This window comes from Nocardia sp. NPDC047648 (assembly GCF_040642815.1).
GTDB classification, from domain to species: Bacteria; Actinomycetota; Actinomycetes; order Mycobacteriales; family Mycobacteriaceae; genus Nocardia; species Nocardia gamkensis.
The window spans coordinates 1-43,279 of sequence record NZ_JBEYSX010000026.1 but is presented as its reverse complement, the minus strand read 5'-3'; the positions used below and the strand labels follow the sequence as shown (position 1 = coordinate 43,279).

Sequence of the window (43,279 nt, the reverse complement as noted above, 5' to 3'; positions counted from 1 at the left end):
CGTTCCGCTACACCGCTCCACCTGATAGCCTCAAACCCTGCTCCGCCTGGGGACATTCGGCGAGCAGGTCTGAGGATTCTTCTCAAGCGCCATCAGCGATAGCATTCGCACTCTTCAAATGACCAGATCAGCATGGCGAGTTCGTAGAACACGCCGCAATCACCGGTCTGAGCCGACGAGGCAACCGCTCGAAGCGCCGGGGTCAGGCAAGCGAGTCCACCGGTGTCAGCTGACCGCCTCCCTTCCAGGGTCTCGTCACATCGCGTGGACCGACGGCGCAGTGGCGTAGGATCGGTGCGCACTGAAGCGATGCTGGTGAGTTCGCCGTGAATCAGCCACAGCCCGGCCCGGGGCGCGCTGGTAGCGGCGATGTCGTGCCGCCATCTCCCGCAGGTGGCCTGCCGCGGGTCGATCCCGGCTCACTGTCGCAGGATCTGCTGCAGTGGTCGGCGGCTGCGTTCGGCGCGGTGTCGCCCGCGGCGACAGTGTTCGGTAAGGCATTCCTCGAAGCGCTCGGTGAGCGTGCCGCCGACGGCGCGGCAGCGCTTCCGGCCCGGCTGCGTCAACGCTGGTTTCGGCGGGCACGGCGATCGCACGGTGACGTGGAGGTGGTGACCGTGCTCGACATCGAGAACGTGGACGCGGCCGCGATTCTGGTCACCGCCGATCTCCCGGACGAGGCGCGCCTGGCGCTGCTCGACCTCGACCCCACCGAGGCGGCAATGCACGGAAAGGTCTTGGGCTGGGACGCCGACACCCAGCAGTGGCTACCCGTGGAAGCACCGATCACGCAGGTGAGTCCGCCGCCCAGCGCCCAGGGATAGGATCTGACCGATCGCGGCAGCCGAATCGGTCACAGGCAAGCCGATCCTGCACGGTATGCGGTCGCTGATCGCGCGGCCAGCAAGGGTCACCGCTCAACCCTGCCGACTGTTGGGGTCGACCGCGACCTCTACGACCTCTACGCCGCCGAGCCCTTACGCCCGCCGTGCGTGCGGCAGACTCGACATCATCGACCAACGTTCGAGCGAATCCAGGAGAACTCTGTGTCCGACGCCCCCTCCCCATGGCAACAGCGCTTCCCTGATCTATATGAGCCCCTCGACGAGACGCAACGTCACGCCTTGGACCAGACATTGGCCAGCCACGCACTCGAGGGCCTGCAACCCGACCGGGACTTCGTCGCCGACCTCGTCGCTCTCCTCACCGGTGCGATCGACGAACACGAATACGATCAGCGATCTGACCGGTGGGCAGCACAAACCAAACCTGACCAGTGAGCTCCGGCAACGAGCCCAGCACCGACTACCCTGCGTCGGGCGCCGCGCTCGACGGACAGGCGGCGGCTGCCAATCCGCTCGGTATCCGCGGCGCCGAGCAACTGCGCCGCCGGGAGTACCGCGAAACCAGTTTGCGTGCCCTCGAGATCGTGACCGGCCGCGTGGAAATTGCTCGCACCGGCGATTTCCTGGAATGGTCGGCGATTCACGCCCACCTATTCGGCAGAATCTACGAATGGGCGGGCATGCCCCGCGCGGTCACCATGAGCAAAGACGGCCGCCCGTTCCTTCAGCCGCGCCACTTCGCCGACTACATCCCGCTGACCACCGACTACATTCGATCTGTCGACTGGTCCCGGCTCGAGCGCGAACAGTTCGTCACGCACGCCGCCCGCGCCCTCATGCAACTCAATTGGTGTCATCCCTTCCGGGAAGGCAACGGCCGCGCGATGCGCCTGTTCTTCGACCGCCAGATCACCGCCGCCCCGTGGCAGTTGAACTACACCGATCTCGACCCCGCCCTCTGGAACGCCGCTGCTCATCTGTCCCGGCCCGCCAACGACCAGACACCCACCAACTATCACATCCTGGTCCCCGTCATCGACGAGATCACCCACGCCCGCCTCCACGACGCCCCCACCCGCCGCGAGCCCGGCCACGACGGCTATGACATCGGCGCCGCGATCCGTGACATCAGCAGACCCGCGACCGAGCGAGCCGCCTCCCCAATCGAGACAGAAAACCACTCTCACGGCGTCGCTCCCGCCCGCGCGAGCGAACCAGACCCAGGTCCATAAGCGAGCGCCGCGCCTCACCACCTTCGCGGCAGTTCGGACGAATCTCGTGGCGACGCCACGCGGAGGTGAGCGAGGTCACCGCGACACGACCGCCGTTGCTGGTGGCCTTTCAGCAAAAGCCCGCAGCCCGCGAGCAGACTGAGCGCAGATCATCGTTGCCGTCGAACTCGAGAGCAATTCTCATGCCAGGGAGCCGATTACATCGTGACCCGTTCACGGTGTGTCTCGATGCCGCCGGTTTGAGCATCGGCTTCAAGCCCACCGTAGAGTCGAGATCCGATGCTGACCTCGTGCAAGCGCCGCGCTGTTTTCGGGTGAGAGGGAGACGGTCACAGACCGCCGAGACCTGCAGTGGGTTATGACAACCGACGAGGGAATGACCGACGAGCAGCGGTGGGAAGCCTACCTGTGGCCCTCAGATGAAGGGCCCGGCCGCACGATGCTGCGCAACCTTTACGGGCTGCACAACATCGACGAGCTTCGCCGCCGCGAGTACCGGGAAACCGCGAAACGTGCCTTGGAAATCCGCCGCGGCCAGGTCGACATTGCGCGCACTGGTGACCTGCGCGAGTGGCAGGCCATCCACGCTCATCTGTTCGGCAACGTCTACGAATGGGCCGGCCAGCTACGTGATGTCGTCCTCGGCAAAGGGCTACGAACCTTCCTTGCCCCGGAGTTGTTCGATGCCTATATCCCCAGCATGCTCGACGGAGTCCGCGCCATCCCCTGGTCCTCGCTGGACCGGCTTCCGTTCATCGAACTCACCGCGCAGGTCTACGCGGCGTTGAACTGGGCACATCCTTTCCGTGAAGGCAACGGCCGCGCAGCCCGGCTGTTTCTCGACCGTCAAATCGAGTCCGCCGAGTGGAAACTGGACTACGGCCGCATCGAGCCACACCGGTGGAACGCAGCCTCCGAGGAAGCACGTCCCGCGCTCTACGGCATGCCCTCGCATTACCCGCTGCTGCCCGTCTTCGCTCAGATCACCGTGCACCGGAGGGCGACCGTTCTCTCGCTGGACCCCGTCGATCCCCGCGACCTGGAAGCCGTGCTCGCGCGATACCGCCACACACCCGGCCACGAGACCGGCGAAGCCATCGCCGCGGCCGGACTCGACAACACCACCCTGCCCTCCACAGCCATCGACACCGACACCGGTATCGACTCTGTGCCACCGAGCCCCGGGCAGCAACCCAGCCGCAACTCCTCGCCACCGTCAGCCGACGCCACCGACTGACCGGCCTTGACCGAATTCGCGAGACGTGCTCGGCCGCTACCTCGAAACCGCCCATCGCACCTGCCGACCCGACGTCAAGGAAGACCCGATGACAACGCCGCGATTGCACGGCCGCGACCTGCTGTTGCCCTACGACCTCCTCGAGCGTGCCGCTGGCTACACCCTCACCGACGAGCACCTGGCACGCGTGGTGGACGCCCTGCCTGACAGCACACTGTTGGACGTACTCGCCGATACCTTCGACCGATTTCTCACCGCCACCGACCGTCACGCCCTCGCAGGCCTCGACCCCCACCCGCGACGGGCACCCACTCACCGGCCAGCGGGCCTGTCACTCACCGTCAACGGCATACTGCTCGAGCACCAACTCGAGCACACCAGCGTGCGCGCTCCCTCCAGCGCCGAGTGGGGCCCGGCATGGTGCACCACGGCGGCTGAGCTCATCGGCGAACTCGGGTGGAGCGAGCTGATCACCGTCACCGGCATCGAGCACATCGAGGGCCCGGCCGCCACCCTGATGTACACGGCGACCGCCCCCGACCTCGGCCACTGTTCCGACGGTTTGAGTGTCTGGGTCGAAATCGCAGGCATGCACGGTGTGCGACTGGGCAGCGTCGACTACTTCGCCGGCAGCGCCGACGGCCAGGGACCTGCATTCCGCGACGCCACCGGCGCATCGAACCCGCAACTGGCTGACGCTGCGTCGATGCTGCGCGGCATTCTCGCCGACATCAACACCCAGCTCCACTGGCACAACCACCTGCTGCATCCGTCCGTTCCCCGCCCCGCCTGAATCCTGAATCTTGACCCCCGGCGAACGGCCGGGCTCCGCGCTGCGGGCTGGCGCCGGCGAGGCCGCGCGACCATCCTCTGAAACCGGCAGTTACGCGGGCCGGGGCTCGTCTTGAGCGAGTGAGACTGTTGTTCGATGATCCGACCAACCTCGACAACGTCGGGAGCCCATTCCTAGTGGCTGTGGCGTGCGACTGCGGTGAAACCACACCAGCACCGACAAAATCGTGCCCAGTATCGCCAACTGTGCTCTTGTGACGGGCGATGATCGACAACGCCGGCTTCGGAGCCCAGAGCGCTTGTAACCGTCGGCGTCGCGCGCATGGCGGCACCATCAGCCGGCCCGACCGCTCCCCCAACCCCCTATCCGATAGGACAATCGGATGACCGCCGAAGAGTGGGCCGCTGCGATCGCGGCCGCGCTCAACAGCAAGTGCGAGGGTATGGAGTCCTCGGCGCAGAACGCTCGGGGCGCCGACCCGTGCGACCGCTGGAAGTTCGAGTGGGCGCGCGACAAGCTCAAGGCCCAGCGCGACAGCCTGATCGAGAAGGCCCGCAAGTTCGGTGACCGTGACGTGATGCAGCGAGCGCTGGACCCGTACATGCTCGGCTACCTGCTCGACCACGCCACCTAGCCCGGCAAGGTCGATGTTCAACGGCGGACCGCGCGGGAACAGGCGATGACCCCGGATTCAGATTCAACAGCATCCTGCAGCCGGTCGCCGGGTCGGCCGACTCCGCATAGCGGTGCTCGCGACCGATCCTGGGGTTTCGGCGGCTGGCAGTTCACGGTGTATCTCGGCAGACTGGACAGCAGTTGATCAAGTCTGCAGGAGGTCGGCGGTGGACCGTGTCACGGACTGGGAGCGCCGGTACCCGGATCTGTTCGCATCCTTGGACGGCTCGACCCGCCGCGCGGTCACTCGCGCGGTCGCCATCCACGCGCAGGAAGTCGGGATCGAACCCGACCGCGACACATTCGCCGACCTGATCGCGGTTGTGACCGGGGCGATCACCCCCGAGGAATACGACAGACGCTCAGACGAGTGGGCCGTGCGTCACAGTCACCGGCCGCCTCCACGCTGATGCCGCACAACCCTGAGTGGACCGACCCCTACCTGTGGCCCGCCGAGGACGGCGAACACAGCGACGTCCTGCGCAACCGGTACGGGATACGAGATCCCGACCAGCTCGCGCTGCGTGAGTACCGCGAAACCGCGCTGCGGTGGATCGAGATCGAGCAGGGCCGCGCGGACATTCCCGCCACCGGAGACGCCGCGGAGTGGCGCGCCATCCACCGCCACCTGTTCTCCAACGTCTACGACTGGGCCGGACAGTTCCGCACCGTCAGGCTGTACAAGGGCGAGTTGGAATTCGCCAACCCGTCCGACATCGAGGACTATCTCGTCGAAGCGACCGCAGAGATCGGTGAGATCGACTGGTCTGCCCTCGATCAGAACCAGTTCATCGACCGCGCGGCACGCGCCCACATGCTGTTGAACTTCACCCACCCGTTCCGTGAAGGCAACGGACGCAGCGGGAAACTGTTCCTCGAACGCCAAATCGCAGCCGCGCAATGGGCATTGGACTACAGCCTCGTCGAAACCGAAGAGTGGAACTGGGCGAGCATGTGGTCCCGTGACACCGACGGGCGCAAGCCGACCGACCATCGTGTCCTGCTCGGAGTTTTCCGGCGCATCACAATCCCGCGCGCCGACCCCACCGCCCCCGCGGTACTGGACCCCACCAACCACCGTGACCTCGCCATCATCCTCGACAACATCCGCACGCAGACAACAGGCGCGCACATCGGCGACGCGATCGACGCGGCCGGACTGACCCACGGCCCGCATTCCGGCCTCCAGCCCACCACCGACGCATCAACCACCCACGGCACCGCCGTGTCGCAGAACGCGCCGGATGTAAGTCTCGACCCCTGACCGCAACCTGCACGCCCCTTCCCCACGGCGCGGCCTCGCCGCGGCGCTGTCGGGTCGTGCATGAAAGTTCCACCAACCTCTCGTCTGGCGTTCAGCTCGACAACCGAGCCGGTCGTCGTGGGCTCCAATAACCAGTCCGCCAGCGGCACTCGGCCTGCCCATCCGGCCTCCATCCGCCAGCACGAAAGGTGCGTTTACATAGAGAAAGGGCAACCAACGATGGACTTCTTCGACCTCCCTCGCCTGCACCCCGACTGGGGATTCACCATACCGGGGCTGGTGTGGCTGGGCATCTGGCAGTTCGGACCGGACCCGACCTGACCACGCAACGTCCACCTCGTCCCCAGATATCGGACAACGCCACCGCGGTAGCGGTGACCTCGCCGACTCCCGACGCTTGGACATGACATGACAACCCTTCTTCACCGTGCCAGGCAGATCGCCTCCCACCTCGGCCCAGGCTGGCGCGCCGCATCCGGCTGGGTGCGCTTCACCGAACATGTGATCCTGCATGGACCTGCCGATCAGCGCCTGGACATCAAAAGTGGCAACACATCCCACCGCACGACCGATCACGGCAAGCTGTTCATCTGCCGTGACTACGCAGAGCTGGGAACCCATCTCGACCCCGGGCAGGGAATCGCGACCATCACCGTGTCCGAAACCCGCCCCACCGAGGCCATAGCGGCCAGGATCACGCGCGATCTCTTGCCCGGTTTCGTCGAAACCCTCGCACGCTGCCGCGCCCGCGCCCTGAAAGCCGCGCAGACCGAAGCCGGTCGCATGGCGACCATCGAAGCCTTGTGCGCTGCGCTGCCCTCCGCCCGCCGAGTACAAGACAGCCACGTCTACTTCGGCCGGGTCGGCAGCTCACTCAGCGGCCGCATCCGCGTCCACGACAACCGCAATGCCACCATCCACATCGAGGCCACCTGGACCCATGCCCTCGCACTCGCCCGGGCGATCGGCAACCACACCAACTCCGCCACGCCAGCGCCCACTCACCCCGAAAACGACCATCAGGCCGCCACCGAACCACCCGGCCCGCCGGCGCCGCGACACAGCCGACACCCCCGCAACCCGCCACAGCCCATCCCGCGACGCAGACGCCCCACACCACCGGCCCCGCGAAACCCGCAAAGGACATGATCGGCAGGATCACCATGGCAGGCGCGGAAACCTGATCGGCCCACGCCCACTCCACCACGCTGTCGCTAGCCGAGACCGCCATGGAACAGCCCCCCTCGACAGCGCCCTCCGCAACGGCCACCGCACACCCGTCGTTTCCATGCACCGACACCACCGGACCGACGTACCGGGATGATCATCCGCGGCGCTGACGGCGCGACCGTGCACCCACTCATCACAGCGCTCGACCACGACGGGCTCATCCGGCCACCGTCTGACTGCACCATTCCGGCGGGCGCTCCCTTTTCAACGACCCCATCGGCTTCGACCATGAACTCTCCCCAGCCGCCAGCGCCCACGATCTCGCAGATCACAGCACAGATGCACCGTGAGATCACCGACCACATCACCGCCGGCACCGTCCCCGCATCGGTATCGAACCTGCAGCACCTTCGGCGCTACCTCGACGTGACCGCGCTCGCGCGCGATCTGACCACCGCACGTGAGCAGCTGACCGACCAGCCTGTGACCGAGATCGTCGACACCGTCGGCGTGTTGCTCGATGCGTGGCTGCGCGCCGGTCGCCCCACGGTGCTGGTCACCTCGATCCGCCCCAGCCCGCTCGCCGAGCACGACACCGAAATCGAGTTGAGCAACGACATCCGGATTCTGGCGGCCGACGACGGTGTCCTGGTCACCACCACCGACCATCGGGTCTTGAGCTTCCTCGACGTGATCGACCCCGACCAGGACCACGACCATCTCGACCTCGCGATCGACACGCCGCCAATCGCGCACTGACCCACACCCTCTTTCCCTCACCGCGGCACGCCGCTGAGCCCTCTGTCGCTGCAAGAGGCTGCTGCGGCGGCGAAACCGCGTGCCGCAGCCGCAAATTCTTCGCTGATCCAACATCCAGGAGGCCCTGTGCCGATCGCTTCTCCCGCCGCGCTGCGCCTCGCCGTCGCCGTGCGCGATCTGCTCACCATGCACCCGAGCCTGCACTGCCAGAACCTGTGGATCGGGTCCACCGCCCACAGCCTTATCGGATGCGTCGGGGGATGGACCGCGCTGCTCGACGGCGCCCGCCCGCACCCCGCAGGCCGGTCGCGGTGGCGCAGCGGCTACCAGTTCGTTTCCGTCATCGGACCCAGTGGCGCGCCGATCTTGATCCGCGACTATTGCACGACACGGCTGGGACTCGACCGCGACGAGCGCGACCAGCTGCTCAGCGAGCCCGAAACCACCACCGCCGCATTGAATTACCTGAACTCACTCATCGTCTCCGCAGCACCCCGGCTCGAGTGCCCCCAATACGACGACTGACCGCGCGGCCGAGCACCGACCGGTACATGTCCCACTGCTCGGCGGCGACAACACGCCCCGCACCCGCAGCTAGACCGAGCTGCGTTCTCGACGCGACATCGCTGCGCCACCCCGCCCCTCACCGGGACGCAGCGCACCGCCACACCTAGGAGCGGCACTCGCTCGAGTCGCCGATCGGAAAGGACATCTCTTCATGGCAAAGCGCCCACCCAGGGATCGGAGCCGTCGATTCGACGTCGCCGACATTCACACCGTGCTTGTCGCTATCGTCTCCGCGGACCCCGACCGGCGGGATCAGCATGTCGCCACCGGACACACCCCCCGTTACGTCGTCGCCGGCCGCCCCTGCTGCCTGGTTGCTGTCGTGTTCGCGGAATTAGGATTTTCCCTCGGCGTTCTGCGTGCTCTCGACAGAGAGTCCAGGCAACCGGCCAAGCGGGCGGTCACCACGATCGAGCTATCGGAGTCCACGCACCCGATCCTCAACCGCTTCACACCGGCGGCCCGCGCGCTACTCGAATCGCTGCAGCGGCGCCAGGACCGTCGACAGCCATGGGCGCAGGTGGTCTCCGATACCTGCGGCCTCGACATCTCTGGGCGCGATCGCCGCCACCATCCACACCATTGACCCTGGATGCCACTGCGGCCTCGGCGGACTCCACGACCGGCGCCGACCTGCCCCGATCAACATCGGCGTCCACCGGTCGTCCCATCGCACGACCCGGGCTCGGCAACCTCATCACCGTTGCGGCAGTCGAGCATCGATGCAGGATGCAGCACCCCCAACGCTGGCGCAACCAAGCGCACGGCAGCTGTGATGGAAACCGGGCAGCCTACCGGACCTCCTGTCTGCGACGGCTGATCCTCCAGCCCTCAGACAGCAGGCGTTGAGACGCCGACCGGTCTGGATCCGGACAAGGACACTGCGAAGCGAAGCGACAATGGACCCACATCCCCGCGCACCCAGCGCGCCACACACTGCGCTCGCCGCCACGGATACAGGGGTTCGGTGATGAGCGCGCCGCTGGCGACGGGACCGGCCGGGCGAAGCCAGCGCATGGCTCATCTGCTGATCAAAGTGGCGCTGCACCGCGCCAACATGCTGCTCGCGCAGTGGTCTTCCGCCTACACCGCCGCAGACTCCGAACTGACCGGCGGCGCCGGTGGCGACGACATGATCTCCCGCCACCGTGCGGCCGCACACCAGCGGATGCTGAACATCGACTACCAGGGCTCGCTCGAAGAGTTGGCGGCCGCGCTGACCGATGCCTGGCTGTGGCGTGGCAGCTCCACGCTCGCGGCCGAAACCCTGGCCAACCTGATCGAGGACTTCAACGACGAGTACGGGCTGATCCTCGATCCCGACACCGCCACGGTCACCGTAGACCCCGCCGTCGACCTCGGCTGGGCGGAATGGTCCAACGAGCGCGTCAGCGCGCTCAACCGGTCGATCTCCGCCGAGAAGTTCGCCAAAAACACTCTGTCGGTTGCCATCCCGTCCGAGCAGCGCCGCGAGGTCGATCAGCAGCTTCGCCGGTGGGCGATGCCGTTCTCCCGATTCCCCGACAGCCGAGAACGTCTCCGCCTCAACGCTATTCGTCAGGATTTCGACGCGGCAATGCAACGCGCGGCGGTCCCGGCCGCCACACGGGAAGCCATCCAGTTCGGGCTCATCTACCTCTCCGGGTGGCTACCGGAATCGTTCGACTTTCGCTCCTGCCCGATACTCGTGGACACAGCCACCTCACCAGGCGGTGAGGCCGATCGGGCCCAGATACGGGGCATGCTGCACGAATACGCCGCCGCGGCGGCCGCGATGGCCGCCTACGCCGACCGCGTGGCCGACAACCCCGCCCTCCCGCTTGGTGAGCACATCACCGACATCGAGGATCTTCTGGCCCGCATGGACCGACACCGTCGTGATTTGTCGTGGTTCGCCGACAACAGTGAAGGGCTCCACAGCCTCGAACGCAGCATGGTCCGCTGCCTGGTCCACGAAATCGGGCACGGCGACATCGCGCTGCCCGACCTGCTGCTGATCGACCCGCACTCCCAACACCTCGCCGAGCGCCAGCAGCACGACCGGACCGGGCGCAGCACACTTGAGACTGCCGAACACCGCATCATCACCGCGCTCGACGCTGCCGGTACCGGTGTGCGGGATTTGACAGACACCGGCGCGGAGGCGATTCGCACCACCTGGGAGCGAACCATCATCCACCTCAGCGCCTTGGCTTACCGTTGGACCCCCGACGCCGACGTGGCACGCGCTGAATGTCGCAGGCTCGCTGGCGAGCTCGATCGGCAACTCGCCCACCTCGCCGTGCCCGCCGAGGCCCGCGCCGACATCCACCGCACACTCCACGACACCATCGACTTCGCCGAACACCACGCCCACGACGGCATCCAACGCGACCGGCAGTGGGCCGCCCGCTCGATCGGCCGCTATTCCGATATCCAGCGTGACATCGGCGCGCACCTGTCGCCGGACATTCCCGGCCCATCTCAGACCACCGAGATCCTCGACGCGCTGCCAGCCATGCCGCACGCGCCCTGGACCTCCCTGTCCGAGGCACAACGCACAGCACTTCCGCCACCGCCCGAGCGGCAAGCAGGCCCCGCACTCTGAAACACCCCAACCCATCCGCACCCCGGGCACCCGCCTGTAGGCGACGTTGACAATGTCAACGAAAACAGTGCCGCTCATTGGGGGCATGGCGCCGGATACAGCATCCGAGCTCAGCGCGGTCCGGCTGTCCGCGGCGACCTCGGACGGCGGCCGCGATCGCAAAGATCACCATCGCCGACGAGTCCGATCCGATTTCCCGCTTCGTCTGCATCCTCATCGTCTGAAACTGCCCGCGACGTAGGAATCTGCGTGTCGGCCGATAATCCGCCGCGCACGAAATCCACGATGGGAAGACCACGCGGCCACCGTCCCTGGAGCCCCGCCCAGCAGACCTACCCGTGACGTGCCCGCTTTCGCTTCTGTCTCTTCCCTGCTCGTTTCCGAAGCCGAGAACGGCCGATCGTTCCCGATCCGGCCCGCTTCGAGGAGCAGTCACCGACGGCGGCCGCTTCGACACTGGCACGCCCACGACGCACCAACGGGGCCGACGAATCAACCATGAAAGGCGACGAGAAGTGACCGTCTACATTGCTCTCACCGACGCCGGGCTCCCCGCCATCACCCACCCGCAGATGCGTTCGGAGTTCTCCAGCCAGGCCGCCGCGCACCGGTGGTTCGACGACTACGTCAACAGCCGCATCAACCGCGGTATCGGCTCCCGCACCGGCATCAAGGGTGGCTCGGCTTCCGCGGTGATGCAGATCTACCGCCACCGCTACGACGAGGTTCCGATTGCCCGGCTGCGTGTCGCCGACAACCCGAATGGCACCCGCCGCGTGATCAACGAGGCCGAAGGCGACCGCATCGACAAGGGTGCAGCGGTCGCCAAGGCGGGTGGGGTCGACATCGGCGCAGTCGTCGACGGGTATCGCGCGGCGCTGCTGGCCATGCAGCCGGACTACACAGGCTCTGCCTGCTCCTGCGCCGGGGTGAACCCGTGCGATCACGCTGCACCCTTGTCGCGTCGGTTCACCGTCGATGACATGGCAGGTGAGCTGGTTACGAGGATTTGGGCCAACGTCCGTTACGCGATCGGGCGGCATCCGCTCGCCGCCCGCCTGTATGTGGCCGCAGTCGGCTCTCGCACGCTGGGCTGGGATCTCTACGCCGACCAGGTGCACAAGTGGTGCGGGTTCCGGTGGCGCACCGGCGCCGGAGAACTTCACGCCTACATGGTGCGGCTGAGCCACAGCATCCCCGTGGTGCACGTGATCGAGCGCAACGGCGTCCTCATCGACAGCACCTCGGTGAGGCGCTCGAAGCAATGAGCGAATGACAGCAGCAACGCCGGTGTTCACCCCCGCGACCCCATCAGCCGCCAATTCGCCGAGAAAAACGGTACAGCAATGACTTTCGATTCACCCGACGACCAACCCCAACCCTATGCGGCGGCCGGTCGGGCGCTGATCGCCCTGGCGGCGTGGGCGTCCACCCGCGAGGGAATCACTCTCGAGCAGATCTACGACAACACCTACGACCACGAGGTTCTCGGCGACTTCGGCGCCGATCTGCTGCACCTGCTGCACCTGCACAAGGTCGACATCGACGACATCCGACAGCGGGCGTGGATGCACTTCGACGAGGAGTCGACCGCCCAGCCGACCCCGAGCTCGGACGCGACCACCGGCCCCACCCTGGCCGCGATCCAGATGCTGAGCAACGTCGTCTCCCAGGCCCGCCACGGGCGAGAACAGCCATGACTGAATACACCTTCGACACCTACATGCTCGCCACGGTGAAGGTGAAAGCCGAGAACCTGCCCCAGGCCCAGCGCATGCTCCGCGCACTGACCAGCCACGATGTGCCCGACGCGCACGCGAAAATCGCCGATGGGGTCGAGCTTACGGTGCTCGAGTACCGCGGAATCGCGGACATACCTCACGACGTCCCCGCCCAGCGGGGCGAGCCCGCACCGCCCAGCAACGGCTTCGTGCAGCTGGAACAGATGGCCAATAGTGGCACCGGGCTTCCGATGCTGTTTCGTGTCGTGCAGGTCTCTCCGGAAGGTGACGACATGCGGGAGGGGAACCTCGAGATGCTCGGTGAGTACCTTCGCGGCGACCAGGTGATCCGCGTCGGCCTGGCTCGCGCGGTGTGCCTCGCCGAGGAAGTGTCGCCTCCGGGAATCGTTGTCCGCCCCGGCGGCACATTCGAGGTCCTGACCCCAGGCTGGCAGGTTCTGTCGGGGTTCAGTCGCCGTCGCGGTTACGACGGCCCGCTGATGGAAACCTACGAACCCATCAATGACCGCCTCGCCGAACACATCCTGTGGCACCCCGGCCTCTACACCGTCTCCTGGGCCTATGACGGCGCGGGATCGTGGATCGTGCTGTACCGCGACGACTCCGAAGAGATCTCAGAGGCGTTCGGGTGAAGGTCATCTACTGCGGTGACTGGCCGAGCGTTGCGATCGCGGCAGTGGAGTTCGCGCATGCCTCCTACACGATCGCCGACGCGCACAATCAGCGGCTTCGCGAAGCCGGCCGCAGCGACGTGGAGCCGTTGGACGGTGACTGGATCCGCAGCGAGACCGGCATGTGGCAGGTCGTCGGCGTGGGGTTGAACGGACTGCCCGCACTGCGCCGAGCACCCGACCCGCGGCTGCTGCCTGAGCTGAGGGTCGTCGCGGATCCGCTGGATCCGTTGCGGTGGGCCCCGACTGTCCGCGCGGACAGTGTCCGCGCCGCCGTCACCATGACCGACGAACTCAAACACGCTCCCGCACTGTTGCGCCACCGCGATGGACGGATGTTGACGTGCGGGTTCCCGGTGCGCGTGTGGCAGGCGACCTGTTTAGAGATCGACGAGAGCTGACCGCCGATGCACCCCCCTCGAACCCTGCCCAAGGGACCGACGGTGTGGGGGTGCTGCTCCAGCATGAGCGGTCCACCGTGCGGGCATCGCCGCAACCCGGACGGCAGCCTTGCCCCGCTGGCCGCCGCGGAATTCGAAGACGGCCTGAGCGTGCAGCTGCGGGATGTGAGAACCCCGTTCACCGGGCCGGGTCTGGACCGTCCGAGCGATGCCGAATGGGAGCGCGCCGAGCTGATCGTCGGCGACCCGCTGCAACGCCACTGGCCGCCCGGAACTCGGCTGGCAGGACCGCACCCACGTGGCGAAACCGCGCCAGCCTGCGCAGCCAGGTGAACCGCCATTTGCTACGCAACTTCTACCGGCACGCGCCCGTCTGGTGTCGCGCAGTCCGGGCGGCTCGGTGAGCGGCACAACCGGCAGCCACCGCGCCGAATGCTCGTGACCGGCAACTGATCTGGCCTCCGACCGCAATCCTCTCCAGCCGCAACCCTCACAACACCGTCCCCGCGCTGTTCACACGAGTCGCGACGGCCGCCGAGACAGCCGGCGACATAGGCGACCCGCCTCGCTGCTGGTCGCTTGCAACGGATCCAAGCAGTGGCGACTCAGTACCCACACCACAGAGGCAGGAAGGCTGATGCTGGTCATCAACACGCGACCCACGATCGAGCCCAGCGAAGCGCGGGTAGCGCATTGGATGAGTCACTGGAACGGCCGATACGCCCTGCGCGGCGTCGCTATCTCAAGCTACCACCTGCCCGGACGCGACAACGCAGGCCAGCAAGCCGATTTCGTGCTCCTCACACCTCAGGTGTCCGCCGTGCTCGAGGTCAAAGGCACCCATCATGACCTCACCCACGGAGTCATCACCGCCGAGCCCAACGGCCGCTGGCACCACTCCAGTGACGACCGAGATCCCGTCCACACCCGCGCCAACGACCTCAACCCGATAGACCAGGCACTCAGCGCGACCTACCTGCTCAAAGCGTTGGTCGAAAAACACAATCCCGGCCGGTCATTCGTCTCCGCGGTGGTGGTGGTCGTGCCGCCGCGGCGCTCGACACTGCGCTTGCAGGTGGGATCGCTGCCGACCGGCTGCGAGGTCGTGCTCGGCAACCGGGGGTTGCGCCGCTGGCTGCACCGCACCGCACGCCGCGACTCGATCTGGACTGCCGAACAGGCCTACTCGCTGCTCAACGCCATGAACCTCGGGCGAGAACTGACCATCGGCGACCTCATCGCCGAAGGCTTCCCCCCGCTCGAAGCCACACCCGTCACCTCCACCGCTCGCCGAGCGAAGACGACAACGACAACCGACACGACCACTCCCCCAGCCTCGCAGCCGCCCAGCGACCAGCCGGCCGCACCCCCGACCCGGGCAGCTTCCCGGCCCGATACGAGTTCGCGCCTCAGCAGATCGCACGTAGACCCCAGTCCGCGGGCCGCCCACCGCGGCCCACAGCAGCCTGGACACACCGGTGCCCTACCGCGGCCGCGTCACCGCCGCCAGCAGATAGCCGCACTCATCGTGCTCGCAGCCGTCTGGACCGTCCTCTGGCTGCTGGCGGCGCATTACCATCACATGCCACCGTCTGCACCGACCACGTCCACCCCGACCGAGCAGCAATCGTCGCAGCGTCCGCCCCAACAATCGCCGCGCCCGTGACCGGCGCCCGCGCAGATGCGCGAGAAACGAGCCCCATCCAGCTGTCGGCGCCGCTCGGCGCTCTTCTCGACGGGACGGCGCGACCCACCGTCCACCGGCACTCCTCGACTCCTCACCCACGGCCAGATTCGCATCGGCCCGTGTCCGCCTGCGCATCGCACGCACCGCGAACCTGCCCCAGGAGCAACATGATCTCTCATCGAGAAGTCTCAGTCTGGCTCGCCAGTCTTCCCCCGACCTGCGATATCGCTGTGGACGAGAGCAAATTGACCCTCGTTGTGCTTCACCACGGGCACACCACAGCGGCGTACCTCGAAGTCGGCGGCTACGACGATCCCGCGGATCTCGACAGCTTCGGTGAGCCCGGCACCATATCTCCCGCCTCGCGACACGACCCGAGCAGAGTCCCGGACTTCGCGGCTTGGTCCAAGGCACTGAAGAACTCCACCGCGCACGCGATGTGCTTCGAAGCCATCGGCTACGCCCGCGGTCACTGCGACGCCGCGCGGGTCAGTTCCAGCGATGCGATCGACTTCGGTCACGCCTTCGCCGTCCTCGTCGCCACCGGTCGATCACGGCCCACAATCGCACAGGCGTGGCACAACTGGCGTACGGGAGGCCCCATCGACTCCATGACTGCCACACACCTGGTCAGGCCACAGTGACCCACACCCCACCCGCCGCCGGCGGCGGGCACGGCCCCCACGCACAACCCGCCGTCGAACACAGGACGTGGTCGATCACCGCTTACTGGGACGTGGACGGCTGGCGCAAACAAGCCGAACTACTGGTGTGGCGCTGCCCGGAATCAGGCAATCACTTCGCTCATCTGTGCGCCAGTTCCGGTCTAGGCACACCCGTGACCGTCAACCACCCGCGGCGGCTGGAAATCGCATGCTCCGGCCAACGCCTGCACCAGCAGGAGGTCGAAGAGTTCTACCACCGCGCACTAGCCCAGGTGCGCCGCCGATTCGATGCCCACGACCCACTGGTCAGGGCCTACTTCGATCCCCACTCCATGTACTGGGACAGCTGAGTTCGAGCAGCACAACGCGACAAACGAAGAGACCCAACCCCGATTCGTCGCCGCGGCCGGTGCTGGCCGCACCAAAGCCCTGCCGCCAGCTACCCCCTCAACCACCTGCGCAATCCGCCGTACTCGCCGCGACCGCGCGCCCGCGTACGCACGATCCCGGCGGGTGATCTGTTGTGTCAGCACCGCACCGATTGGAGCAACCATCATGGCCACCGCCCTGCGAATCGTCCACACCGCCACGCACGGCACACAGTTGCGCATCGAGGCCTCCAACCCCCGAGTCGGCGATGTCATGGGGCGAGTCCGAGACCGCGTCGGCGGATGGACATGGACCCATCAGCACTGGGAAATCCGCGGATCACGCCACCACCAGCCCCACATCCGCCGCATCGACGCCGCTGCCGCTGCCCTACGAGAGGCCGGAATCCTCGTCGAGGTCCACATCAACCGGATCGGATGCCCATCCACCGCCGATCAACCCGCCCCCGCCGGCAACCGCCCCACCAGCGACCACCGTGACCTGTCCACGAAGTTGGCGCACCTGCCACCCGCGCCACCGTTTCGCCGCCGAGCCGACAGCCACTACGGCGCCCGCTACCACAAACGCACGACCTGACGATCACTGGCCAACAGCGGTCGAGCGACACCGCTTCGCCGGACCGATACCCATCCACCTTCCCAACAACTCGGTCGCTTCCGGCCAGCGCCTCGCCGCTTCGCCCAACGCACCCCACGCGCGGTTCCACCCCCGGCTCGCAGCCCTTCGCATGCGGCACACCTCGCGAGCGCCCACGATCGCCGCCGCGGCGGCCGCCACCCCGCCGTGTACGACGAACTCCGTGAAGAAATCCCGCTCCCGGCCAACCGTTTCCACGATATGCCGACCCGGCCTCCGATTCACGTGAAGGACACTTCATGGCTCAACCGACTCCGCGGGAGCCCGAAACGGCCTCGTTGATTTCAAAAGCGCTGTTCAGCAAATGAATTCGACCGCCTTTCCGTTGACCGCCCTCGCGGTGCTCGGCCTCGGCGGCATTGTCCTGCTGATCTGGCTGCTGTGCCGATAACCGCCCCCACCTGGCCACACTCGCCGTGATCGACGACACACCCTCTTTCACTGGCTGTCGTCACGCGAGGCCCGGACGCACCTGGCCCTGCCCGCCACGAGGCCGCGCGGTGGGCAGCACCTACTACCCCTCAGGACCTACCGTTGCTCAGCATCGACTCCGACAGCGGACTACCCACAGGATGGAGCATCCGCATTCGATATCACGGCGACTGCACTGTGCTCACCCTGCTCGACGATCACCACAGACACCGCGAAACCTGCCCGCCTCACCCAGCGCCGCAGATACCTTCCGGGTTGGAAGCGATGGTCGAGCGGATACCTGATATCGCCGATGCCGCGCTGCGCCGACGCGCCGCGGCCATGGTCACCGACCACCTCGACCGCGCGCAAACCGTCTTCGAACAGTTCACCGCGACCGCTCAGGTCCAGGCGCTCACCCACCGCCTCCGCGACGCCGTCCCCGGAATAGACATCGACATCCAGCTACGGCCTGGTGATCTCAGCGTCTACACCGAATTCACCATCACGGGTCCGGGAGCCGGATCGCTGATGGCGTTGGTCACCGACTGGCTCGATTCCACCGGCCAGCACCGTGACCGGATCCCAGCCGGCGTCGACATCGACTTCGACCGACCATCATTCACCCTGTCGGTCGGTCTGCAACAACCCGCGGCGGAGGAGTTCTTCACCTGGTACCGCTACCGGTCCGATCCCGCGGTCCTCGACGCGAACTCCCTCACCGCGATCCGGGATGTCTCGACCCGCTACCAGCGATCCGCACACCCTGACCCTCGCCTCGAGACGCCCCTGACCGTGCTCGCACGCGCCCATGCCATCGCCACGGCGCCCGCCTGGTGCGCACTGCCCGAACACCTACGCGCCAGCATGTCCGACGGCTACGATAGCGACGCGGTCAACAACATCCTCGGCCAGGTCACCGACGCCACCGGCGTGCGGGTGGTCTGCGTATGGGACGTCTACGACGACTTCGGCTATACCGGTGGTTCCGACTTCCGCGTGGAAGACCCGCTCGGGCACTTCTACTACCTCAGCGGCGACTTGTGGTCCTGGCTCAACGAAGCCGCCGACCATGCCCCCGCGCACCCGGGATCCCCCGCCAGCTGGATCGGCGGTATCGACACCGAGCACACCACCCACACCCTCGCCGGAGGCGACGGCGCTCACAACCACGCCGTCCACGACAAGACCGCGCCCAGCGGCGAAATGCCCGCGCACACCGATCCGCTCGAGCGGGAACTCGACCATGCCCACGCCCAAGCTCGCTTCGCCGCCGACCGCGTCACCACACTGTCGCTCACCCGCATCCGCACCTACCTGCGCGAGCACGCCCCGACCGTCGACTCGGTCGAATTCATCCTCGACACAGACGGACTGGTCCCCACCACGTTCCGCGACGCCTCCGGCGCCCCGATCGATGCGGCCACGCCCGGCCACGACAACTGGATCAGCGACATCAGCCAGTGAAGCATCGCCGTGACCGACCCGGACAACGCTGGACTCACTAGATCCGAACACGCACCCTTCGTGCTCGACCTGGCAGCAGCAAACACCACCGACCGGTGAACAACCCACCATCCGCCGCCGCAGCACTCCAGTTCGCGGTCGGTGCCCCTGCTGCCCCAACCATCGCCGCCATCGACGGCTGTGCCTCGCCGAGGCCTGTCGCCGACCTGGTCGCCACGGTCGTCGCTGGCTACCCGGACTCGGCCCTGACCACGCTCACCGGCCACCACTACCGGTATCTGATCGCGCGGACCCGCAGCGGCGAAGGGATCTACCTGGTCACCGCCGCCGACGGCGACGTCGGGGACTTCACCGAGGAAATCTACGAAGCCTGCGTACGGGAAGGCGAACGCGAAGGACTACACCCCGCCTATCACATCCACTCTCGCTACAACCTCTTCGCCACACCCGGCGTGTACTGGACTCAACTGTCTACCGCCCCGCGTGGCCCCGCACGGTCCGCCCGTGAGGACAAGAGGGCAAAGAACCGTCGCCCGACTCCCGCAGCCAACTCGCCGCGGCCGACGACCTCGCATCCGCACTAAACGCAGCTGTGGCGTTGCGGTCGAACCGTTCATCGTGCGCCACGGTGCAGACCTCGACGTCACCGGGCCAGACGATTAGCCGACGACACGACGGCTGCCAACCATCGCGACTCACACACCCTGGTCATCAGCTCGGCGCTCCCCGCAACCACACCTCGCGCGGGCAGCTTCGGGGCACGGCCGCATTCCTCGTGCAATCTCGCACAGGCCGCTTGCCGAGCCGATGCTCACCCGTGCGGGCTTGCCTCAACGACGCCGCCGCAGCCCTTTGCTGCTTGATTCATCTGCATCAAGGATTTCCAATGGCATCTTCCGATACGGCCGCTGCCGTGAACGACACCGAACTGGCCGCGGTCATGACCGCGCTGCCCGATTCGCAGGATTTCGTGGTCACCGACGTCTGGAATGTCCACGAGGTCCTCACCGCCGCGCGCGACGCCCTGGGCAGCCGGCCCTTCACCGATGTCGAGGTGTGGGCGGTGGAAGACTCGCATCTGCTGGTCACCCTCGAAGCTCAGCCCGGTATACGGCTGGCCAGCGAAAGCCTTCGCGTGCTCGACACATTCGCCACCGACAGCGCGGTGGTTGGTTCGGGCGCGGTCGGCCATGTACTCGACCAGCTCGCGCGTCTGCATCACAGCCTGGTCGACGACCTCTACAGCCAGTTTCCGGATATTCCGCCCAGTCCCGACCGTCGAATGCTCGCGAGCGTGGTCGACTATCTGTGGGAGGTCGAGACCGCCGACTACTCCAGGCAAGACGCCGATGGCCGCAGCGGCCACATCCTGCACGACCTTCGTGGACTGGCGCGTTGGCTCGACATCGCGACCACCACCGCCTTGTACCCGCTGCCGACGCAGTTGCGCGGCAGCCTGCGACCCGGCTTCACCCCCGACCACGCCAACAAGGTCCTGTCCGAACTCGGCGCCTGCTCGCGGCTGCGACCGATCTGCCTGTGGGACTGCCACGATCCCGACACCGGCTACCACGGTAACCTGACGATCTACCTAACCAGCAGCTATCAGCTCTACCAGCCGTCGGCTCGGCTGCTCGCCTGGCTGGGCACACCCGCCGACCCCGACGCACCAGCACCGGATTCGCCGGGTCTGCCCGCAACCTGGATCGGCGACATCGCCACCGACATCGACCTGGCCGTACGCCCCGACATCAGCGCCGACGCCTGCACTTCACATCCTGAAAACGGTCACAACTACTGCCGGGCAGCACCGCCCGCGACCGTCCCCATCCGCCACGCGGGCCCGCAGGCATGCACACCCGTCGAATGACCGTCGACCAGCTGCCCGGCTGCACCGGACCTTGAGCGAGGACGGCACATCCCGAGAAAGACCAGAATGGACGTACACGAGCCGAAAGTCATCGACGTCGGCGGCGGCCGAACCTACACGGTCACGTTTCCCGCTGATGAGGATGCCGACAGTCCCCGCGGATGCGGAGCGGACGAAACCCTGATGGTGGTGGTCACCGCCCACGGTGTGACTATCGACGAAACACGCAGCGATCGCACGCCACACGCTGCTGCGCTGGCGCATTTTCTGCGCGAATTCGGTTACCGCCACGTCGACACTGTCGAGCGCCGCTACCGGCTCTGGCGCGCTATCACCGGCAGTCCGTTCCAGTTGTTCACCGCCGGTAGATACGTCCACCCGATCCAGTCGGGCTTGGCCGAATGGTTCGTACTGGCCGAGTCGGAAGCCGCGGCGCAACGCGAGATCAGTGAGTACGCAACCTGGCTCGGCGGTCGGGTGTTCACTTGCGTAGTCACCGGCCCGGACTCGTCCGAGATCGGTAGCCGCTCGAACCTCTACGACACTATCGCCGCGCGAGAGTTCTACGACGAACTCATCGCCCGCACCGAAGCCGATCTCGCAGAGCAAGCCCGCCTCCGCGGCGCCGGAATCATCGGTCTTCTTTGAGCCGCGCCATCCCACCGGTCGCACCCCAGGGGTCTCCGCGCTTCGGTGCCTGCGTCGCCGGGGCCTCCTATCGGGATGCCTCCTCTGCTGCCCACAGGTGGCCGGCGCCACCACTGCTGCGTACTCGGATCCACCGTCGCCGCTGAAGGCTGCTTGCACTTGGAAAGGTCAGAGATTGACATCAACGCCTGACGAGAATCTGAAATGAACGTCCTGCGGATGCGCATCTTCCGCGCCATGAACGCAACCCCTTGCGGGCCGCTCGTCCGCGCGAAGAGGTTCAACCCTCACGAACCCAACGTGCAGGTATGGCTCCGCCAGTTCGCTGAATGGTTCGAGGAACTGGGAGAAGTCCTCACGAAAGTCGGCATGGACGGCGATGCCCGAGACCACGCACTGTTGGAGTTGCGTCGCCAACGCACGGCCATACGCACGTTCCTGGGACTGCCAGACGATCCGACGGCCCTCTGACCGGACCCCACCCCGGAAGCGCACCCCGTCACGCGGCCGGGCTGAGTCCCGGTCGATTCGCCGCAGTCGGCAACGGCCTGGGTTGGACGTCATCACGCATCGGGGACCTACCTTCCAGTGCCTGGGTCGCCGACACCCGACACCCGACGCCACCGCTGCCCAAGGCCCCGGCCCCGCCCTCGCGGGTCCAGGCGACAGCCGCGCCACAACACCCGAGCCCGAACCATGCCTTCGAACACCACAATGTGCCCTCGCGGCGACCCACGACAGCCGCCGCCGATCGCTGCGAGACAGAGACGACCTTCGAACGGACCGGTCACGCCGATGAGCCGCCAGTTGTCCTTGCAGCTGTCGCCTGTGATCGCGTTCTACCAGGTCCATGTCGCCGAGGCCGAAGAACTCTTGATCGCCTGGCGACATCCTCTGCACCTGCCCGACGACGAATACCCCACCGGCAGGCCCTACCGGCGTCCGTTCGGCAGCATGGCATTCGTCATGGAAGACCGCGGTCGTCGTGCCGCGGTCGTTGTTCTGGCCAGCACCGTAAACGCCAGCGTCTCCAAACCGCACGGTCTACACCGCTACAACACGGTGGATCTCGCCAGAATCGCTCGCAGTCCCCACCGCCGCGACCAGCGATGTTTGCGGGCAGTTCTGCGCATCGCACGCGACTATCTCGCGCCACTGTGGCTGGGCACCTACCCCAACTGGGATGCGCGCAGCGCCGAATTGTGCGGGCAGCCGCAGATCGCTGCCCTGTCGAGCACGAGCCTGCCCGGCACGCCCGGCGCGATGTACCGATTCGACGGATTCGATCGCCTCCGCACCTCCACAGGCAGCAAAGGCGGCGGCCACCAGCGTCCCAGCGCCGCCAACGCCATCCACGACGGTGCGCGAGGCCTGTGGGTCTACCGCTACCCCCAGCCACTGCGCCCCGCCGACGCCTAGACCCGCGCGCCGATCAACTCCGCAGGGGGCCGCGCCGGCATGACCGGTCGCCACCACGCCACCACGCCACCGCTCCCCGGCGACCGGTTTCCTCATGCCTCAGACTGCAGATCGGAAAGACATTGACAGACAACGGAAGTCGCTGGCCACCTGGACCACGCGGGGAATCTGATCCACTGTCGCCGACGTCGAGCCGCGGCCCGTCTGGGTCCGCGCCCGGTATCGGGACCGGTGACCAGCTTCCGGCCCCACTCGGCACACCTCCCGGCGGTGGCGCCAACCGGGTCTACCCGATCCGCTACGCCTACTGCTGGACCGACACCTCGACCGGCGCGCAGCGGATCGTGGAGGCGATCAGCCGCGACGACGCCTACGAATCCGCTGCCGGAATCCGCCGTATCCAACACCGCCGCCGCCGTGACCCCGACGCCATGGTCCTCAGCGGCTTCGGGGCGGGGCTGTGGGTCGACGGGGACATCACCCCGCTACAGCCCACCGGTGTGCACACCGTCGAAGATGCGGGTATCGCTGCCCAGATCTGCCGGGAAGTGCTGGAAAGCATCGCCGAGGGCATCGTCCCCGCTGATGTCAGCCGATTCGGTCAGCTGCACGAATACGTCGACGCCAACATGTACGCCGACGAGTGGATTCTGCGCAGAGAAAAATCTTCAGGTCAATGCTTCAGCGAGTTCATCGGCCAGGTGCAGGACGTGGTGACAGGTTGGCTGCAGGCTGGACGTCCGCCGACCTTCGCTGTCACACCCCCGGTCGGGCCGGTGATCGTCCAACTGCATCCACCAACCAGCTATGCCGCCACCCGAAACGTGTCCGATGTGCAGGACTCACCGCTGCCGCAACCCGCGCCGCCTTCACCGCTCACGGTCGGGTCGCCCTACACGACAGCAGAGGTGCTTCAGCAGGCCACCACTACCGAGGTCACGGTGAACGCGGTCACCACGATCACCTATCGCCTTGTGCCGGACGAAACGCGCTGGCGCATGGCTACACCCGCCGACATGTCGCTGGGGGTATGGGTGTATCGGGGTCCTGAGGGCTACCGCGGTGTCCTCACCAAAGACCGGCACGGCCTGCACTGGGGCACCATTCTGCGGCCTGGAGGCGAACGCGGATCACTCGATGAAGGTCAGCTCAGCACCAACCTTGAAGAATCCAAGTTGGCGGTGGAAGGCATGGTCGCCATCGAAGCCGGGATACACCACGGGCGTCGGCTCGAATGGATCAACTGCGGGCCTGACCCGCACTGCGAAGCCGTCGAGATTTATGAGTACGAAGGCCCTTTCGACTCCTTCGCGGTGGTCCGCGTCGGCGAAGACGGCGTTGTCCGGCTCAGTGTCTACGGCCGATGCGAACCGATATGCCAAGACGAACCGGTTGAGTCCGTGGACGACGGCAAGAGCGACGCCATCGCCACCATCCAAACTCTGATCGGCTCAGCCACCCAACTCGACACCTACACCGCCACCATCCGCCCGAACACACACCCGTACACCGCACCGCAGCCGCCTGCGAGGCTGCCCCATTCAGCTCCACACGAACCACCCCCAGACCGCAGCGCGCAGTCCATCGAGCAATCGCACGAATGAGGTCAGCACCGGCAGATCCATGCAGGATCCACATCTCCCCGGGGCGGCGACCATTGACTGCTGCTGCCGACGAACCCCGCCTCGCCTGGGTCGACGGTCGGCCGCGCGAACGCCTCGATCTGCTGGGCACAGTCATCGCCTGTCGAGCCCACATGCTCACCGAACCTGCACCTTGACCACCGGGAAGCTGCAGACACGCAGCCGCCGGACTCATCGCCGTTCATGTGAACACCGACGCCAGCCCTCAATCGACACCTCGCCGACACAGCTCCGGCATCGGATCGTCCTGTAGCCGCACGGCGGACCGAGAAGTCCGTCAGAGAACGCGCCCGCTCCGCACGTACCGACGTGGGCACACACAGGGCTCTCCATGCCGACGTCTTCTGCGGGCTGTCCGAAAGTCCGCCTCGAAGAAATGTTGCCTTTTGACTCATCCCGAATCACCCACATTGTGTGGTCCAACCCTTGACCCGAGTCGCGTCAGCCGCGAGCCGCGGACCGTCATCGCCCGCTGGCCTCTCGGGCGAGTTGATCCCAAAGGCTGGCAACCCCACGCCGAACTGCGCATCACCTACGACACGCGCGCCGGTGAAAGAGACTGTTACACAGCGACATTGACAGCGCTGTATCGCCACGACGACGGCGCCACGACCTACGCAGTAGGCATCCCTACGATCGTGGTGTATCGCCGTCCCAGCAAACGTTTCCGGGGGTCGCAGCTCGAGCGAACCTATCAGCGGGCGTTGACGGTGTTGCGTGAGCGATTCGTCCACGATGCCGGTGTCCGCGAGTACTTCGACCCCGCGTCTCGGATATTCACCGACCTCGAGTCCTTCGGCATCCGCTTCCACATCCCCGACCCGTCCGGCGAAAGCCCGACTCGACGATGGGAACTGCACCGCAAGACTGAGCTCACCGGCGAATCCGCTGTCGCTGTCCTGGCCCACGGTGTCGAGTTTCCCGACGGGACCGCCGCGATGCGCACCTCAGGTTTTCCCGCAATCACCACCGCCCTCGATTCAACCCCACACGCCGAGATCCTCGACGGCTACCACGATCGGACCCGCGTCGTCTGGACCGACCCATCGCCACCACCCGGTCAGGAGACGACCCGCGTCGCCGTGCCCGTACCCCTCGAGGACGACGACACCCACACATGGGCGCTCTACACCTGTCCCGTCGCCGTCCTCGGCGACGCGCGCCGCGAAGCCGACGAGATCGGAAGGTACTGCGCGGCATTCTCCGGTGACGTCGTGGTCGTCGACACAGTCGAAGGATTCGCTGCAGGCTGCAGCACCTGGTCGCGCTACAGCCACCAGCCCGACCCCACCAACCCGCACGGCAGCGAGTACGACCAGGCGCGTGCCGAGCACTGGGATTGCCAACACACCTTGTTCGGCACAGCCACCGATGGCTGGACCGACGAAACCGACCTGTATATGGGTCGAGCGATCGGCACCATCACCGAGTGGAGGCTCGAGTCGCTGGATTGGCGTGCTGCGGTCGTACGCACCACCGACGAGCCAGATGTCGTGGCCGTGTGGATCTCCCGAGATTGTGACCAAAGCGGGTTGGACGACACCCATGGCGACGGTGAACATGTCCTCGTCGAAGCCGCCCCCTATCCGAGCATCGAGGACGCCAAACGCGCCGCCACCGCCATGATCGTGGACATACTGTCGCGGCAACGCCCCACCGCCCCCACCACCTAGCGGCTGCCCGACGCGCCGTGCCCGACGCCGAACAGGCCACCATGCCGCGAGCCGGCAGCTTCGTGTCACGGCCCTCGCACACACCGGGCATCAGCACCCTTCCGGAGGCTTCCATGACGAATTCTGTCGATGCCGTTCTCTCCGAGCAGCTTCCCGACGGTGCGCCGGATCACCACCGGCCCTCCCACCGACCCACCGACGCGGGCGCCGCGGACTTCCAGGTGCGGCGCAGACGGCCACTGATGATTCGCTCGCGCGGACGGTCTGTTGTGAAGCGGGTCGTGCAGATGTCGGGCGGAATCGGGTCTTTTGCTGCCGCGACCCGTGTCGCGCAGCGGTATGGCACCAAAGACATGGTGCTGCTGTTCGCAGATACCCTGGCCGAAGACGAGGATCTGTACAGGTTCCTGTCGGACGCCGAGGACTACCTGCGCGTCCCGTTGGTGCGAGTATGCGACGGTCGCACGCCGTGGCAGGTTTTCGCCGACGTGCGGTTCATCGGGAATTCGCGAGTGGCGCCGTGCTCAAAGTGGTTGAAGCAGATCCCCTGCCGCCGATGGCTCGAAGACCACTGCGATCCGGCCGACACCGTGCTGTATGTCGGACTGGACTGGGCCGAGCGGCGGCGTGAACCCGGCGTCGTCCACGGCTGGGCGCCGTGGCGCGTCGAGTTCCCCATGGCCGAGGATCCCTGCCTGACCAAGCAGCAGATGCTCGATGACTGCCGCTCACGCGGGCTGGTGCCGCCGCGGCTGTACGAGCTCGGCTTCAGCCACAACAACTGCGGTGGCGTGTGTGTCCGCGCCGGCCAGAAGCAGTGGCGCCACACCCTGCGCGTGTTCCCCGAACGCTTCGCCGAAGCCGAACGACAAGAGAACCACCTGCGGACACTGGTCGGGGACCGGTCGATCCTCACAGAACAAATCCGCAGCGTGAAGTATCCCCTGCCCTTATCGGAATTGCGGCGGCGCGCCGAGTGCGCACCGACACCGCACACCCTCTCCGAGACCGCGCCCGCTGCGCCGAGTGGTCGCCAGCCGGTCGAAGAACCCAGCTTCCCAGGGCTCGTTCCGGCGGCGCGCTCCCGGCGGTCTTCTCGGCGGCCGGCACTGCGCACACCCGACGCTGTCTCCCGTTGTCGGTGACCTCACCTACCTTCGGCTCAGGAGGATGCCATGGCAGCAGCAACCGATATCCGCTACACCCGCGGTGACGCGACCGCACCCCACGGCGCCCGTCCCGCCTACATCGGCCATCTCGTCAACGACCGCGGCGCGTGGGGGCGCGGTTTCGTCCTCGCCGTCAGCCGCCGCTGGCCCGAGCCCGAACGCGCCTACCGCGCCTGGCACCGCGGGCGGGATTCCAACGATTTCGCTCTCGGTGCCGTTCAACTCGTTCGCGTGGAACCACAGCTTTGGGTGGCCAACATGATCGGCCAGCACGGTATCGCCACCCGCCGTGATGCTCCTCCGCCGATCCGCTACGACGCCACCGGCCGATGCCTGGCGGCACTGGCCGACCACGCAGCCGCCGCGGGCGCGTCGGTCCATCTACCTCGCATCGGATGCGGCTTGGCCGGAGGCCGTTGGGAGCAGATCGAACCACTCATCCGCACGCACCTGTGCGCGCGAGGGATCCCGGTGACCGTCTATGACCTCCCCTGAGGACCACCACAACCCCGAAACCTCCGCCGAGCAGCTGCTCCGCGACTACAGCGACGCCGCACTGGTCGGCGAAGCGCACGCCCTCATGCACGGCGAGCGGCACCTCACCATCGAGCACGGCTATCCCGAGACCGCCGACGACACCGCCCGTCTTCAACACCTGTCGGACACCGCATGGCGCGGTCGCGACGGAGCACGCACCCGATCCATCGGAGGCGGCGGCGATTACACCACGATCACTGTCGAAGGCCCGCACGCCGAGGAGTTCGTCGACAGCCTGGCACAGCTCGCCCAAGAGAGCCTGAACCCAGGCTGGTGGAAAGTTCGCCGCTCAGCACGCTGACTGCGAAGGACACAATCGGTCTTTCCGCCCTCACTCGTGTCGTGCTCGTCCACGACGAGGCCCGTGACCTCCCGGCTGGGCAGGTCAGCGAGCACACGACCACCAACGCGCCCCTCCACCCTCCCTTGATCCGGAGACGAGCGATCCCGGCAGCGGCGACGCATCGGCGGCCGACGACCAACCCAGCTGATCACCGACCGGCCCCTGTTCTGGCCGGCACTGGACCCCATGTGCCCGGCGGTCCACCGTTCGCTCCTCCTCTTTCACAACGGAGTTCACTGTCATGACCGAACATGCCCCACCCCCACCCCCACCCCCAGCGCCTCGAAACGAAGACACCCCTGCCCTACCTGACGCGCTGCGCGACGCACCCATGTCGCAGGGCATGGCGGTGCCCTACATCACCTTGGCTCATCGCGACCGCAGCGACCGGCCCGCGTGGGGCAACGTCGACCCGATCCGTTTGCGAGAGGTACTGGAACGCGCGCTGTGCCAAATCTGCGGCACACCTCTTGGCGAGCAGGTCATCCTGTTCATCCTGCCCTCCGACTTCCGCCAAGGCCTCACAGTCGAACCTGGGCTCCACCCCGCCTGCGCCGAGTACTCCGCCCGAGCGTGCCCCCTGTTGGCCGGCCGGATGCACCGCTACCACCGCCATCCCGCACAACGTCTCACCCGATGCGCCGATCCTCGCTGCCACTGCTGGGGGTGGGTGCCGCCGCGGCCCGACCCTGCCCGGGACGGGGCACCGACCGAAGCCTGGTACGAACTGCGCCTTCCGTTGAGCGAGTACCGGGTCATCACCGTTCCCGGTACCGATAACCGCCCAGCGGTGACCGGCATCGACCTGAAGACACCCCGGTTGATGCACCGGATCCGGAAGATCCGTGACGCCGCGCAACCTAGCCAGCGCGAGCGCGACCCGTTGGCGATGCTTCTCGTCGTCGGCGTGTTGTTCGCAGGTACAGACCAGTGAGCGGATCTGACCGGGCGCTCTCGCGCGTCGCCGGGTTGCTGCACAAGGCAGAGCGCACCGACAATCCGCACGAAGCAGAAATCTACTTTGCCCACGCACAGCAACTCGCGACGCGGCACTCGATCGATCTCGCCCTCGCTCGCGCCACGCAGCCAACCACTACCCGGGCGACCCCGGTCATGCGTGAGATCGCCATCGGTGAACCCCGCGCCCGAGGGCTTTCGACCTACGTGCAGTTGTTCCTCGCGATCGCGCGTGCCAACGACGTGCGCGTGGACATCGCGACGAATTCGACGTGGGTGATCGCCTTCGGGATGGAGTCCGACATCGCGGCGGTCGAAGTCCTCTACGCCGGCCTGCTGCCGCAAATGATCCACGAGTCTCGCGCCTACCTGCGTTCCCCCGAGCGTCGCGCGCAACACGCCGAGGGACGCGCGAAAGCGGGCATCACCGCGCGCCTGGCCTTCCAACATGCCTTCGCCACCCGCATCGGCCAGCGTCTCACCGAGGTCCGCGACATCACTCGCGCCCAGGCGCTGTCCTCGGCCGGTGACCGCAGCGCGGGGCCGAGCACGGCGCTGGTGTTGCGCGGCAAGGAACTCGAAGTCACCGACTTCTACACCAGCCACTCCCGAGCTCGCGGAACCTGGCGCGCCCCGCGCCGCCGCCGCGTCGACGGCGCGGCATCGATCGCCGGAGACCAGGCCGGCCGCCGCGCCCGCCTCACCGATCGACCCTCCCTGCCTGCTGCTGTGCGGCGGTTGTCGTCATGACCCGCAGCACCCGGGATACTCGTCGAAACCGTGTCTATGCTGCCGAAGCGCTGGTCTGGAACATGTTCGAGCGGGCCGATCAGCTGCCCGGCCGCCAAGTCGAAATCTTCGGCTCGCGAGTGACATTGCCGATCGAGCGGCGAGTGGTGTCGCTGGAATCGATGCAAACCTACGTCGATACCGTCCTCGCGCTGGAGACAGTGCGCAGCCGGTACAAGCGAGCCCGGATCCCGGTCACGGTCCGGGCCCGACGCGGACAGTCACGCGCACACTACGAGTACCCCACCGCCACCATCGCGATGCCCCTGCACAATCGCAGCATGCTCAGGGAGTTCGTGCTGCTGCACGAAATAGCCCACCATCTGCAACCGCTCGGCAGTCCCGGCCACGGCCGGCAGTTCTGTAAGATCCTGTGCCATCTCGTCGAGCTCGCGATCGGCGCCGAAGCCGCCTGGCTGCTGCACGCCACCCTCGCCGACACCCAAGCCGATCACAGCTGACCCCATCACCGTGCGGGCTGCGCAGCATCCGCCCTTGATCCACTCACCCCCTGCTGCGTCCAGACGCTCCGCCGCCACCGCCCGCAACCAGCGACCCGAAGAAACTCCTTGAAACCCGCCGCAGATCCTCGCACTCGCTGACCGGATCCGCGACACCGTGACCCGCCTCAACGAAAACCCGCTCGTAGCAGCGGATTGCACCGTAACGATCGTCGTGGCGCTCACATCGACTTCGACGTCGCCCCCTGGCCACGTGCTCACCTTCGCCCATGCACTACCACCCATACCTGATTCCGCCACCGCTACCACTGCGGGAACACGTCGCGGTGGATGCTGCGCGCCATGCGGGCCGCTGCCCGAGGCGACGATAGGAGAACCCACCAGATGGACACCATGCAGGTGTGCTGGTCGGAAACCGACCGCACCCACGCTCACGCCACCTACGCCGGTCACCGCACCGTCTGCAACCTCCCCGTCATCGAGGCCCGCCCGATCCACGCTTCCGTCTTCGGCGACCTCACCTGCCCGGCATGCGCCCAGCACGCCCGCCTCCAGCTGGCGCGCGCAGCCGCCCAACGTCACCTCAGCGACCATGCTGCCGAACTCGATGACCCCGAAGGCCTCGTGGAAACCGCTATGCAGATCATCGTTCCCGAAGCACTCGCGCGGCGACGTGCCGGTGACAGTTGGCACGCGATCACCACCGACTATCTGCTGGCCACCGACCCTCCCAGCCAGTCGGATCCCGATACCCGGTTCGCTGCAAGCCTCGGATCGGCGGTCCTGATGTCCCTGGAAGCCACTGAACAGTGAAGGCCGTTGCTCATCTGCGTCTGTTGCGCACCCGTCTCGACGAGTGGGCCGCGCAGCTGCCGCGCGGTCGCGCCGCCAGTGCCTGCGGCGGTGAGCCCAACCATCGGCTGTGGTGGCATCTGGACGCGACGCTGACCAAGGCAGCCTCCGGGACGCTTTCCGCCTACGATGCCTGGTCGGCCGCGGTCGCCTTGCTCTGGGCGGAGGAACTCGCGGATGTGGCGTGGCGCCGTTGCGCGCGACGGCACATCCTCGTCGCCGCCATCACCGGCCGCGATGGGCTAGACGGTGCCGCGCCGCCGTCGCTGCCCGCACTGGCCGTAGCCGCCCGATTCCAGCCGCAAGCGTGGATCAACGATCACGCCGTCGATACCGACGTCGACTTCCCCAACCAGTGGACCGTGTCGCCATCGCTGGCGCCACAGGCTCTGCGTGCGATCCTCACCGGCCCGACCCCCGCAGACATGGACTTCCTCACCAGCGATCCCGCAGCACCCGACTGGATCCGTCGCTGGCCCGGCCCCTTCGACATCACCCTCGACTACACCATCCACCCCACCGACAGCTGAGTCCCATATCGGGAGCGGCTACCAAATGTCCGCACCCCAAGCCGGGCGTCCGGCAGTTCCAATACCCCCTGCGTCGTACCGCCCGCCGCTTTCACGCACCCGGCCGCGAGGCATGCCCCGGCACGGGTCTCCGGGCTTCACGGAGCCGCACCGCCGCCACGCTCACCGAAGGGCACACCCTCGAGCGGTTGTGCTCGGTCTGCATCCCCGCCCCGACAGGCCCCTGCGCTGGCTCGCAGCCGCACACCACTGCCGAAGTCGACCCATCACCTCAAGGAGACCCCCACTGTGACCTTGCGACTGTGTCTGTTGCTCGAGGAACGCTACCGAGCCGACAGCCTGCCCCTGGCCTTGGCCTACCGACTGCGTCAGAATGGCCACCGCGTCGACATCGTGCGCCCGGGTGGCCAACTCCTGGACCTCGCCGGGCTCATCGACAGTGCTGACCATGACGCCTGGATTCTGAAAACAGTCTCCGGTGGCCCCGGACTCGGCCTGCTCGAAGCCGCCGCCCACGCCGGGCTCACCACCATCAACGACGCTCGCGCCATCCGCGCTGTCCGGGACAAGGCCCGCGCCCACCTGCTGGCCGCACGCCACGGTCTGCCGGTCCCTCCCACCTGGGCCGCCACAGATGCCGCCGCGTTCGCTGCGGTGCCCGCCCAGCACTACCCGCTGGTCGTCAAACCCGCCGACGGCAGCGCCGGACACGCCATCCACCTGATCACCGGCCCGGAGGATCTGCACCGCCTCTGCGGGCCTCGCAGCGATCAATTGCTGCTGGGACAGCCCTACATCCCCAACCGCGGCGTCGACTTGAAGGTCTACCACATCAATGGCCGACTATTCGGCACCGAATGCAGTTCACCGTTGGCGACCCGCACTACGGCAGATCGCCCTGTACGCCTGGTCTCGGAAATCAGCGACCTCACTCACCGTGTCGCCGACATATTCGGCCTCGACCTGTTCGGCCTCGATATCGTCTTCGGCCCCGATGGCCCGACCATCGTCGACATCAACGACTTCCCCAGCTTCCGCCGAGTCCCCGGCGCCCTGGACCTCCTCGCCGACGCCTGCTTGTCACTGGCCTGGAAAGGCGCCCGGTGCACTCCCGTGGCTGCCGCACAGCACGCCCACCCCACACCAGCATGACCCCGCATGCTGCTGCAGTAATGGACTCATCAGCCAGCCAAATCGACTCTGCCACAGCGACCTTCGATACAGCAGGGTGGGCTTGCTCTGCGCCGGGATTCGGCAGGCCAGCCCAGCGCCTGCGTGTCGCTGTCCGGGCGATGTCCGGCCATCTTTCCTCGTCCCCCCGTTCCTCGATGAATCGCGCCCCGGCACCGCCGCCACGACATACGGCCCCACTGCCGTGTGGGCCTCACCGCCGGGCAGCGTGTCACCGCGCTCGCCCACCAAGACCCGAGCCGGCCGCGACGGCGGTGAGCGCACCGCACGGCGGGGCCTACGTCGAGGACGGACATCTCATGCGACCAGCACGCCATGCCGCCACATGACGACACCGCTGGGCCGACCCATCGCTGTCCGAACTGCACCGGCGATCCCGCCCGCTTTCGCCCCAGCGACAATCCCAGCCGCCCCCCGACGCAGGTGACGGCAAACCCGTTGCCACGCAACGTGTCCCGTACCGACACCAGCGCTGCAAGCTTTGACCCGAAGGCCCAACGATGAGCATCAGCGACTACACCGACTTCAAGGACAACGCCGTCGCCATCGACCCACCAGGGTGCAGGTGCACCGATTGCCAAATCGGCCATTCCGTCGCCCTCGACGACCCGTGTTCGCTCGACCTACTGGCTGAGCAAGCCGCCGCTGGCCGCCGGCTCATCAACCGCACCGACGGCCCCCTCCTACTGGTCCGCGACACACCGGCGATCTGCCCCCTGCCTCGCCACTTTCCTCATCGCTGGCGCCACGCCAAGGACGCAATCGTCACCGTCTCCGGCGAGACCTCGATGGCCCACCCGACTTCGGACCAGGACAGCACACCATGACCAGGAACACCGATTCGCGCGCCCCCAACGCTGGCTCTCCCACGCGCAGGACACGACCGGTGCAACTCGCCGTGGACGGTGGACGCACCACCGTCACAGGCACCGCCGCCACCGACTGGAACGCTGCCACGGTTTGCTACACCTTGACCGGCCCCAGGCTGCGTGGAAAGTGGACTGTTGGTGTACATTCCGCGGCCGACAGCGCCGAGGCAACCTCGCTCGAGGTGAACTTCGGGGTTGGTGGCCTGAAGTCCATCCCGTTCACCCGCCGCGACAAGCCTGTCATCAACGGTATCGAGATCATGGGCAGCATGGTGATCCGCAACCGCGACACCCTCACAGGCTGCGGAGAACGATATCCTTCCGGCGACCAGCTACCCGATCCGACCGCGGCTCGACTGGCGAGCGTGGTCCGCGCCGTCGCCGATGACCTCCTGACAGATGAGCGCCTGGGTGAACTCCACCACCGCGCCGCGGTCCTGGACGCCTGCACCCTACGCGAGATCGTGGGTGAGCGTCTGGCTGAGGATCAGCGCACACTCCGGGAGATCACCGCCGCCGTCACCACGCGGTGCGACTACTACCGTGCGCTGGCCGAACACTATGACAACATCGCCAACCGCACCGCACCACCGGGCCCGTTCGCCGGGACCGACAGCGCCGGCCGACCACTCGCACAGCCGACACCACCACAGATGTACGTCGTCTAAGCCATACCCGCAACAGGGCAGCTCTACCTCCCGAGCCAGGCCACAGCGCGCGCCTGCAGCCGCGCGTGTCCGGCGGTCGCCGCCCGCACTCGTGCGCACGGTCTCGGCGGACACTACGCACCGCCCGCGGTCAGGAGCACCCCCATGAATCTCACCGATCCGTCCGTTCCCCACCGCCGGCCCGTCGCTGGGCACGGCAGCCACGCCGAAGCCGTCGCAAGGGCACTGTCGGCGCCCTACGCCCCGGGGGATCCGGCCATCTGGCTCCGCCCGCATTCCGCAGGAGTCGATTCCATCCACGTCGATGTGCGCCGCGACGACTTCCGGTTCGTGATCGACGTCGTCGCCGCCGATGCCGTTGCCGTGGCCGCGCTGCTGGCCGACCTGATCGCGCCACCCGCACACAGCGACGAGCCCGACTGGTTCCAGCTGGGCCGCGCGGGCTTCGAGGCGGGCCTCGAGCATCCCTCGCCCTTTTTGAACGACAAGGTCGCGCCGTTCATCACCGCCCCCGAGGCCGACCCGGATCGTGTTGCCGAGATCATCCGCCAGTATGGACAGGGCTGGGACGCAGCTTCCGAAGACAGTGCGCGAGCCGGGCTTCCGCACTCCTACACCGCACCCAACCAGCCGCCGCCACCGGCCCGGCCGGTGTATTTCGTGTGGGATCGCGACCTCGGGCAGGTCACCGCGATCTTGCCCGACCCGGGTGCGGCCGCTCAGCACCTCTACGACGCCCTCACCGCGGCCGGTCGCAGGCGTGTGCACGCGGAATGGGTCCAGCGGCAACGGCCCGCCACCGACGAGGAAGCCGCACCCCTCCTGCAGCAGTTGACCGCCGCCGGATACCGACCTCACGTACTGGCATCCATGCCGAGGTAGCCACCCGCCGGGCACACCAGCTCGCCGGTTCGCCCAGCATGGTGCGTCGTTGTCCGCCCGGGCCCGAACCCTGCGACAACCGAATTTGCGAGGCCACTCCGATGACCGACCCTTCCGATGCGCTCGATGCCTTCTACAGCCTCCCCACGCCCGTTCTTGCCGCCTGCCGAGACGGCAACCACATACTCAGCGACAGCGAATCGCGCGCTGTCGCAGCGGTTTATGCCCAGCAGAACACATCTCTGCAGCACTGGGGCGCGGGCATCGACGTCGCCCACACCGCCCGCCTGATCGAAGACACCCAGTGGCTGCTCGACGCGGCCGGCATCCTGCGTGATGACACCGACCCACACCGCTACCCCGACGAAGCACGCAACGCCCTGCACGCGTTGCTCGTCTACTTCCGCGACCGCGCCCGCGTGCGACCTACCCGGGTGGACTACGAGCGTGAACTCATCCAGATCTACACCAGCGAGTTCGATTTCCTGCGCGCCCGCGGACATTCGCCCTGTATCGCTTGGACCGGTCATGGCGGCGGATGCACCGGGTTGGCGACCGTGCTGGACGAGCGGTATGAGCTCTACGCCACCAACGGTGATGCCTGCCTGGTCGGCAGTGAAACCGGCGAAACGCCCGGGCCCTGGTCGGTCGGCATCTACGACCGGGAAACCGGCCACGCTCTCACCAACGCGACCGACCCGCACTTCGCCACCGCGTACGCCGCCGCAGTCGCCGTCATCCCCCGCCCACGCACCCGCCTGCCGCTGTCTGCGCTGCGGCCCCTCTCCCGGATTGCCGACCTGCTCCGGATAAGGAGAACTCACCGATGAAAACGACCTTGCGCCTGCCGAGCACATTCGCCGACCGAGTCCACCAGATCGCCGGAGTGGACAAAGACAACTGCGTTGTGATCGACGACGGGTCCACCAGCCTCGTGACCCTGACACCGTGCTGCCACGCCTACGGAAAAGGCTCGGCCCATTCACGCACCGGCGTCGTGTGCCGCGCCTGTTATGACGAAGTCGACGTCAAACACGCCGGAGGCGGCGCCGATATCGCCATCCACCGCGACGACCTGAACATCGTCATCGAATCCTGAACCTGCTCCCGCCGCACATTGCGTCCGGCGTGATCCACATTCATCAGCCCCTCATCCTGCGACGGCGACCCCCTATTCGAATTACACCCTGGATGCTTTATGACGGACTTCGACGGACTGTTCGATATCACGTCGCTGACTCCCACCAGCGGTGGCACCGGTGACGGACCTTTGCTGCTGGTCTGGTCTTATGGAATGGGTGCCGAATCAACCGCCGGGATCGTCCGGACGATACTCGACCCGACCTTCCGCCACCCGTGCCTGCTGCCGGACCTGTCGAACCTTATCGTCGTGACAGCGCAGACAGGTGACGAATTCTCTTCGCTGGCAACCCTGGTGGAACGTCACGTGCTGCCTCTTTTCCGTGCCCACAACATTAGAACCGTCGAGGTCGCTCGCGCGGGCCCGCGCAACGAGGACGGAATCGTCGTTTTGCAGGACACTCGCCAACCGCAGCGGATGCATTTCGACGCCAGGGAGCATGGCTTCTACGCCCTCAGTGACGAAAACCGCGCGAACGCTGTCCAGCCGCAGCGCAGCGGGAAACGGAAATGCACATTGAAGTTCAAGGGCTGGCCCATGGATACGTGGCGTGACCGTGAACTAGGAGCGCGCCCGTATCTGCATGCGATCGGCTACAACGCCGAAGAGGAAAATAGGATCGCCCGAGAGTCGGTCCTCGATCTGGGCGGCCACCGGCAGATGGTCTACCCCATTCATAACGCCGGATGGACACGGCAACAGTGCCGTGAATATCTCCACGATATCTTCGGCGTGTGGTGGCCCAAATCGCTGTGCCGCGAATGCTGCTTCGTGTCGAAAATCGAATGGCCCGACCAGATCGCGCGGTTACTGGCCGAGCCCGAAGAATCGTCTCGGCATGTCGTCGATGAGTACGTCACCCTCGCGCTCAACGCGAAGTCCGGGCTTTTCGGCCCGCAGGACACGTTGACCGAGCGACTGCGAGCCGCGGGCGCGGACGCGATCCTCGAGCTGGCCGAGAACGAGATCTCTCACAGCCCATGGGCGTTGTATCGGTTGCGGCGGGTCTACTTCGCTCCCGCCACCGCGTGGCGATCGGTCGATGTCGCGCTGCGAGGCACGCCCGCACACACCCAAGAAATGCTGGGGCGCTTGGCGGAATCTCTCGAGATCCCGGTCATCACCGACGCCCGCCACCACACCCGACTGTGGCTGGCGCAGCGCCCACCACAGTCACCGACATACCCGCAGGTGGAGTGCTTTTTCGTCGCTATGCCAGCCCTGGTGATGGACAAACAGCAGCCGGGGTTCGAAACCCACTGGGTGGCACACGCCTCCGACGAGTTGCTTGAACTCAACATGGCCGCCGCCGACCACCTGCACCATCTGCTGAGGCAGTTCAGCTCGCCACTCGCAGTGCCCGCAGCGGTTCGCTCGTAGGCACCTGCTTGCGGCCGGCGGTGCACTTCGGCGCGGGGCGTGAGCATCCGCGATCGACGAATCAACCCTCCGAGAGAGTGAAAGAAGGATGGTCATGATCTCTGTCCAGGAATTACATCGCTGGGTAGCGGGTTTGAACACCTCAGACTTCGTCGGTATCGACGAGGGGAGCCTCGTCCTGGTGGAGGTCCGCGATGACGAACACCTCACCGGCGCCTCCATCGAGATCGGTGGATATGAGAACGACACCGGCGATGCACCGCAGCCGTCGGCTATGGCTGTCGAGCCCGCGAGGGTGAGCGCGCCGCTCGAGGCGGCGGTGATTTCGGTGGCGGATCTGCTGGCCATGGTCGACGGCAGCCTCACCCGCACCGAACTGTCCATGGTGCGCGCCGCGATCCGGAAGTCGAGTATCGGTGACTCGCTAGGGGACGTGGTGTTCGCCGTCATCTCCGAACGCCGCCGCGAACTCACCGCCGAGTTGCGTCCGTTCACCGATCCGGACGCATTCACCGCTCGCCTGGGCTCGGGGCCGCTGGTCTCGGTGGCTGCCGAGCGGATCGGTGGGCTGTTCGCCGCGATCAAGGAAGCGACCGGACTGTCGCTGATCCGCGTGCGCTGCGGTGACGCCGCGCGGCTGTGCGTCGAGGACCAAGCGACGGGCAGGCTGTTCGAGATCGGCGACACCCTCGAGCTGTGGTTGCGTGGTGACATCACCACCCCCGGCGCGACCGCGGCGTGGATCGGCGCCCCCGTCGACGACTTCACCCACGACGAAATAGTCGCGACCGGCCCCCACGACTACCAGCTCCCCGAACCGGCACCTCGCCGGGACTGACCCGCGGCTACAGAAAACCGGCCGGACGAACCCAACCCAAACACATGCTCAGATTCGCATGTCGACAACTCTTGGAAGGAAGGTCGTGGCTCGTGACCGCGCTGACGATTTCCCACACGGCCGAGGACGGCACCCTGTTGAGCGGCACCGTCCGCGACGACGGCACCTACGAGGTCATGTGCGCGGTGCGCAAAGCGGTCGGGCACTGGCGGTGGGCGCGGAGTCTGGGGTGTTGGATCGTGGTGTCCTCCCGCGATCGCCAGCCCAAGCAGTACCACATCGACTACGCCGCGCAGAAACTGCGCGAGGCCGGATACACCGTCGAGCTCGACATCGACCGCACCTCCCGCGCGACCGAGGACGCCGAGACCGACCGCGCCCTACGTCAAAGCGATCGAGTTGACGCATTGCGGGGCAAGGCATCCCGCAAGGACGCTCGCGCCGCTGCCGCGGAGGCGGCGCATCAGCGAGCCCATGATGCGTTGCCTCCGGGCGGGGAGCCGATCAAGATCGGACATCATTCCGAACGCCGGCACCGTCGCGCCATCGATAAGGCGCAGACCGCGTGGGGACGCTCGGTGCAGGCCGACCGGGACGCCACCGACGCCCACAATCGCGCCGAGGCCGCCGCTCGCACCACCGAGCAGCGGTATTCCCCGCGGACGGTGGCCAACCGCATCGAGGTCCTCGAAGCCGAGCAGCGCGCCGATCAACGCGTCCTCGACGGGCACACCCGCCGGTTCCTCGACAGCGACGGCAAGGTGCATCACACCGACACCACCCCGGCCGCGACCGGGGAGTACCGGCAGCGGGTGCTGGACCGGATGACCCAACGCGAGAAGGACATCGGCTACTGGAAACAGGTCCGTCAGTCCCAGATCGACGAAGGTTTGACCCCGGGCTGGGGCCAGCAGGATTTCGCGGTCGGGGACTTCGTGCGCGTCGGCGGTGCGACGTGGCGTCAGATCACGCGGGTCAACGCGAAAACGGTGTCGGTGGTGAATCTGTCGCTGTCGCGGCTGGCGTTCCACACCATCGCTGCCAAAATGACCGCGCATCGGGAGATCACCACTGATCACCCGGTGCGCTTCCATGAGATCACCGCGCACATGACCCAGGCCCACGCCCACGAACGCTATCCCGATGTCTTCACCGACCTCGACACCCCCAGCCTCCCGCCGCGCCCGAAACGCCGCAGCGGCAAGACAAAACTCGACCACCACCGCGGACCGCAGGCCGACTACTGGTCCTGGAGCATCGACGGCATCGAATACCGCGCGACATGGGCGCACCCGGCCCACTGGTTTTCCACACCGCCCGCCCCGATCACCGAACCGGGCACGGTGCGCCTACGCGCGCAACGCCGCGCGCCCGGCCGCGTCCACGGCGACCCAGTCGAACTCCCACTGACCGAGTACACGGTCACCGGGCCGGTGTGCTGGCCCGAGGAAGTCCACAACCAGGTCCGCATCCTGGTCGAGACCCGCACCTACCTGCCCGCTACCTGACCCGCATGGTGCGCACACATCACCGCGTCCGGCGTCAACAACGCAGCGCCGCAGCCCCAAGACGACTCACGCCGCCCTGCAACCGCAACGGCACCAGAGGATGTGCGACGAGAACCTGCGATGGCACAGCGCCTTCCACAGTTGGCAACCGCCAGGCCAGGACCGAGCTCATCACCACTGCAGCAGTTCGAAAGAAAACGCCGATGACCAGACTCTTCTATGACCGCGACCATGTCACCGCCGACCTTCACGACGGCGGCTGGATGAGCGAGATCGCCGAACGGCTCCGACGGTGGCAACCCACCGAAGACGACAACGGACTCGCTGTCGTGCGCGACCTCATCGAGGCCACCCGAGGCGGTAAGAACAGCCTGTGGCGGCTGGATGTCGCGAACGTTCCCGTGCTCGTCTTGGCCGCGTTCAGCTGCGATGAAAACGGTTTGCTGACCTACAACGGCGAACTGACGCTGTCGATGATGATCGACGGCCGATTCGAAATCGCCGACACCGGCCTCAGCCGCCTGGAAGACCTCGCCGATCTCACCGGACAGCATGACAGCAGTCAGCGGCTGTTCACGCTTCTGGACGCCATCACCGACCACCTCAACCTCATCCTGGCCCGGGTACTCCAATTTTCCCGGCACCACGACCATGAACGCGGTGATCCCCCAGCACGGATGTCACAGCCGCTGTCGTCACAGGCCCACGACCAAGTACCCACCACCACCGACACCGCCGCGCAAATTCGCCGCGACATCGCCTTCGGCAACGCTCCAACCTCTCTGCTTCCGCGAATACCGCCTGCCCCGGGATTCGGCCACAACGCCGAAGAGTTGATCACCGCCCGCGAACGCGCGCTCGGTCGCAGCCGCGGCAGCTTCTGGCCCGAGGTCGAAGAACTCAACCATGGCTGGACAAAAGCAGGTTGCCCCACCATTGGGGTCGTGTCGATCACCCCCGGCACAGGCGGCGAGCACAACACCGAATTCGTGTTGAGCAACGGGCTACAGCTATTGGTCAGCCAGACCGGGATAGGGCTGTCCGATACCCGCGGTCGCCACCTGTACTTCCTCGACGCCATCAATCCCGAGGCCGGCCACGACCACCTCCACCTCACACTGCGCCCCGACGCCTGAACACCCGCAGGACCCGAAAATGATCAACCTCCTCTGCGCAGACCACGGACTCGCCATCATCACCGTCCACCACGGCAACGGCGCAACCAGCGAAATCCGCATCCACGACCTGCCCGACCACCTCGAGATCGTCACCGAAATCGCACAATCCGTGGAAGCCAGCGTGACCGTCGACGGCGCGCAAACCCTCTTCGACGAGAATCGCTGAGCTCAGCTCATCCTGCAGGCCGGATCGACGCGCCCTGACTCGCGCGAGTCCGGCACACCGGCGACTTCCGACCGCAACCAGGATTCGCGATGAACTGGACTGGCAGTAACGCAACCAGATTGGTAGCGGCCATCACAGAGTCAAGGGCAACCGACCGACGGTCCGTACCAAAGGCAACCCAGGCGGCGGGCCACGCTAACCCTCGCCGATCAAGCCGAAGCCATGCTCAACATCGCCAACCCCTCACCGTGTCGCCGCATAGTGACTGCCCCAGCACAGTCTGCATCAGGCGCTACCACCGAATATGTGAACCGTAGCGTCGCTTCCTCGACAGCCCCACCACCGGTGAACCTACCGTCACGGCCCACGCCGACGCCGAGAATCTGCCCGACGCAGCCTGACCGAACCCGGTACACCTCGAATCGGTGCGCCCGAAACGTACTCGGGGGCATCGGGACCGGTTCCCGATCTACGCGACACGAAGGAGTCAGTTGTGCGCACCCCCGACGAACCGACCATCGATACCCTGGCCCGCACCGACAACGGCTATCGCGCCCGTAGCCTGTGCCTGGTCGACCATCAGCCCGCCGACATCACCATCACCGTCGACAGCGAGGGCCGCTTCCTCTCCACAGTGTGCGTGTTCGACCAGATGAGCCTGTCCTGGCATCTGCTCCTGCGCGCCGACCATCTCGACTACTCGCGGTTACCTGCCGATCCCGGCCACCCCGACACCCTCGAAGCGGTGCGCGAGCGGATGCGGGAACTGCACGCCACCGCGGTCTGGGTAGCAAGCACTGCCCGCCACGTCGGACCACGCTGGTGACCACCACCTCCCGACCTCGAGAAGGTCTGGACGTGCGCAGCGCTCGACCTGCGGCTGGTAGCCCTCGACGACGCCACCGCGCGCGGGTGGCCGGTGTCTCTCGTCCGTCCCAGCGCGAAGAAACCGCCGGTGTTCCAACGCTGGCCCACGCGCGCCAGCACCGACCCGGCCCGCATTCACGGGTGGTGGGAAAAGGACCGGCCCGCAAACTCGCTCTCGCGACCGAACCGGCCGGGTTGTGCGTTGAGCAGCGAACTGCCCGAACCCCGCCACTGCCCCGCTCATCGCCAGGGTCGCGCATTTGTGGCACAGACGCATTCGGCACCGGAGGACGTGCCCTGACCACCGCCCTGCGCCTCGGGGCACCGACATTCACTATCCAGCCCAGCGGCGCGAGCCATCCGCACCCCGGTCACCGCCCCCGCCGACATCATTGCCACCCCACCAGCACCTAGTGTGTCGCGCCTGAAATTAGGCCAGTAAGTTACTGTTTTGTTTTGGGGGCTGGCGGGTTGATTTTGACGAGGTAGTGGGCGAGGGAT

General features: G+C 66.7%; 50 protein-coding genes. All 50 read left to right on the top strand.

The features are described from left to right. Positions 1–326 precede the first annotated feature (326 nt). The 50 genes from ABZ803_RS33995 to ABZ803_RS33750 all read left to right on the top strand — a co-directional run bounded on the left by ABZ803_RS33995 (position 327) and on the right by ABZ803_RS33750 (position 43,079). Positions 327–824: a hypothetical protein gene (locus ABZ803_RS33995; RefSeq protein WP_357045768.1), complete on the top strand. Its 498-nt coding sequence runs from the start codon at positions 327–329 to the stop codon at positions 822–824. A 222-nt stretch (positions 825–1,046) separates the two neighbouring features. Continuing rightward, the gene (locus ABZ803_RS33990) at positions 1,047–1,280 is read left to right on the top strand and encodes a hypothetical protein (protein WP_357045766.1); all 234 of its coding nucleotides are present in this window, start codon (positions 1,047–1,049) and stop codon (positions 1,278–1,280) included. After that, complete coding sequence (locus tag ABZ803_RS33985) at positions 1,277–2,077, top strand: Fic family protein (protein ID WP_357045764.1); 801 nt, start codon at positions 1,277–1,279, stop codon at positions 2,075–2,077. The genes ABZ803_RS33990 and ABZ803_RS33985 overlap by 4 nt, the downstream gene beginning before the upstream one ends. Positions 2,078–2,435: 358 nt before the next feature. Then, a complete protein-coding gene (locus tag ABZ803_RS33980) occupies positions 2,436–3,314 on the top strand; it encodes a Fic family protein (RefSeq protein WP_357045762.1) in 879 nt (292 codons plus the stop codon). Positions 3,315–3,402: 88 nt separating this feature from the next. After that, positions 3,403–4,107: a hypothetical protein gene (locus ABZ803_RS33975; RefSeq protein ID WP_357045760.1), complete on the top strand. Its 705-nt coding sequence runs from the start codon at positions 3,403–3,405 to the stop codon at positions 4,105–4,107. A 382-nt stretch (positions 4,108–4,489) separates the two neighbouring features. Next, entirely contained in the window at positions 4,490–4,741 is a 252-nt protein-coding gene (locus ABZ803_RS33970; RefSeq protein WP_357045758.1) for a hypothetical protein, read from the top strand. A 208-nt stretch (positions 4,742–4,949) separates the two neighbouring features. Continuing rightward, on the top strand, positions 4,950–5,192 hold the full coding sequence (locus ABZ803_RS33965) for a hypothetical protein (RefSeq protein ID WP_357045756.1): 243 nt from the start codon (positions 4,950–4,952) through the stop codon (positions 5,190–5,192). After that, positions 5,153–6,046: a Fic family protein gene (locus tag ABZ803_RS33960; RefSeq protein ID WP_357045754.1), complete on the top strand. Its 894-nt coding sequence runs from the start codon at positions 5,153–5,155 to the stop codon at positions 6,044–6,046. The genes ABZ803_RS33965 and ABZ803_RS33960 overlap by 40 nt, the downstream gene beginning before the upstream one ends. A gap of 483 nt (positions 6,047–6,529) precedes the next feature. Next, on the top strand, positions 6,530–7,195 hold the full coding sequence (locus ABZ803_RS33955) for a hypothetical protein (protein ID WP_357045752.1): 666 nt from the start codon (positions 6,530–6,532) through the stop codon (positions 7,193–7,195). Between the two features lie 171 nt (positions 7,196–7,366). Further along, the gene (locus ABZ803_RS33950) at positions 7,367–7,975 is read left to right on the top strand and encodes a hypothetical protein (RefSeq protein WP_357045750.1); all 609 of its coding nucleotides are present in this window, start codon (positions 7,367–7,369) and stop codon (positions 7,973–7,975) included. A 126-nt stretch (positions 7,976–8,101) separates the two neighbouring features. Then, positions 8,102–8,500: a hypothetical protein gene (locus ABZ803_RS33945; protein ID WP_357045748.1), complete on the top strand. Its 399-nt coding sequence runs from the start codon at positions 8,102–8,104 to the stop codon at positions 8,498–8,500. A 1,012-nt stretch (positions 8,501–9,512) separates the two neighbouring features. Continuing rightward, entirely contained in the window at positions 9,513–11,129 is a 1,617-nt protein-coding gene (locus ABZ803_RS33940; protein WP_357045745.1) for a hypothetical protein, read from the top strand. A 515-nt stretch (positions 11,130–11,644) separates the two neighbouring features. Beyond that, positions 11,645–12,397 (top strand): hypothetical protein, encoded by a 753-nt coding sequence (locus ABZ803_RS33935; RefSeq protein ID WP_357045743.1) that lies wholly within the window; start codon positions 11,645–11,647, stop codon positions 12,395–12,397. 78 nt (positions 12,398–12,475) lie between these two features. Next, on the top strand, positions 12,476–12,829 hold the full coding sequence (locus ABZ803_RS33930) for a hypothetical protein (RefSeq protein WP_357045741.1): 354 nt from the start codon (positions 12,476–12,478) through the stop codon (positions 12,827–12,829). Between the two features lie 35 nt (positions 12,830–12,864). Beyond that, positions 12,865–13,503, top strand: a complete 639-nt coding sequence (locus ABZ803_RS33925; protein WP_357045739.1) for a hypothetical protein — start codon at positions 12,865–12,867, stop codon at positions 13,501–13,503. After that, complete coding sequence (locus tag ABZ803_RS33920; RefSeq protein ID WP_357045737.1) at positions 13,500–13,943, top strand: hypothetical protein; 444 nt, start codon at positions 13,500–13,502, stop codon at positions 13,941–13,943. Before ABZ803_RS33925 ends, ABZ803_RS33920 begins: the two co-directional genes overlap by 4 nt. Before the next feature lie 63 nt (positions 13,944–14,006). Further along, positions 14,007–14,276, top strand: a complete 270-nt coding sequence (locus tag ABZ803_RS33915; protein WP_357045735.1) for a hypothetical protein — start codon at positions 14,007–14,009, stop codon at positions 14,274–14,276. A 304-nt stretch (positions 14,277–14,580) separates the two neighbouring features. Continuing rightward, positions 14,581–15,609, top strand: coding sequence for a nuclease-related domain-containing protein (locus ABZ803_RS33910; RefSeq protein WP_357045733.1), 1,029 nt, complete (start codon positions 14,581–14,583; stop codon positions 15,607–15,609). Positions 15,610–15,860: 251 nt separating this feature from the next. After that, the gene (locus ABZ803_RS33905) at positions 15,861–16,274 is read left to right on the top strand and encodes a hypothetical protein (RefSeq protein ID WP_357045731.1); all 414 of its coding nucleotides are present in this window, start codon (positions 15,861–15,863) and stop codon (positions 16,272–16,274) included. Beyond that, the gene (locus tag ABZ803_RS33900) at positions 16,271–16,645 is read left to right on the top strand and encodes a hypothetical protein (protein ID WP_357045729.1); all 375 of its coding nucleotides are present in this window, start codon (positions 16,271–16,273) and stop codon (positions 16,643–16,645) included. Before ABZ803_RS33905 ends, ABZ803_RS33900 begins: the two co-directional genes overlap by 4 nt. A gap of 205 nt (positions 16,646–16,850) precedes the next feature. Further along, positions 16,851–17,261, top strand: a complete 411-nt coding sequence (locus tag ABZ803_RS33895; protein WP_357045727.1) for a hypothetical protein — start codon at positions 16,851–16,853, stop codon at positions 17,259–17,261. A 756-nt stretch (positions 17,262–18,017) separates the two neighbouring features. Then, entirely contained in the window at positions 18,018–19,199 is a 1,182-nt protein-coding gene (locus ABZ803_RS33890; RefSeq protein WP_357045725.1) for a hypothetical protein, read from the top strand. Positions 19,200–19,294: 95 nt separating this feature from the next. Continuing rightward, a complete protein-coding gene (locus tag ABZ803_RS33885; RefSeq protein ID WP_357045723.1) occupies positions 19,295–19,783 on the top strand; it encodes a hypothetical protein in 489 nt (162 codons plus the stop codon). A 302-nt stretch (positions 19,784–20,085) separates the two neighbouring features. Further along, the gene (locus tag ABZ803_RS33880; RefSeq protein ID WP_357045721.1) at positions 20,086–21,069 is read left to right on the top strand and encodes a hypothetical protein; all 984 of its coding nucleotides are present in this window, start codon (positions 20,086–20,088) and stop codon (positions 21,067–21,069) included. Positions 21,070–21,252: 183 nt separating this feature from the next. Further along, positions 21,253–21,717, top strand: coding sequence for a hypothetical protein (locus ABZ803_RS33875; protein WP_357045719.1), 465 nt, complete (start codon positions 21,253–21,255; stop codon positions 21,715–21,717). Positions 21,718–21,921: 204 nt separating this feature from the next. Further along, on the top strand, positions 21,922–22,188 hold the full coding sequence (locus ABZ803_RS33870; protein WP_357045717.1) for a hypothetical protein: 267 nt from the start codon (positions 21,922–21,924) through the stop codon (positions 22,186–22,188). A gap of 324 nt (positions 22,189–22,512) precedes the next feature. Beyond that, positions 22,513–23,136 carry a hypothetical protein gene (locus ABZ803_RS33865; protein ID WP_357045715.1) on the top strand — a complete coding sequence of 208 codons (624 nt, stop codon included), beginning with the start codon at positions 22,513–22,515 and terminating at the stop codon, positions 23,134–23,136. A 344-nt stretch (positions 23,137–23,480) separates the two neighbouring features. After that, positions 23,481–24,740, top strand: coding sequence for a hypothetical protein (locus ABZ803_RS33860; protein ID WP_357045713.1), 1,260 nt, complete (start codon positions 23,481–23,483; stop codon positions 24,738–24,740). A 614-nt stretch (positions 24,741–25,354) separates the two neighbouring features. After that, positions 25,355–26,452 (top strand): hypothetical protein, encoded by a 1,098-nt coding sequence (locus tag ABZ803_RS33855; RefSeq protein ID WP_357045711.1) that lies wholly within the window; start codon positions 25,355–25,357, stop codon positions 26,450–26,452. A 113-nt stretch (positions 26,453–26,565) separates the two neighbouring features. After that, a complete protein-coding gene (locus ABZ803_RS33850; RefSeq protein WP_357045709.1) occupies positions 26,566–27,597 on the top strand; it encodes a hypothetical protein in 1,032 nt (343 codons plus the stop codon). Between the two features lie 30 nt (positions 27,598–27,627). Beyond that, positions 27,628–28,116 (top strand): hypothetical protein, encoded by a 489-nt coding sequence (locus ABZ803_RS33845; protein WP_357045707.1) that lies wholly within the window; start codon positions 27,628–27,630, stop codon positions 28,114–28,116. After that, the gene (locus ABZ803_RS33840) at positions 28,103–28,459 is read left to right on the top strand and encodes a hypothetical protein (RefSeq protein ID WP_357045705.1); all 357 of its coding nucleotides are present in this window, start codon (positions 28,103–28,105) and stop codon (positions 28,457–28,459) included. Before ABZ803_RS33845 ends, ABZ803_RS33840 begins: the two co-directional genes overlap by 14 nt. A 283-nt stretch (positions 28,460–28,742) precedes the next feature. After that, positions 28,743–29,435 (top strand): hypothetical protein, encoded by a 693-nt coding sequence (locus ABZ803_RS33835; RefSeq protein ID WP_357045703.1) that lies wholly within the window; start codon positions 28,743–28,745, stop codon positions 29,433–29,435. Next, positions 29,432–30,208, top strand: a complete 777-nt coding sequence (locus ABZ803_RS33830) for a DUF2786 domain-containing protein (RefSeq protein ID WP_357045701.1) — start codon at positions 29,432–29,434, stop codon at positions 30,206–30,208. Before ABZ803_RS33835 ends, ABZ803_RS33830 begins: the two co-directional genes overlap by 4 nt. Next, the gene (locus tag ABZ803_RS33825) at positions 30,205–30,708 is read left to right on the top strand and encodes a TIGR04338 family metallohydrolase (protein ID WP_357045699.1); all 504 of its coding nucleotides are present in this window, start codon (positions 30,205–30,207) and stop codon (positions 30,706–30,708) included. The genes ABZ803_RS33830 and ABZ803_RS33825 overlap by 4 nt, the downstream gene beginning before the upstream one ends. Positions 30,709–31,038: 330 nt before the next feature. Next, the gene (locus ABZ803_RS33820; RefSeq protein WP_357045697.1) at positions 31,039–31,521 is read left to right on the top strand and encodes a hypothetical protein; all 483 of its coding nucleotides are present in this window, start codon (positions 31,039–31,041) and stop codon (positions 31,519–31,521) included. After that, on the top strand, positions 31,518–32,090 hold the full coding sequence (locus ABZ803_RS33815; RefSeq protein ID WP_357045695.1) for a hypothetical protein: 573 nt from the start codon (positions 31,518–31,520) through the stop codon (positions 32,088–32,090). Before ABZ803_RS33820 ends, ABZ803_RS33815 begins: the two co-directional genes overlap by 4 nt. 288 nt (positions 32,091–32,378) lie before the next feature. Next, positions 32,379–33,242 (top strand): hypothetical protein, encoded by an 864-nt coding sequence (locus tag ABZ803_RS33810; protein WP_357045693.1) that lies wholly within the window; start codon positions 32,379–32,381, stop codon positions 33,240–33,242. 539 nt (positions 33,243–33,781) lie between these two features. After that, entirely contained in the window at positions 33,782–34,108 is a 327-nt protein-coding gene (locus tag ABZ803_RS33805; RefSeq protein ID WP_357045691.1) for a hypothetical protein, read from the top strand. 71 nt (positions 34,109–34,179) lie between these two features. Further along, positions 34,180–34,818, top strand: a complete 639-nt coding sequence (locus tag ABZ803_RS33800) for a hypothetical protein (RefSeq protein WP_357045689.1) — start codon at positions 34,180–34,182, stop codon at positions 34,816–34,818. 144 nt (positions 34,819–34,962) lie between these two features. Further along, positions 34,963–35,700, top strand: coding sequence for a hypothetical protein (locus ABZ803_RS33795; RefSeq protein WP_357045687.1), 738 nt, complete (start codon positions 34,963–34,965; stop codon positions 35,698–35,700). 101 nt (positions 35,701–35,801) lie between these two features. Beyond that, a complete protein-coding gene (locus tag ABZ803_RS33790; protein WP_357045685.1) occupies positions 35,802–36,530 on the top strand; it encodes a hypothetical protein in 729 nt (242 codons plus the stop codon). Continuing rightward, a complete protein-coding gene (locus tag ABZ803_RS33785; protein WP_357045683.1) occupies positions 36,527–36,799 on the top strand; it encodes a hypothetical protein in 273 nt (90 codons plus the stop codon). Before ABZ803_RS33790 ends, ABZ803_RS33785 begins: the two co-directional genes overlap by 4 nt. 99 nt (positions 36,800–36,898) lie before the next feature. Next, positions 36,899–38,221: a hypothetical protein gene (locus ABZ803_RS33780; RefSeq protein WP_357045681.1), complete on the top strand. Its 1,323-nt coding sequence runs from the start codon at positions 36,899–36,901 to the stop codon at positions 38,219–38,221. Between the two features lie 94 nt (positions 38,222–38,315). Beyond that, positions 38,316–39,059 carry a hypothetical protein gene (locus ABZ803_RS33775; protein WP_357045679.1) on the top strand — a complete coding sequence of 248 codons (744 nt, stop codon included), beginning with the start codon at positions 38,316–38,318 and terminating at the stop codon, positions 39,057–39,059. Between the two features lie 92 nt (positions 39,060–39,151). Then, the gene (locus ABZ803_RS33770; RefSeq protein ID WP_357045677.1) at positions 39,152–40,567 is read left to right on the top strand and encodes a DUF3560 domain-containing protein; all 1,416 of its coding nucleotides are present in this window, start codon (positions 39,152–39,154) and stop codon (positions 40,565–40,567) included. 263 nt (positions 40,568–40,830) lie between these two features. Beyond that, positions 40,831–41,703 (top strand): hypothetical protein, encoded by an 873-nt coding sequence (locus ABZ803_RS33765; RefSeq protein WP_357045675.1) that lies wholly within the window; start codon positions 40,831–40,833, stop codon positions 41,701–41,703. A gap of 19 nt (positions 41,704–41,722) precedes the next feature. Further along, positions 41,723–41,911: a hypothetical protein gene (locus ABZ803_RS33760; protein WP_356968922.1), complete on the top strand. Its 189-nt coding sequence runs from the start codon at positions 41,723–41,725 to the stop codon at positions 41,909–41,911. A gap of 493 nt (positions 41,912–42,404) precedes the next feature. After that, positions 42,405–42,737 carry a hypothetical protein gene (locus tag ABZ803_RS33755; protein WP_357045673.1) on the top strand — a complete coding sequence of 111 codons (333 nt, stop codon included), beginning with the start codon at positions 42,405–42,407 and terminating at the stop codon, positions 42,735–42,737. A gap of 48 nt (positions 42,738–42,785) precedes the next feature. Beyond that, entirely contained in the window at positions 42,786–43,079 is a 294-nt protein-coding gene (locus ABZ803_RS33750; protein ID WP_357045770.1) for a bifunctional DNA primase/polymerase, read from the top strand. Positions 43,080–43,279 lie beyond the last annotated feature (200 nt).

Bases quoted from the DNA above. Each gene is read 5' to 3' on its own strand.
- ABZ803_RS33980 (WP_357045762.1), top strand. From the start codon at position 2,436: ATGACAACCGACGAGGGAATGACCGACGAGCAGCGGTGGGAAGCCTAC.
- ABZ803_RS33975 (WP_357045760.1), top strand. From the start codon at position 3,403: ATGACAACGCCGCGATTGCACGGCCGCGACCTGCTGTTGCCCTACGAC.
- ABZ803_RS33970 (WP_357045758.1), top strand. From the start codon at position 4,490: ATGACCGCCGAAGAGTGGGCCGCTGCGATCGCGGCCGCGCTCAACAGC.
- ABZ803_RS33950 (WP_357045750.1), top strand. From the start codon at position 7,367: ATGATCATCCGCGGCGCTGACGGCGCGACCGTGCACCCACTCATCACA.
- ABZ803_RS33940 (WP_357045745.1), top strand. From the start codon at position 9,513: ATGAGCGCGCCGCTGGCGACGGGACCGGCCGGGCGAAGCCAGCGCATG.
- ABZ803_RS33930 (WP_357045741.1), top strand. From the start codon at position 12,476: ATGACTTTCGATTCACCCGACGACCAACCCCAACCCTATGCGGCGGCC.
- ABZ803_RS33915 (WP_357045735.1), top strand. From the start codon at position 14,007: ATGAGCGGTCCACCGTGCGGGCATCGCCGCAACCCGGACGGCAGCCTT.
- ABZ803_RS33910 (WP_357045733.1), top strand. From the start codon at position 14,581: ATGCTGGTCATCAACACGCGACCCACGATCGAGCCCAGCGAAGCGCGG.
- ABZ803_RS33895 (WP_357045727.1), top strand. From the start codon at position 16,851: ATGGCCACCGCCCTGCGAATCGTCCACACCGCCACGCACGGCACACAG.
- ABZ803_RS33890 (WP_357045725.1), top strand. From the start codon at position 18,018: ATGGTCGAGCGGATACCTGATATCGCCGATGCCGCGCTGCGCCGACGC.
- ABZ803_RS33880 (WP_357045721.1), top strand. From the start codon at position 20,086: ATGGCATCTTCCGATACGGCCGCTGCCGTGAACGACACCGAACTGGCC.
- ABZ803_RS33875 (WP_357045719.1), top strand. From the start codon at position 21,253: ATGGTGGTGGTCACCGCCCACGGTGTGACTATCGACGAAACACGCAGC.
- ABZ803_RS33870 (WP_357045717.1), top strand. From the start codon at position 21,922: ATGAACGTCCTGCGGATGCGCATCTTCCGCGCCATGAACGCAACCCCT.
- ABZ803_RS33865 (WP_357045715.1), top strand. From the start codon at position 22,513: ATGAGCCGCCAGTTGTCCTTGCAGCTGTCGCCTGTGATCGCGTTCTAC.
- ABZ803_RS33850 (WP_357045709.1), top strand. From the start codon at position 26,566: ATGACGAATTCTGTCGATGCCGTTCTCTCCGAGCAGCTTCCCGACGGT.
- ABZ803_RS33845 (WP_357045707.1), top strand. From the start codon at position 27,628: ATGGCAGCAGCAACCGATATCCGCTACACCCGCGGTGACGCGACCGCA.
- ABZ803_RS33840 (WP_357045705.1), top strand. From the start codon at position 28,103: ATGACCTCCCCTGAGGACCACCACAACCCCGAAACCTCCGCCGAGCAG.
- ABZ803_RS33835 (WP_357045703.1), top strand. From the start codon at position 28,743: ATGACCGAACATGCCCCACCCCCACCCCCACCCCCAGCGCCTCGAAAC.
- ABZ803_RS33825 (WP_357045699.1), top strand. From the start codon at position 30,205: ATGACCCGCAGCACCCGGGATACTCGTCGAAACCGTGTCTATGCTGCC.
- ABZ803_RS33820 (WP_357045697.1), top strand. From the start codon at position 31,039: ATGCTGCGCGCCATGCGGGCCGCTGCCCGAGGCGACGATAGGAGAACC.
- ABZ803_RS33805 (WP_357045691.1), top strand. From the start codon at position 33,782: ATGAGCATCAGCGACTACACCGACTTCAAGGACAACGCCGTCGCCATC.
- ABZ803_RS33795 (WP_357045687.1), top strand. From the start codon at position 34,963: ATGAATCTCACCGATCCGTCCGTTCCCCACCGCCGGCCCGTCGCTGGG.
- ABZ803_RS33790 (WP_357045685.1), top strand. From the start codon at position 35,802: ATGACCGACCCTTCCGATGCGCTCGATGCCTTCTACAGCCTCCCCACG.
- ABZ803_RS33785 (WP_357045683.1), top strand. From the start codon at position 36,527: ATGAAAACGACCTTGCGCCTGCCGAGCACATTCGCCGACCGAGTCCAC.
- ABZ803_RS33780 (WP_357045681.1), top strand. From the start codon at position 36,899: ATGACGGACTTCGACGGACTGTTCGATATCACGTCGCTGACTCCCACC.
- ABZ803_RS33775 (WP_357045679.1), top strand. From the start codon at position 38,316: ATGATCTCTGTCCAGGAATTACATCGCTGGGTAGCGGGTTTGAACACC.
- ABZ803_RS33765 (WP_357045675.1), top strand. From the start codon at position 40,831: ATGAGCGAGATCGCCGAACGGCTCCGACGGTGGCAACCCACCGAAGAC.
- ABZ803_RS33760 (WP_356968922.1), top strand. From the start codon at position 41,723: ATGATCAACCTCCTCTGCGCAGACCACGGACTCGCCATCATCACCGTC.